This is a genomic window from Micromonospora sp. NPDC050187 (assembly GCF_044459745.1).
Taxonomy (GTDB): domain Bacteria; phylum Actinomycetota; class Actinomycetes; order Mycobacteriales; family Micromonosporaceae; genus Micromonospora.
In genome coordinates, this window is sequence record NZ_JBITJH010000022.1 from 1 (window position 1) to 54,728 (window position 54,728).

Annotated in this window: 62 protein-coding genes (1 of these 62 running past the window's edge); 24 read left to right on the plus strand and 38 right to left on the minus strand. The window is 72.5% G+C overall.

Annotated features, from left to right (window positions below):
• The first annotated feature begins 151 nt into the window (after positions 1-151).
• Positions 152-1,087: a GNAT family N-acetyltransferase gene (locus tag ACIBJE_RS26105; RefSeq protein WP_396752713.1), complete on the plus strand. Its 936-nt coding sequence runs from the start codon at positions 152-154 to the stop codon at positions 1,085-1,087.
• Positions 1,088-1,127: 40 nt separating this feature from the next.
• Here the strand turns inward: ACIBJE_RS26105 and ACIBJE_RS26110 are convergent, their stop codons facing one another.
• Together ACIBJE_RS26110 and ACIBJE_RS26115 are read right to left on the minus strand one after the other, a co-directional pair.
• Positions 1,128-1,637, minus strand: a complete 510-nt coding sequence (locus ACIBJE_RS26110; protein WP_396752715.1) for an O-acetyl-ADP-ribose deacetylase — start codon at positions 1,635-1,637, stop codon at positions 1,128-1,130.
• A complete protein-coding gene (locus ACIBJE_RS26115) occupies positions 1,634-2,431 on the minus strand; it encodes an EI24 domain-containing protein (protein WP_396752717.1) in 798 nt (265 codons plus the stop codon). The genes ACIBJE_RS26110 and ACIBJE_RS26115 overlap by 4 nt, the downstream gene beginning before the upstream one ends.
• A 102-nt stretch (positions 2,432-2,533) precedes the next feature.
• Between ACIBJE_RS26115 and ACIBJE_RS26120 the strand changes: the two genes are divergently transcribed.
• Entirely contained in the window at positions 2,534-3,580 is a 1,047-nt protein-coding gene (locus ACIBJE_RS26120) for a helix-turn-helix transcriptional regulator (RefSeq protein WP_396752719.1), read from the plus strand.
• Here the strand turns inward: ACIBJE_RS26120 and ACIBJE_RS26125 are convergent.
• From ACIBJE_RS26125 to ACIBJE_RS26145, 5 genes are all read right to left on the minus strand, one after another.
• Positions 3,571-4,485: an SDR family oxidoreductase gene (locus ACIBJE_RS26125; RefSeq protein ID WP_396752721.1), complete on the minus strand. Its 915-nt coding sequence runs from the start codon at positions 4,483-4,485 to the stop codon at positions 3,571-3,573. The genes ACIBJE_RS26120 and ACIBJE_RS26125 overlap by 10 nt on opposite strands.
• Before the next feature lie 209 nt (positions 4,486-4,694).
• The gene (locus ACIBJE_RS26130; protein ID WP_396752723.1) at positions 4,695-5,582 is read right to left on the minus strand and encodes an alpha/beta fold hydrolase; all 888 of its coding nucleotides are present in this window, start codon (positions 5,580-5,582) and stop codon (positions 4,695-4,697) included.
• On the minus strand, positions 5,579-5,893 hold the full coding sequence (locus tag ACIBJE_RS26135) for a DUF2516 family protein (protein WP_396752725.1): 315 nt from the start codon (positions 5,891-5,893) through the stop codon (positions 5,579-5,581). The genes ACIBJE_RS26130 and ACIBJE_RS26135 overlap by 4 nt, the downstream gene beginning before the upstream one ends.
• A 152-nt stretch (positions 5,894-6,045) precedes the next feature.
• The gene (locus tag ACIBJE_RS26140) at positions 6,046-6,729 is read right to left on the minus strand and encodes a hypothetical protein (RefSeq protein ID WP_396752727.1); all 684 of its coding nucleotides are present in this window, start codon (positions 6,727-6,729) and stop codon (positions 6,046-6,048) included.
• Positions 6,726-7,475 carry a helix-turn-helix domain-containing protein gene (locus tag ACIBJE_RS26145; protein ID WP_396752729.1) on the minus strand — a complete coding sequence of 250 codons (750 nt, stop codon included), beginning with the start codon at positions 7,473-7,475 and terminating at the stop codon, positions 6,726-6,728. Before ACIBJE_RS26145 ends, ACIBJE_RS26140 begins: the two co-directional genes overlap by 4 nt.
• Positions 7,476-7,629: 154 nt before the next feature.
• On the opposite strand from ACIBJE_RS26145, the gene ACIBJE_RS26150 reads away from it, so the two are divergent.
• Positions 7,630-8,421, plus strand: a complete 792-nt coding sequence (locus ACIBJE_RS26150; RefSeq protein ID WP_396752902.1) for an alpha/beta fold hydrolase — start codon at positions 7,630-7,632, stop codon at positions 8,419-8,421.
• Positions 8,422-8,431: 10 nt separating this feature from the next.
• Here the strand turns inward: ACIBJE_RS26150 and ACIBJE_RS26155 are convergent, their stop codons facing one another.
• From ACIBJE_RS26155 to ACIBJE_RS26170, 4 genes are all read right to left on the minus strand, one after another.
• A complete protein-coding gene (locus tag ACIBJE_RS26155; RefSeq protein ID WP_396752731.1) occupies positions 8,432-9,391 on the minus strand; it encodes an asparaginase in 960 nt (319 codons plus the stop codon).
• A 53-nt stretch (positions 9,392-9,444) separates the two neighbouring features.
• On the minus strand, positions 9,445-10,272 hold the full coding sequence (locus ACIBJE_RS26160) for a 3-keto-5-aminohexanoate cleavage protein (RefSeq protein WP_396752732.1): 828 nt from the start codon (positions 10,270-10,272) through the stop codon (positions 9,445-9,447).
• A 110-nt stretch (positions 10,273-10,382) separates the two neighbouring features.
• The gene (locus tag ACIBJE_RS26165; RefSeq protein ID WP_396752734.1) at positions 10,383-11,507 is read right to left on the minus strand and encodes a YgfZ/GcvT domain-containing protein; all 1,125 of its coding nucleotides are present in this window, start codon (positions 11,505-11,507) and stop codon (positions 10,383-10,385) included.
• Complete coding sequence (locus tag ACIBJE_RS26170; protein WP_396752736.1) at positions 11,504-11,947, minus strand: Fur family transcriptional regulator; 444 nt, start codon at positions 11,945-11,947, stop codon at positions 11,504-11,506. Before ACIBJE_RS26170 ends, ACIBJE_RS26165 begins: the two co-directional genes overlap by 4 nt.
• Positions 11,948-12,056: 109 nt before the next feature.
• Between ACIBJE_RS26170 and ACIBJE_RS26175 the strand changes: the two genes are divergently transcribed.
• The gene (locus ACIBJE_RS26175; RefSeq protein ID WP_396752904.1) at positions 12,057-12,908 is read left to right on the plus strand and encodes an aminotransferase class IV; all 852 of its coding nucleotides are present in this window, start codon (positions 12,057-12,059) and stop codon (positions 12,906-12,908) included.
• Between the two features lie 50 nt (positions 12,909-12,958).
• Here ACIBJE_RS26175 and ACIBJE_RS26180 read toward each other — a convergent pair whose 3' ends face one another.
• Positions 12,959-13,558 carry an FABP family protein gene (locus ACIBJE_RS26180; protein WP_396752906.1) on the minus strand — a complete coding sequence of 200 codons (600 nt, stop codon included), beginning with the start codon at positions 13,556-13,558 and terminating at the stop codon, positions 12,959-12,961.
• The gene (mtfM, locus tag ACIBJE_RS26185; protein WP_269148487.1) at positions 13,552-13,656 is read right to left on the minus strand and encodes a small membrane protein MtfM; all 105 of its coding nucleotides are present in this window, start codon (positions 13,654-13,656) and stop codon (positions 13,552-13,554) included. The genes ACIBJE_RS26180 and mtfM overlap by 7 nt, the downstream gene beginning before the upstream one ends.
• A gap of 12 nt (positions 13,657-13,668) precedes the next feature.
• On the opposite strand from mtfM, the gene ACIBJE_RS26190 reads away from it, so the two are divergent.
• Genes ACIBJE_RS26190 through ACIBJE_RS26200 form a run of 3 tightly spaced genes read left to right on the plus strand, consistent with a single transcriptional unit; the run spans position 13,669 to position 16,537 of the window.
• Positions 13,669-14,043 (plus strand): DsrE family protein, encoded by a 375-nt coding sequence (locus ACIBJE_RS26190; protein WP_396752738.1) that lies wholly within the window; start codon positions 13,669-13,671, stop codon positions 14,041-14,043.
• 56 nt (positions 14,044-14,099) lie between these two features.
• Positions 14,100-14,507 carry an SCP2 sterol-binding domain-containing protein gene (locus tag ACIBJE_RS26195; RefSeq protein ID WP_396752740.1) on the plus strand — a complete coding sequence of 136 codons (408 nt, stop codon included), beginning with the start codon at positions 14,100-14,102 and terminating at the stop codon, positions 14,505-14,507.
• Entirely contained in the window at positions 14,504-16,537 is a 2,034-nt protein-coding gene (locus tag ACIBJE_RS26200) for a glycogen debranching N-terminal domain-containing protein (RefSeq protein ID WP_396752742.1), read from the plus strand. The genes ACIBJE_RS26195 and ACIBJE_RS26200 overlap by 4 nt, the downstream gene beginning before the upstream one ends.
• A gap of 48 nt (positions 16,538-16,585) precedes the next feature.
• Here ACIBJE_RS26200 and ACIBJE_RS26205 read toward each other — a convergent pair whose 3' ends face one another.
• Together ACIBJE_RS26205 and ACIBJE_RS26210 are read right to left on the minus strand one after the other, a co-directional pair.
• The gene (locus ACIBJE_RS26205; RefSeq protein ID WP_396752744.1) at positions 16,586-17,455 is read right to left on the minus strand and encodes a hypothetical protein; all 870 of its coding nucleotides are present in this window, start codon (positions 17,453-17,455) and stop codon (positions 16,586-16,588) included.
• A gap of 448 nt (positions 17,456-17,903) precedes the next feature.
• Positions 17,904-18,131, minus strand: coding sequence for a hypothetical protein (locus tag ACIBJE_RS26210; protein WP_396752746.1), 228 nt, complete (start codon positions 18,129-18,131; stop codon positions 17,904-17,906).
• A gap of 193 nt (positions 18,132-18,324) precedes the next feature.
• Here ACIBJE_RS26210 and ACIBJE_RS26215 point away from each other — a divergent pair, with 193 nt between their 5' ends.
• A complete protein-coding gene (locus ACIBJE_RS26215) occupies positions 18,325-18,582 on the plus strand; it encodes a hypothetical protein (protein ID WP_396752747.1) in 258 nt (85 codons plus the stop codon).
• Between the two features lie 94 nt (positions 18,583-18,676).
• Positions 18,677-19,405 (plus strand): TetR/AcrR family transcriptional regulator, encoded by a 729-nt coding sequence (locus tag ACIBJE_RS26220; RefSeq protein WP_396752749.1) that lies wholly within the window; start codon positions 18,677-18,679, stop codon positions 19,403-19,405.
• An 18-nt stretch (positions 19,406-19,423) separates the two neighbouring features.
• On the opposite strand, the gene ACIBJE_RS26225 is transcribed toward ACIBJE_RS26220, so the two are convergent.
• The gene (locus ACIBJE_RS26225; RefSeq protein WP_396752908.1) at positions 19,424-19,663 is read right to left on the minus strand and encodes a winged helix-turn-helix domain-containing protein; all 240 of its coding nucleotides are present in this window, start codon (positions 19,661-19,663) and stop codon (positions 19,424-19,426) included.
• 296 nt (positions 19,664-19,959) lie between these two features.
• Between ACIBJE_RS26225 and ACIBJE_RS26230 the strand changes: the two genes are divergently transcribed.
• Both ACIBJE_RS26230 and ACIBJE_RS26235 read left to right on the plus strand, forming a co-directional pair.
• On the plus strand, positions 19,960-20,181 hold the full coding sequence (locus ACIBJE_RS26230; RefSeq protein WP_396752751.1) for a DivIVA domain-containing protein: 222 nt from the start codon (positions 19,960-19,962) through the stop codon (positions 20,179-20,181).
• Entirely contained in the window at positions 20,178-20,441 is a 264-nt protein-coding gene (locus ACIBJE_RS26235) for a hypothetical protein (protein ID WP_396752753.1), read from the plus strand. The genes ACIBJE_RS26230 and ACIBJE_RS26235 overlap by 4 nt, the downstream gene beginning before the upstream one ends.
• 140 nt (positions 20,442-20,581) lie before the next feature.
• Here ACIBJE_RS26235 and ACIBJE_RS26240 read toward each other — a convergent pair whose 3' ends face one another.
• From ACIBJE_RS26240 to ACIBJE_RS26260, 5 genes are all read right to left on the minus strand, one after another.
• The gene (locus tag ACIBJE_RS26240) at positions 20,582-20,902 is read right to left on the minus strand and encodes a DUF1416 domain-containing protein (protein ID WP_145837112.1); all 321 of its coding nucleotides are present in this window, start codon (positions 20,900-20,902) and stop codon (positions 20,582-20,584) included.
• 3 nt (positions 20,903-20,905) lie between these two features.
• Positions 20,906-21,754: a sulfurtransferase gene (locus ACIBJE_RS26245; RefSeq protein WP_396752756.1), complete on the minus strand. Its 849-nt coding sequence runs from the start codon at positions 21,752-21,754 to the stop codon at positions 20,906-20,908.
• Between the two features lie 194 nt (positions 21,755-21,948).
• Positions 21,949-22,026: an Ms5788A family Cys-rich leader peptide gene (locus ACIBJE_RS26250; RefSeq protein ID WP_331214547.1), complete on the minus strand. Its 78-nt coding sequence runs from the start codon at positions 22,024-22,026 to the stop codon at positions 21,949-21,951.
• A gap of 139 nt (positions 22,027-22,165) precedes the next feature.
• Positions 22,166-22,954 (minus strand): DUF2993 domain-containing protein, encoded by a 789-nt coding sequence (locus ACIBJE_RS26255; protein ID WP_396752757.1) that lies wholly within the window; start codon positions 22,952-22,954, stop codon positions 22,166-22,168.
• A gap of 90 nt (positions 22,955-23,044) precedes the next feature.
• A complete protein-coding gene (locus ACIBJE_RS26260) occupies positions 23,045-24,085 on the minus strand; it encodes a hypothetical protein (protein ID WP_396752759.1) in 1,041 nt (346 codons plus the stop codon).
• A 252-nt stretch (positions 24,086-24,337) separates the two neighbouring features.
• Here ACIBJE_RS26260 and ACIBJE_RS26265 point away from each other — a divergent pair, with 252 nt between their 5' ends.
• From ACIBJE_RS26265 to mshD, 3 genes are all read left to right on the plus strand, one after another.
• Complete coding sequence (locus tag ACIBJE_RS26265) at positions 24,338-25,051, plus strand: winged-helix domain-containing protein (RefSeq protein ID WP_396752761.1); 714 nt, start codon at positions 24,338-24,340, stop codon at positions 25,049-25,051.
• 216 nt (positions 25,052-25,267) lie between these two features.
• On the plus strand, positions 25,268-26,095 hold the full coding sequence (locus ACIBJE_RS26270; protein ID WP_396752763.1) for a polysaccharide deacetylase family protein: 828 nt from the start codon (positions 25,268-25,270) through the stop codon (positions 26,093-26,095).
• Between the two features lie 35 nt (positions 26,096-26,130).
• Positions 26,131-27,264, plus strand: a complete 1,134-nt coding sequence (gene mshD / locus ACIBJE_RS26275; RefSeq protein WP_396752765.1) for a mycothiol synthase — start codon at positions 26,131-26,133, stop codon at positions 27,262-27,264.
• 215 nt (positions 27,265-27,479) lie between these two features.
• Here the strand turns inward: mshD and ACIBJE_RS26280 are convergent, their stop codons facing one another.
• The 6 genes from ACIBJE_RS26280 to ACIBJE_RS26305 form a co-directional block, all read right to left on the minus strand.
• Positions 27,480-27,977, minus strand: coding sequence for a hypothetical protein (locus ACIBJE_RS26280; RefSeq protein WP_396752767.1), 498 nt, complete (start codon positions 27,975-27,977; stop codon positions 27,480-27,482).
• A 70-nt stretch (positions 27,978-28,047) separates the two neighbouring features.
• The gene (pstB, locus tag ACIBJE_RS26285) at positions 28,048-28,812 is read right to left on the minus strand and encodes a phosphate ABC transporter ATP-binding protein PstB (RefSeq protein ID WP_396752910.1); all 765 of its coding nucleotides are present in this window, start codon (positions 28,810-28,812) and stop codon (positions 28,048-28,050) included.
• Positions 28,813-28,923: 111 nt separating this feature from the next.
• A complete protein-coding gene (pstA, locus tag ACIBJE_RS26290; protein ID WP_396752769.1) occupies positions 28,924-29,835 on the minus strand; it encodes a phosphate ABC transporter permease PstA in 912 nt (303 codons plus the stop codon).
• Positions 29,832-30,824, minus strand: a complete 993-nt coding sequence (pstC, locus tag ACIBJE_RS26295) for a phosphate ABC transporter permease subunit PstC (protein WP_396752771.1) — start codon at positions 30,822-30,824, stop codon at positions 29,832-29,834. Before pstC ends, pstA begins: the two co-directional genes overlap by 4 nt.
• Before the next feature lie 96 nt (positions 30,825-30,920).
• Positions 30,921-32,006, minus strand: a complete 1,086-nt coding sequence (pstS, locus tag ACIBJE_RS26300; RefSeq protein WP_396752773.1) for a phosphate ABC transporter substrate-binding protein PstS — start codon at positions 32,004-32,006, stop codon at positions 30,921-30,923.
• Positions 32,007-32,207: 201 nt separating this feature from the next.
• Positions 32,208-32,861: a phosphate signaling complex PhoU family protein gene (locus ACIBJE_RS26305; protein WP_396752775.1), complete on the minus strand. Its 654-nt coding sequence runs from the start codon at positions 32,859-32,861 to the stop codon at positions 32,208-32,210.
• Positions 32,862-33,027: 166 nt separating this feature from the next.
• Between ACIBJE_RS26305 and ACIBJE_RS26310 the strand changes: the two genes are divergently transcribed.
• Complete coding sequence (locus ACIBJE_RS26310) at positions 33,028-33,948, plus strand: hypothetical protein (RefSeq protein ID WP_396752777.1); 921 nt, start codon at positions 33,028-33,030, stop codon at positions 33,946-33,948.
• A gap of 132 nt (positions 33,949-34,080) precedes the next feature.
• Positions 34,081-34,944, plus strand: coding sequence for a hypothetical protein (locus ACIBJE_RS26315; protein ID WP_396752779.1), 864 nt, complete (start codon positions 34,081-34,083; stop codon positions 34,942-34,944).
• 77 nt (positions 34,945-35,021) lie between these two features.
• Here ACIBJE_RS26315 and ACIBJE_RS26320 read toward each other — a convergent pair whose 3' ends face one another.
• Entirely contained in the window at positions 35,022-36,212 is a 1,191-nt protein-coding gene (locus ACIBJE_RS26320; protein ID WP_396752781.1) for a helix-turn-helix domain-containing protein, read from the minus strand.
• 216 nt (positions 36,213-36,428) lie between these two features.
• Positions 36,429-36,752, minus strand: coding sequence for a DivIVA domain-containing protein (locus ACIBJE_RS26325; protein ID WP_396752783.1), 324 nt, complete (start codon positions 36,750-36,752; stop codon positions 36,429-36,431).
• A gap of 243 nt (positions 36,753-36,995) precedes the next feature.
• Between ACIBJE_RS26325 and ACIBJE_RS26330 the strand changes: the two genes are divergently transcribed.
• Positions 36,996-37,214, plus strand: coding sequence for a helix-turn-helix transcriptional regulator (locus tag ACIBJE_RS26330; protein ID WP_396752785.1), 219 nt, complete (start codon positions 36,996-36,998; stop codon positions 37,212-37,214).
• Between the two features lie 677 nt (positions 37,215-37,891).
• Here the strand turns inward: ACIBJE_RS26330 and ACIBJE_RS26335 are convergent.
• A complete protein-coding gene (locus tag ACIBJE_RS26335; protein ID WP_396752787.1) occupies positions 37,892-38,725 on the minus strand; it encodes an NUDIX hydrolase in 834 nt (277 codons plus the stop codon).
• 222 nt (positions 38,726-38,947) lie between these two features.
• On the opposite strand from ACIBJE_RS26335, the gene ACIBJE_RS26340 reads away from it, so the two are divergent.
• Positions 38,948-39,925 (plus strand): Gfo/Idh/MocA family protein, encoded by a 978-nt coding sequence (locus tag ACIBJE_RS26340; RefSeq protein ID WP_396752789.1) that lies wholly within the window; start codon positions 38,948-38,950, stop codon positions 39,923-39,925.
• 138 nt (positions 39,926-40,063) lie between these two features.
• Here the strand turns inward: ACIBJE_RS26340 and ACIBJE_RS26345 are convergent, their stop codons facing one another.
• The 3 genes from ACIBJE_RS26345 to ACIBJE_RS26355 all read right to left on the minus strand — a co-directional run bounded on the left by ACIBJE_RS26345 (position 40,064) and on the right by ACIBJE_RS26355 (position 42,765).
• Positions 40,064-41,068 carry an anion permease gene (locus tag ACIBJE_RS26345; RefSeq protein ID WP_396752791.1) on the minus strand — a complete coding sequence of 335 codons (1,005 nt, stop codon included), beginning with the start codon at positions 41,066-41,068 and terminating at the stop codon, positions 40,064-40,066.
• Between the two features lie 4 nt (positions 41,069-41,072).
• Entirely contained in the window at positions 41,073-41,699 is a 627-nt protein-coding gene (locus ACIBJE_RS26350) for a DUF47 family protein (RefSeq protein ID WP_357139411.1), read from the minus strand.
• Between the two features lie 121 nt (positions 41,700-41,820).
• A complete protein-coding gene (locus ACIBJE_RS26355; RefSeq protein ID WP_396752794.1) occupies positions 41,821-42,765 on the minus strand; it encodes a PPK2 family polyphosphate kinase in 945 nt (314 codons plus the stop codon).
• 111 nt (positions 42,766-42,876) lie between these two features.
• Between ACIBJE_RS26355 and sigJ the strand changes: the two genes are divergently transcribed.
• Positions 42,877-43,794: an RNA polymerase sigma factor SigJ gene (sigJ, locus tag ACIBJE_RS26360; protein WP_396752796.1), complete on the plus strand. Its 918-nt coding sequence runs from the start codon at positions 42,877-42,879 to the stop codon at positions 43,792-43,794.
• 4 nt (positions 43,795-43,798) lie between these two features.
• Here sigJ and ACIBJE_RS26365 read toward each other — a convergent pair whose 3' ends face one another.
• Complete coding sequence (locus ACIBJE_RS26365; protein ID WP_396752798.1) at positions 43,799-44,305, minus strand: DUF402 domain-containing protein; 507 nt, start codon at positions 44,303-44,305, stop codon at positions 43,799-43,801.
• A gap of 65 nt (positions 44,306-44,370) precedes the next feature.
• On the opposite strand from ACIBJE_RS26365, the gene ACIBJE_RS26370 reads away from it, so the two are divergent.
• Positions 44,371-46,614: an ATP-dependent DNA helicase gene (locus ACIBJE_RS26370; protein WP_396752912.1), complete on the plus strand. Its 2,244-nt coding sequence runs from the start codon at positions 44,371-44,373 to the stop codon at positions 46,612-46,614.
• Between the two features lie 50 nt (positions 46,615-46,664).
• Here the strand turns inward: ACIBJE_RS26370 and ACIBJE_RS26375 are convergent, their stop codons facing one another.
• The gene (locus ACIBJE_RS26375) at positions 46,665-48,002 is read right to left on the minus strand and encodes an AI-2E family transporter (protein WP_396752914.1); all 1,338 of its coding nucleotides are present in this window, start codon (positions 48,000-48,002) and stop codon (positions 46,665-46,667) included.
• Between the two features lie 146 nt (positions 48,003-48,148).
• Here ACIBJE_RS26375 and ACIBJE_RS26380 point away from each other — a divergent pair, with 146 nt between their 5' ends.
• Together ACIBJE_RS26380 and ACIBJE_RS26385 are read left to right on the plus strand one after the other, a co-directional pair.
• Complete coding sequence (locus ACIBJE_RS26380) at positions 48,149-48,487, plus strand: co-chaperone GroES (RefSeq protein ID WP_088981859.1); 339 nt, start codon at positions 48,149-48,151, stop codon at positions 48,485-48,487.
• A gap of 134 nt (positions 48,488-48,621) precedes the next feature.
• Positions 48,622-48,789: a hypothetical protein gene (locus ACIBJE_RS26385; RefSeq protein WP_396752800.1), complete on the plus strand. Its 168-nt coding sequence runs from the start codon at positions 48,622-48,624 to the stop codon at positions 48,787-48,789.
• A gap of 40 nt (positions 48,790-48,829) precedes the next feature.
• On the opposite strand, the gene ACIBJE_RS26390 is transcribed toward ACIBJE_RS26385, so the two are convergent.
• The gene (locus tag ACIBJE_RS26390; RefSeq protein ID WP_396752802.1) at positions 48,830-50,323 is read right to left on the minus strand and encodes a PrsW family intramembrane metalloprotease; all 1,494 of its coding nucleotides are present in this window, start codon (positions 50,321-50,323) and stop codon (positions 48,830-48,832) included.
• Positions 50,324-50,414: 91 nt separating this feature from the next.
• Positions 50,415-51,599, minus strand: a complete 1,185-nt coding sequence (locus tag ACIBJE_RS26395; protein ID WP_396752916.1) for an aromatic acid exporter family protein — start codon at positions 51,597-51,599, stop codon at positions 50,415-50,417.
• Between the two features lie 312 nt (positions 51,600-51,911).
• Here ACIBJE_RS26395 and ACIBJE_RS26400 point away from each other — a divergent pair, with 312 nt between their 5' ends.
• Positions 51,912-52,556: a metal-dependent phosphohydrolase gene (locus ACIBJE_RS26400; protein ID WP_396752804.1), complete on the plus strand. Its 645-nt coding sequence runs from the start codon at positions 51,912-51,914 to the stop codon at positions 52,554-52,556.
• A gap of 103 nt (positions 52,557-52,659) precedes the next feature.
• A complete protein-coding gene (locus ACIBJE_RS26405) occupies positions 52,660-54,060 on the plus strand; it encodes an FAD-binding oxidoreductase (RefSeq protein ID WP_396752806.1) in 1,401 nt (466 codons plus the stop codon).
• Positions 54,061-54,115: 55 nt separating this feature from the next.
• Here ACIBJE_RS26405 and ACIBJE_RS26410 read toward each other — a convergent pair whose 3' ends face one another.
• Positions 54,116-54,728: the final stretch of a glycerol-3-phosphate dehydrogenase/oxidase gene (locus tag ACIBJE_RS26410; protein WP_396752918.1), read on the minus strand. It continues 1,202 nt past the right edge of the window; the window shows 613 of its 1,815 coding nt (coding positions 1,203-1,815); the start codon falls outside the window, past its right edge; it ends in the stop codon at positions 54,116-54,118.

Here is a 54,728-nt window from a genome sequence, read left to right on the forward strand (position 1 = left end):
GAGCTCAACGGACGACCCCGGCAAACCCTGGGATGGCAGAATCCTGCCGAAGCACTCCACCAGCACCTCGTCGCAACAGCCACTTGAAACCGCCCACACGGACACCCCGACATGCCGCATACCGAGGCGGGGCGGGGCGTACCGTACCGGGGTGACTGCCCCGCCGCCGGTCCCGGCCCTGGTCCGCGCCGCCCGCCCCGACGACGCGACGGGGGTCGTGGCGCTCCGCGCCCTGGTGCACCCGTACCTCGTCCGGGGCGTCGAGTCGACCCGACGGATGATCAGTGAGCCCCCGCCCGGGGAGGACTGGGCCGCCTTCGTGGCCGAGGTCGACTCGACGGTCGTCGGCTGGGTGTCGGCGTACCGGCACGGCCACACGTCGACGGCGGGCTCCGGTGAGATCGCCATGCTGCACGTCCATCCCGGGCACCGTGGGCGCGGGCTCGGCACCGCCCTGTTGGGCGCGGCCCTCGGGCACCTCGCGCCGCTCGACCTCCACCGGCTGCGCACCTGGGTGTCGGCCGACTCGCTGCCGTTCGCGGAGAAGCGGGGCTTCGTGCCGAGCCGGGCGGTCCGCTACGCCCTGCTCGACCTGCGGACGCCACCGCCGGCACCGACCACACCCACCGGAGTACGGACACCCGCGCTCACGGAGTTGGAACCGCGTCGCCTGTACGCGGCACACGTCGCCGCGAGCGCGGACGAGCCGGGGGACGTGGCCGCCGACGCCCTCGGTTACGAGACCTGGTGCTACGAGGTCTGGGACAACGTCGGGCTGGACCGTCACGCCAGCTCGGCGGTGGAGGTCGACGGCGAACTGGTCGCCTTCAGCCTGGTGAAGCGGGACGGCGACCGGATCTGGTCGGACATGACCGCCACGCTGCCGGCGTACCGGGGACGGGGGCTGGCCCGGCTGGCGAAGCTCGCGGCGCTGCACCGGGCCCGCACTGCCGGGGCGACCCACGCGTACACCTCGAACGACGAGGCGAACGCGCCGATGCTGGCGGTCAACACGCGACTCGGTTACCGGCCGGTGGCGACGCTCTGGTCCAGCCTGCGCGACCTGCCGCCGGCCGGCCGGGCGTGACCACCGGGCCGTTCGCGACCAACGGCACCTGGACGGCTGTCTAGCCGGCCACGCGCTCGGCGGTGCGGAAGGTAGCGGTGCCGAAGAGCACCAGCCTGGCCTCGGTGACGGTGGCCGGGGTCGCGGCGCGCAGCACCGACAGCGCCTGGCCGACAGCGTCGTCGAGGGGCCAGCCGTAGATGCCGGCGGAGATCAGCGGGAAGGCGACCACGGACGCGCCCAGTTCGTCGGCGACCCGGAGGCTGTTGGCGTAGCAGTCGCGCAGCAGGGCCGAGCGGTCCTCGGCGGCCGACCAGACCGGGCCGACGGTGTGGATCACCCAGCGGGCGGGCAGGTCACCGGCGGTGGTGGCGACCGCCTGCCCAATCGGCAGGCCGCGACCGTACCGGGAGGCGCGCAGCGCCCGGCACTCCGCGAGGATGGCCGGACCGCCCCGGCGGTGGATCGCGCCGTCGACGCCCCCGCCGCCGAGCAGGGACGAGTTCGCGGCGTTGACGATCGCGTCGACCCGCTGCTCGGTGATGTCCCCCTCGACCAGGGTGACCCTCACGGGCGTACCTCCTGGACGGGCTGACCGAGGAGACGTCGGGTCAGCAGCGCCGCGCCGGCCACCGCGGCCGGCATGATCAGCACCGCGCCGAGCGGGATCAGGAAGCAGACGAAGACCGCCACCCCGAAGCCGAGGGAGGTCGGCAGGTCGGCCCGGAGCACCTGACGGCGGTCCGGCAGCCGCATGCCGCGCCGGTAGAAGGGGGCCCCGACCAGCTCCAGGGCGAGGAACCAGCCGCCGACGACCGCCCCGACCACCGGGACGACCGTCTGCCCGACCACCGGGATGAACCCGGCCGCGAAGAGCGGGAGACCGACCAGCACCGAGATCGCGACCAGCCGCAGCGAGTCGGCGACGCTGCGGCGCAGGGAACGCCAGAAGGGCACCTCCACCTCGCCGGGGGTGCCGCCGTACCGCTGCTCGACCCGCTCGGAGATCTTCTCGTAGAACGGGTCGCCGACGACCAGGGTGACGGCGGTGAAGGTGAGCACCCCGACCAGCCCGCCGATCCCCAGCAACGCCAGCCCGGCCGTCACCCGTACCAGGCTGCGCGGGGTCGCCGACCAGCCGTCGGCGAACGGGGTGGCCAGCGCGGCCAGCTCGTCGATGAAGTACACCAACGTGCCGAAGGCGGCCAGGGCGAACACGCCCGTGATCAGTGCGGGCAGGATGCCGAGCAGCATCAGCCCGGGGGTGCGGGCGTACAGGCCGAGGCCGCGCAGGAGCAGCCCGGCCCCGGAGAAGAACCGGCCGACCGCGCTCGCGGCCGGGGCGGCGACCCTGGGTGTGTCCACGCACCGGAGCCTATCCGCCGCCGTCGGAGTCCACCGGTCGGCCGACCCGCCGGTGTCCACGGTGGCCGGGCGACCGGCGACCGCACCGGGCAGGATGGCCGGGTGCGCGCGTCCCGGTTGATCTCACTGCTCCTGCTGCTCCAGTCGAGGGAGGCGATGACCGCGGCCGAGCTGGCCCGGGAGCTGGAGGTCTCCGAACGGACGGTGTATCGGGACGTGCTGGCGCTCTCCGCCGCCGGGGTGCCGATCTACGCCGACCGGGGGCGAACCGGCGGGTACCGGCTGCTCGGCGGATACCGGACCCGGCTGACCGGGTTGACCCGACAGGAGGCGGAGGCGCTCTTCCTCGCCGGACTGCGCGGGCCGGCCGGGGACATGGGCCTGGCCGACGCCGTCGCCGCCGCCGAACTGAAGGTGCTGGCGGCGCTCCCGCCGTCGCTGCGGGACGCGCCGGCCCGGACCGGGCAGCGTTTCCACCTGGACGTGCCGGGCTGGTTCCGGCACGCCGCACCGCCGTCGTGGCTGGCCCAGCTGGCCGGCGCGGTGTGGCGGGACCGGGTGGTGGAGCTGCGGTACCGGCGCGGGGAGCGGGAGGTCGTCCGCACGTTGCAGCCGTACGGGCTGGTGCTCAAGAACGGCACCTGGTATCTCGTCGGCCGGATCGGCACCACCTACCGGACGTACCGGGTGGACCGGGTGGTCGACGTGCTGGTGGGTGAGGACACCTTCGACCGGGACGACGGGTTCGACCTGGGCGGGTACTGGCGGGAGCAGGCCGAGGGGTTCCTCCGGCAGATGCTCGCCGAGCGGGTCACCGTCCGGCTCACCCCGGCGGGGCTGCGCGCGCTGCGGCACGTCGCACACGCCCCGTTCGCGTACGACGAGGCGGTCGCCGGGGCCGGCGAGCCGGACGGGCAGGACCGGGTGGTGACCCGGTTGCCCGTCGAGTCCGTCGAGGTGGCGTACGACCTGCTGCTCGCGCTCGGGCCCGAGGTGGAGGTACTCGACCCGCCCGACCTGCGTACCCGGATGGCCGCCGCCGCCCACCGGCTGGCCGCGCTCTATCGCGACGACCGCCGGTCGGACGACGGCGGATCGGCCCCGGACGCCGGTGACCGCGCCGGAGGACCGGACGACGGTCAGCGGTAGCCGGTCACGTCGGCGGGCTTGCCGGCGTCCTGGACCTCGACCACGTACCGCCAGGCGTCCGGCCGGCTGCCGTCGACGTCGGTGAAGCCGTACACCCGGGCCAGCTCGCCGCTGGAGACGGACCTGCCGTTCCAGCGGGCCCGGTCCGGGTCGGCGGCCAGCGCCGCCACCGCCCGCCCGACGAGGGCCGGCGTCTCGGAGATGGCGAAGTGCGGCTCCTTCGCCAGCGCGTCCCGCCAGTTCTCCTCGGTGACCCCGAAGTGCTCCAGCATCACCTCCGAGCGCAGCCAACCCGGGGTCAGCGCGACCGCGGTGGCGCCGTGCGGTTCCAGTTCGCGGGCCTGCGCGAACGCCAGCCGGTTGACCGCGACCTTCGCGAGGTCGTAGAAGAGCGAGAGGCGGTAGTTGTCGTCGTTGTAGGCGGTGGTGCCGTCACCGATCTCCACCACCAGCCCGCCCGGCTTGCGGATCAGCAGGGGCAACGCGAAGTGGCTGGTGACGATGTGGGTGTCGATCGCCAACCGGAGCGTACGGAGACCCGCGTCGAGCGGCTGCTCCCAGATCGGCGTGTGCCAGGTGACCAACGACTCGGCGCCCCAGATGTCGTTGACCAGCACGTCGAGGCGGCCCTGCTCGGCGTCGATCCGGGCGACCAGGTCGCGCACCTGCTCGGGTACGAGATGGTCGACACGGACCGCGATGCCGGTGCCCCCGGCGGCGGTGACCAGTTCGGCGGTCTCCTCGATGGTCTCCGGCCGGTCCAGTTCCGACCGGCCCGCGCGGCTGCTCCGGCCGGTCGCGTAGACCGTCGCCCCGGCCGCGCCCAACTGCACCGCGATCTGCCGGCCGGCGCCCCGTGTCGCCCCGGCAACCAGTGCGGTCTTCCCTGTCAGCGATTTCGTCATGCCATGACCCTGTCAGCGTTACCTGACAGTTCGGGTCACCTTTTTCCGGCGATCCGTTCGGCCCTCGGCGGTCCGGCCGTCCGCTTCTCCGGCCCGGCCGCCGTCAGTCGTCGAGGAAGGTCGAGATCGGGCGTCCGCTTCCCGGTCCGGCCGCCGTCAGTCGTTGGGGAAGGTCGAGATCGGGCGTCCGCTTCCCGGTCCGGCCGCCGTCAGTTGTTGAGGAAGGTCGAGATCCGGTCCCGGAGGTCGGCCCGGTCGGTCCAGAGGACGCCGGGCCGGTCGTACACGTGCAGGGTGGCTGCGGGAAGCGCCTCGGCCAGCGCCTCCGCGACCTCGACCGGGTGCCGGTCGTCCCCGGTACAACCGATCACCAACGCCGGGGCGGTGACCGCCCGGAGCGCTGCGGCGTCCCGCAGCGGGGCCTGCTCCAGCAGCGCCGCCAGCTCGGTCGCGAGACCGTCGCGGAGCAGGTGGTCCAGCCGCTGCCGCAGGTACGCCCACCCGGCCGGGGTGTTGCGAACGGCCGGGGGCAGTTCGACCGAGACGACGTCCGCCACGGCCGAGGCCTCCCCGCTCTCGACGGCCGCCAGCAGCTCGGCCAGCCACGGACGGGCTCGTGTGTCGCGGGGCCGGTCCAACACCGCAGGCAGGAAGAAGACCAGCCGCTCGAAGCGTCCCGGGCTCTCCACCAGCAGCCGGCAGAGCGCCCCCGCCCCGAGGCTCACCCCGAACGCCCGGGTCGCCCCGTTCAGGTCGGCGACGGCCCGCAGGTCACGGGCGAGGTCGAGGTAGCTCCACGGCCCGGGGGGCGTGTCGGAGCGGCCATGGCCCCGGAACTGGAAGAAGACCCGCCGGCCGGCGACCGCGCTGCCGAACGGCCGGGTGGTGGCGATGCCGTTGGCGAGGCCGTGCGCGAAGACGGTGGTCGGCTCGCCCGACCCGGTCACCAACCGCTCCAGCCGAATGCCGTGCGGGGTGGTGACCAGCTCGGTCTCCGGTTCCGGCAGGGCCGGCCGGCCGGTGCGTGGGGCACCCGGGCCGGGCCCCCACGTGCGTGGCCCCCCGTCGGGCGGCGGTGGCCAGCGGAAATCCCTCACCAGAAGCCCTTGCCGTCGGAGAGGTCACGCAACCCCGTCCGGACGTCCAGCAGGTAGATGAGCCCGGCGGCGATGCCGATCAGGCCGAAGAGGCTGATCGGGCCGAAGCCGAGCAGGGTGAGCGCCAGGCAGACCGCCAGGATGGCGATCCACCCGCCCTTGGGGAGGGTGCCGATCGCGGGGAACGCGTCGGCGCGCTGGGTGATCGCGTGCACCAGCGCGACGCCCTGCACGATCAGCGCGAAGACGAGCAGGATCAGCTCGATCACGTAGCGGACGTCGAGGAAGAAGATCGGCGCGGCGTTGGCCATGTGGGCAAGCTTATGCCGGCGACCCCGGAATCGTCCGACAGGACTCTTCCGGGGTCGCCGGTGGCAAAGCTGTCCGGTTGCCGCCGGGGTTCGTGCCGGCGGCGGCACCGGGGTCGTCCGCCGAGCTGGTCGACGGCCGGGCGGTTCGGTGCTCAGTCGACGGCCGGACGGCTCCGCTTGGTCACCTTGGGCAGCTTCGCCGACGGGGTGTCGGTGGCGGCCCTGGTGGTCCGGGTCCGCTTGACGGTGGCCGGCTTGGCCTGGGCCACCTCGGCCACGTCGGCCGGAGTGGCGGTCACCTCGGCCGGAGTGGCGGTCACCTCGGCCGGAGTGGCGGTCACCTCGGACGTCGGGGCGGGGGCCGGGGCGGCGGTGACCTCGGAGGTCGCCTGGGACACGGTGGCCTCGGTGGTCTCGATGTCGGCGTTGACGGTCTCGGCGGCCTCCAGCACGCCGGCACCGACCACCCGCTCGCCCCGGGCGACGAGGGCACCGTACGCGGCCAGCGCCCGCTCCTGGGCAGCCTGGGCACCAGCCAGCACGACGGAGGCGTTCCGGCCGGCGAGTTCACGCAACCGGTCCAGGTCGAGGTCGCCCCCGACCGCCTTCTCGCGGAGGCCGGTGGCGGTCAGGTTGGCGGTCTTCAACGTCTCGGTGGCCTTCTGCCGCAACTCGAATCCGGTCACCACGGCCTTGCCCCCGAGGTCGTTGACCACCCGGCCGCTGAGGTCGCTGACCACGGACGGGAGCTTGCGGAGCTGCTCCAGCGCCAGGTCACCGGCGCCGGCGGCGGCGTAGATCGGAGCGGGGATGCGACTGGTCTTCGGCTGGCTCATGACGGGTTCTCCTCCTCGACCGCCGGGGCGGTCGCCTTCTTCGTGGTCTTCCGGGGGGTGGTGCGCACGCGGGTCCGACCGGCCGGGCGGGCGCCCGGGGCGGGGGCGGGCCCGGCCTCGGTGACGGCCACCGACTCCAGCACCGCCTCGGTCGGGGTGCCGCCCTCGGTGGTCGGGCCGGTGGCCGCCGGGTTGACCGTGCCCGCCGCGCTGGCCGCCGGGCCGACGAGGGCCGGATCAGCGGCGGTGGCGGTGGGGGCCGCGCCGGTGGCGGGGACCGCGTCGGCGGTGGTGGGCACCGAGCCGGCGGTGGTGGGGGCTGCCGCGTCGGCGGCGTCCCGATCGGTGGTGGTGGCGGAGCCGGGAGCGTTCTGCTCGGCGGCGGCGGTCGCCTCGGCGAGCCGGACGTTCTCCCGACGGAACGTCTCGTAGATCTGGGTGAGCGACTGCTTCTGCGCCATCGTCAGGTCCGGGTCGACGGCGATCGCCGCGAGCACCCCCTGCCCCTCGCGGTCGTCGAGCAGACCGGCCCGCAGGTACATCGCCGGGGTCGAGACCCGCAGCGCGCTGGCGAGCTGCTGGAGCACCTCGGCGCTGGGCTTGCGCAGACCACGCTCGATCTGGCTGAGGTACGGGTTGCTCACCCCGGCCTGCTCGGCGAGCTGCCGGAGCGAGATCTTCGCGTTGCGCCGCAGGTCACGGATGAAACCGCCGACGTCACGGGGAAGGTCTTTCGGGGTGGCCATGACCCGACGCTAACCCTCGGCGCTAGCTCCTGCAAGCAGAACGCTAACCAGAGTTAGCGACGTCTCAGATCGTTTCCGTACCGGTGTCCGGATCCGTGTCCCTCGCCCGACGCCAGGGCCGGGCGGACCGGTCCGGTAACGTCCCCCGGTGGCCATGATCGAAGTGAACGGCACCCGACTCGGGTACGACGACACCGGAACCGGCTCTCCCGTCCTGCTGTTGCACGCGGGGATCGCGGACCGACGGATGTGGCGGGAGCAGGTGCCCGCCCTCGCCACCCGGCACCGGGTGATCGCCCTCGACCTGCGCGGATACGGCGAGTCGGAGCTGCCCTCGACCCCCTTCGCCCACCACACGGACGTGGTCGGCGTACTCGACGCGCTGGGCGCCGAACGGGCCGCCCTGGTCGGCTGCTCGTTCGGCGGGGCGGTGGCGATCGACACCGCGCTGACCCACCCGGACCGGGTGTCCGCGCTGGCGCTCCTCGGCACCGCCGTGACCGGGCACGAATGGTCGGACGAGACGAACGACCTGTGGGACTCCCTGGTCGGCGAGGTCTCGCCGGACGACGACGCGGCCGGTGCCGCCGCCGAGGTGCGGTTCTGGGTGGTCGGCCCGCACCGGCGGCCGGAGGACGTCGACCCCGCGCTGTTGCGCTTCGCCCGCGAGATGGACGAGCGGGCGCTCGCCACCGAACGCGCGCTCAGCACGGTCGACGTGACCTTCCCCGAGCCTCCGGCGGTCGAACGCCTGCACGAGCTGCGTATGCCGGTGCTGGCGGCGGCCGGCGCGGCGGACCTGCCGGACATCGGCCGGCTCGCCGACCTGATCGCCGCGACCGCGCCGGACGCGGTGCGCCTCCCCGACGTACCGGACGCCGCCCACCTGCTCCCGCTGGAACGGCCCGACCCCGTCAACGCCGCCCTGCTCGACTTCCTGCCCTGAGCCGGAGCGACTACCAGGTCGGACGGATCGCGCCGACCGGCACGCCGCCACCGAGCAGCGGGAGTTCGGCGTACTCGTGCAGGATCGGGGCGTCCTGACCGAGGCGACGCAGCGCGGAGACGAGCACGGGCATCCGGGCGCGGGCCGCCCCGTCGTCGATCTTGATGGCGACCGCGCCGACGCCCGGCAGGCCGGCAGCGATGATCCCCTCCGCGCCGATCTTGGCGAGGGTGCCCGGCAGGCCGCGCATCAGCCGGCTGTCCTCCGCCCGGGTGCCCCCCACGATCTCGGGGTGGGCCCGCATCGCGTCGGCGACGGTCCGCTCCGGCGTGCCGGGTTCCGCCTGCACCAACCGCAGGTAGGCCCGGGCCAGCCCGGTCAGCGAGACCGCCAGGACCGGGGCGCCGCAGCCGTCCACCCCGGCCGCCGCGACCGGCTCGCCGGTGATCTCCTCGGCGGTGGCCCGGAGCCGCTGTTGCAGTGGGTGCTCCGGATGGGGGTACCCCTCGGTGGGCCAGCCGGCCGCGAGGCAGGTGAGCAACATCCCGGTGTGCTTGCCGGAGCAGTTCATCCCGATCCGGTCGGGGCCGCCGCCGGCGGCCAGCACCGCGTTGCGGGCAGCCTCGTCCAGCGGCAGGTCGGGCGGGCAGGCCAACGCCGACCCGTCCAGCCCGGCGGCGGCGAGCAATGCGGCCACCCGGGCCAGGTGGAAGTCCTCCCCGGCGTGGCTGGCCGACACCAGGGCGAGGTCGGCCGGCTCGGTCAGCCGCAGCCCGGCCCGGAGCATCCCGATGGTCTGCATCGGCTTGCTCGCCGATCGGGGGAAGATCGGGCCGACGACGTCACCGGCGGCGGCGAGCACCTCGCCGGACGCGTCCAGCACCACCACCGAGCCGTAATGGAGGCCCTCCACGAATCCGGACCGGACCACCTCGGCGAGCAGCGCGCCACCTGCGTACGTCGTCCCCACGGGTGGAACGGTACCGGTGTCAGCATTTCCACCGGCCCGACCCCCACCTGCGGCTACATCCCGAGCATCCGCCGGGCCTCGGTCGGGGTGAGCGGCGGGCGCTGGGCGAGCTGGGCGGCGGCGACCGCGCGGGCGACGAGCTGCATGTTGGACTCGACCGGCTGCCCCTTGGCGTAGGTCACCGTGTCCTCCATGCCGACCCGCAGGTGACCGCCGGTGGCCAGCGCGGACAGCATCACCGGGATGGTGCTGCGCCCGATGCCGGTGGCCGAGAAGGTGGCGCCCTCCGGCAGGTCCCGCACCGCCTGGCGGCACGCCACCAGCGCCTCGGCGGTGCCCGGCATGCCGCCCGGCACCCCCATCACGAAGTCGACGTGCACGTGCCCGCCGGCCGGCAGCCCGTACTTGCCGAGCAGGCGCTGGAGGGCGGTGAGGTGGCCGAGGTCGAAGATCTCGTACTCGGGGACGACGCCGCGCTCCTGCATCCGGGTGTGCAGGTCGACGATGAACTCCCAACGGTTCAGGAAGACGTCGTCGCCGAAGTTGACCGTGCCCATGGTGCAGGAGGCCATGTCCGGGCGGGCGTCGAGCACGGCCAGCCGGGCGGCCTCCGGATCGGTCACCGCGCCACCGGTGGAGAGCTGCACGATCAGCCCGGTGTTCTCCCGCAGCGCCGCGACCGTGTCGCGCAGCCGTCCCGGGTCGAGGGTGGGCTTCGCCTCGTCGTCACGGATGTGGACGTGGATCACGGCGGCGCCCAGCGCCTCGCACTCCTTGGCGGTCAGCAGCAGTTCGTCGAGGGTCACCGGCAGCGCCGGCACCTCCGCCTTGGCCGACTCGGCACCGGTCGGGGCAACCGTGATCAACGTCCCTGTTGTCATGTCGGCGATCCTAGACCGCAGGTCGGGCCGGGTCGATCGTGTGCCGCTCGCGAACAGCTCGTACGAGCGTCGATCGAGTCGCCGGGCTGGGGTAGTTGGTTGCCGGCCGGCTACGGCGAGGGGGTGGGGTCGATGGCGGCTGCGGCCTCGCCGACGAGGAGCTGGGCGTCGTCGGGAACGTTCCGCTTGACCACGGCGAGGGCGACCTGCCCCAGCTCGAAGTGCTGCACGGCGGTGCCCAGGAAGCCGATCGTCCGGCCGTCGGACTGGGTCACCGGGGTGCCGGCGGCCGGGAGCCGGTCGCTGGTCACCCCGTCGAGGTGCAGCAGGACGAGGCGACGCGGCGGACGCCCCAGGTTGTGCACCCGGGCCACCGTCTCCTGCCCCCGGTAGCAGCCCTTCGCCAGGTGCACGGCCGGGGCGATCAGATCCACCTCGGCGGGGATCGTCCGGTGGTCGGTGTCCACTCCGACCCGGGCCCGCCGGGCGGCCACCCGCAGCGCCTCGTACGCCCACAGGCCGGCGACCGGCACCCCGGCCGCGCGCAGCGTGGCGACCACGTCGTCCATGGTCTCCCGGGGAACAAGCAGGTCCACGCCGAGCGGCCCGCGTCGGGCCCAGCCCCCGGCAGGCAGCGGACGGACGGCGTACCGGACGGTGGGTCGGGGTGGCACGGAGCCGGTGGAGAACTTCGGACCCGGCACGGCGAGGGTGTCCGGCTCGGCGAGCCCGGTCACGCCGAGCGCGTCGAGCGCCCCGACGGCGTCCGGGCCGACGAGGGAGAGCAGCGCCCGCTCGGCGGTCGCGTCCCGTGGCTCGACCTTGCTGAAGAAGCGCATCCGCTCCAGGTACGTCAGGAGACCGGCGGTGGCCCCCGGCTCGGTGTCCAGCCAGGTGGTGTCGCCGTCCTCGGCGACGACCGCGTGCTGCTCGACGTGGCCGTGCGGAGAGAGCACGAGCAGTTCGGTGCCCTCGCCGGCGGTCAGGTCGGCCAGGTGCTGGGTGGTCAGGGTGTGCAGCCAGCCGACGCGTTCCTCGCCGGGGACCGCCACGACGCCCCGGTGCGACCGGTCGACCAGGCCGACGCCGGTGGCGAGGGTGCGCTGCTCGCGCAGCGGGTCGCCGTAGTGGGCGGCGACGCTCCGCACCCCGGCCGCCCGGTGGGCCGGCTCGGGCTGGTCCCGGGTCTCGGTGTCGATGGCCTCGACCGGTACGGCTCCCGTGATCTCGATCATTCCTGCTCCCCGTTTCCGTGCTCGCCGTTCCCGCAGTCCCCGCAGATGCCGAAGAGTGCCACGTGCCCGATGTCGGCCTGGAAGCCGCGCTCGGCGGCCAGCCGGTCGGCGACCGGACGCAGCAGCTCCGGCTCCACCTCGTCGATCTTGCCGCACTGCCGGCAGACCAGGTGGGCGTGCTGGTGCTCGTTGGCGGCGTGGTAGGTCGGCGAGCCGTGCGAGAGGTGGGTGTGTTTGACCAGCCCCAGCTTCTCCAGCAGCTCCAGCGTGCGGTAGATCGTGGTGATGTTGACTCCGGCCGCCACCTCGCGGACGGCGTGGTGCACCTGCTCCGGTGTGGCGTGCCCCAGCTCCAGCACCGCCTGGAGGATCAACTGCCGCTGCGGGGTCAGCCGCAGCCCACGGGAGCGCAGCAGCTCGGCGAGGGTGGCTTCAGACACCGTCCGATCATAGTGCGGCCTCCGCGTGGGTCCGGCCGCCCACGTCGGTACGCCGCTACGCTCGGCATCCGTGACCGAACTGAGCGGGACGACGGAGCTGACGCACCAGGTGGGACCGGCCCGGGTGGCGGTGCTGGGCCGGGGACTGGTGCCGGCCGGGCAGCCGGTGCTGCGCGGCGACGATCTCGGGGTACTGCACGGCGACGGCGTGTTCGAGACCATGCACCTGCGTGACGGCCGGCCGTGGCTGGTCGGCGAGCACCTGGCCCGGCTGGCCCGCGCGGCGGACCGGCTCGACCTGCGACTCCCCCCGATGACCGCGCTGCTCGACCTGTTGGAGGCCGTCGCGGCGGGCTGGCCGGACGGGACGGAGGGGGCGCTCCGGCTGGTCTGCACGCGGGGACCGGAGGGCGGTGGCCCACCGACGGTCTACGCCACGCTGGGCGAGGTGCCGCAGCCGACCCGACGCGCCCGTGGGCTCGGGATCGCGGTGGCCACGCTGCCGCTGGGCGTCACCGCGGACTGCCGCGCCACCCTGGACTGGCTGCCGACCGGGTTCAAGTCCACGTCGTACGCGCTGAGCAGCGCCGCCCGCCGGTGGGCGGTCCGGCACGGGGTGGACGACGTGCTCTGGGTCTCCACCGACGGGTACGCCCTGGAGGGGCCGACGGCGAACCTGGTCTGGCTGGAGGGCGACACCCTCTGCACGGTGCCACCCGCGCGGACCGGCATCCTGCCCGGCGTCACCGCCGCCTGGCTGCTGGCCCACGCGCACGAGCTGGGGTTCACCCCGGCAGAGCGGATGATCGGCCCCGGTGACCTGCGGGAGGCCGACGCCGCCTGGTTCACCTCGTCGGTCCGGGGAGTCGCCGAGATCCGCACCCTCGACGGCATCGCCCCGCACCGCGCCTTCCCGTCCCCGCACACCGCCCGCCTCCAGCAGTTCCTCCCCCACCCCTGACACCGCCCGCTCCGGCCATCCGGAGCAGGCGGGCAGTGGGGCAGTGGGGCTCAGCCGGCGACGCGGGTCAGGCGGGCCGAAAGGTGAGGGGAGAGGGGGTGGCCGACGGCGGCCATCTCCTGGGCGTACAGCAGGGCGCCCTCGACGATGCCGAACAGGCGGTGACCGGCGGTCACCTCCTTGGCGGTGGCGGTACGCACCACGGCGTCGGTGACGAACTCCAACTGGGTGCCCCGGCGCTTGCCGATGTGCAGCTCCATGACCCCGGTCGGGGTGGTCATCAGGGCTTCCAGCTCGTCGGTCGCCCGGTCACCGTCGAGCACCGGACGCCACCAGCCCACCTCACGACCGGCCGGACGCACCGGGCGGCTCTGCTCGTCGAGGATCCACGCGCGGGACTCGTAGAAGAGGAACGGCCGCCCGTCGTGGCTGATCCGGATCTCCTGGGCGAAGTCGAAGTCCTCGATGCTGGGGAAACCGCCCCGGCCCCGGCCCCGCCAGATGCCGACGTACGGCAGCAGGGCGTCCAGCGTCGGGTGCAGCTTCGGCCCGACCCGCAGGTCGTGGCTCTCCTCGTACGGGTACGGGTCGACCGGCGGCGCGTTCAGCCACGGCGGGGGGGCCAGGGGGTTGTCGCTGTCGCTCACCAGTGACCTCTCGAAATGCGTACGGCTACGTAGACCAGGCCACCGGCGAGCGCGCCGAGACCTGCGACCAGCAGGCTGACGAACCCGATCTCGGTGACCATGGCGGTCATCCTATGCTGGCCCCCATGGCACGTACTCTCGTCGTCAAGGTGACCGCGGGCGCGGACGCACCCGAGCGGTGCGCCCAGGCGTTCACCGTCGCTGCCACCGCCGTGGCGGCCGGGGTGGACGTCTCGCTCTGGTTGACCGGCGAGTCGACCTGGTTCGCGCTTCCCGGCCGGGCGCAGGAGTTCGAGCTGCCCCACTCGGCTCCGCTGGCCGAACTGCTGCACGTGATTCTCACGTCGGGGCAGGTCACGGCCTGCACCCAGTGCGCCGCCCGCCGCGACATCGGTCCGGGCGACGTGCTGCCGGGGGTGCGGATCGCCGGAGCGGCGGTGTTCGTCGAGGAAACGATGGCCGACGGGGCCCAGGCGCTGGTCTACTGACGCCAAGCACCACCGATCGCGTCCCGACCTGCCCGATTCGCGCCTAACATGCGGATGTGGGTGAGGCGACCGAGCAGTTCTTCGCGTCCCTGCCGGCCCGCGCCTCGGACATCATCCGCGGACCGATCGACGGGACGCTCCAGATCAACCTGTCCGCCGACGGGCACACCGAGCACTGGTACGTGGTGCTGCGCGACCAGGAGATCCGGGTCAGCCGGGAACAGCGCCCGGCCGACGCGATCTGGGAGAGCAGTGCCGACCTGTTCGACCGGCTGGTCACCGGCAACGCGCAGGGCGTCGCCGCGATGTTGCGCAACGAAACCACGCTCAGCGGGAACGTCCTGCTGTTCCTGGTCTTCCGGGCCTTCTTCCCCGCGCCGCCGGGCACCCGCGACCCACGCACTGTCGTCCGGGAACGGCACACTCCCCCGCCGATCCGGCCGCAGAGTGGACGGCCCGGATGAAACGGCTGGTCAGCATCCTCGACGGCAACACCTTCCTGGTGTGCGACGTGCGGGGTGACCTGGAGCCCTCGCTCGACTTCCCGACCGGGATGTTCTCCTTCGACACCCGGTTCCTCTCCACCTGGCTGCTGACCGTCGACGGCGAGCGGTTGAACACGCTCTACGTCGACGAGGAGCAGTCGTACCGGACGCGTTTCTTCCTCGCTCCCGACCGGCCCGCGCACGTCCAGGAGCCCTGGATGTCGGTGATCCGGAGCCGGACCATCGGGGGCGGGCTGGACGAGGAGCTGGCCGTCCTCAACCACGCTGGGCGGGACGTGGACTTCACCGTCCGCGTCGACATGGACGCGGACTTCGCCGACCTGTTCGAGATCAAGGAGGCCCGCCGGCAGAAGGGCGACTCGACGGCGACCGTCGGGGCGCGGGAACTGCGGTTGACGTACCGCCGGGACCGCTTCGTCCGGGAGACGGTGGTCTCGACCAGCGAGGCCGGCCACATCGACGAGCGGGGCATGACCTTCACGGTCCGGGTGCCGGCCCACGGGGAGTGGAGCACCCGGCTGCACGTGGCGACCGTCATCTACGGCGCGCGCGGCGAGGACATCCGGACGACCCTGCCGCTCGGTGGGTCCCGCACCCCTGCGGACATCGAGTCGGAGCACCGCCGGCTGGTCGAACGCGCGCCGAAGCTGGGCTGCGACTTCACGCCGTTGGAGCGGACGTACGGGCGCAGTCTCAGGGACCTGACCGCGTTGCGCTACGAGTCGATCGCCCTGGGCGTGCGCCTGCTCGCCGCCGGGCTGCCCTGGTTCATGACCCTCTTCGGGCGGGACAGCATGCTGACCGGCCTCCAGGTGCTGCCGTTCATGCCGGACCTGGTGCCCCCGACCCTGATCGTCCTGGCCGGACTCCAGGGCGCGCGGCTCGACGACTTCCGCGACGAGGAACCGGGGAAGATCCTGCACGAGCTGCGGTACGGCGAGACCGCCGGTTTCGAGGAACAGCCGCACTCCCCCTACTACGGTGCCGCCGACTCGACCTCGCTCTTCGTGATCCTGCTCGACGAGTACGAACGCTGGAGCGGCGACGCCGACCTCGTCCGGGCGCTGGAGTTCCCGGTCCGGCTCGCGCTCAACTGGATCGACAGCTACGGCGACCTGCTCGGCTCCGGCTACGTCTGGTACGAAACCCGGAACCCGCAGACCGGCCTGGAGAACCAGTGCTGGAAGGACTCCTGGGACTCCATCTCGTACGCCGACGGCCGGCTGCCCGGTTTCCCCCGGGCCACCTGTGAACTCCAGGGTTACGCGTACGACGCGAAGCTGCGCGGCGCCCGACTGGCCCGGACGTTCTTCGGCGATCCGGCCTGGGCCGACCGGCTGGAACGCGAGGCCGCCGCGTTGAAGGAACGCTTCAACCGGGACTTCTGGGTCGCCGACGGGGAGTACTACGCGCTCGCCCTGGACGCCGAGGGCAAACCCGTCGACGCGCTCTCCTCGAACATGGGTCACCTGCTCTGGAGCGGCATCGTGGACGAGTCACGGGCGGGAAAGGTGGCCGGTCACCTGCTCGGCCCGCGCCTCTTCTCCGGATGGGGGGTGCGGACCCTCGCCACCGACCAGGGGCGGTACAACCCGATCGGCTACCACGCCGGCACGGTCTGGCCGTTCGACAACTCGATCATCGCATGGGGTCTGTGGCGGTACGGCTTCCGCGAGGAGGCGGGCCGGATCTGCCTGGCGATGTTCGAGGCGTCCCGCTACTTCAACGGCCGGCTGCCCGAGGCGTTCGCCGGTTACGACCGCGACCTGACCGACTACCCGGTCGAGTACCCGACCGCGTGCAGTCCGCAGGCCTGGTCGGCCGGGGCACCGCTGCTGATGCTCCGGGTGCTGCTCGGCCTGGAACCGCAGGGCGAGCACCTGATCATCGACCCGGCGGTGCCGCACGGGATGGGCCGCATCGAGTTGCTCGACATCCCCGGCCGCTGGGGGCACGTCGACGCGCTGGGCCGCAGCCGTAACCTCTGACGCCCCGGCCCGGCACGGCTCCCTCGGCACGGCTCCCCTCGGCGAGGCTCAGCGGCAGGGGGTCAACGCGGAGACCGACGGCGGGTCGGCGACCAGATGCACCTGCACGGTGACCGGACCGGCGCGGTAGGCGTACAGCTCAGGGGTGTCGACCAGCGCGGGAGCGGTGGCCAGCGGGGCGAGCACGGCTGCCGCCGAGGTCGGGGTCGCGGCCGACCCCGGGCCGGCGACGGCCCGCGCGGTACGGGCACTGCCGCCGCCGGGGCAGGGCGCGGCGACCAGCTCCACTTCCCCGGGAGCCGGGCGACCCAGCGCCCGCAGCGCCGCGACGACCGCGTCGGACTCGGCTTCCGCGCCGGTCACCGGCGTCGACTCGTACCCGGAGCCGAGCGGACGGCAGCCGGTGTCGGCGGTGAACCGCACGGTCCCTTCCTCGGTCTCCTGGCCACGCACGGTGACGAACTCCCCCGCGTCGGCGCGCAACCGGGTCCCCTCCCGGGTGAGCAGCACGGTGGCGCGGTAACGGTCCGGCAGTGCCTCGGCGATCCGGTCCAGCAGGGCGCGCGGCTCCTCCCCGACGATGCGGACGTCCACCACGCGTTCCAGCGTGCCGCCGTCCTCGAACGGGGTGACCCGGCAGCCCCGCTCGACCACCGGCGGCGCCAACTCGACGAGCGCGTCCGGGCCGGCGGCGGCGACCAGGTCGCCGATCGTCCGGTCCACCACCGGACCGGCCTGGGCCAGGCTGCGCTGCTCGCGGACCGTCGGCCCGTCGTCGCGGACGGAGAGCCAGGTCAGCGCCGCCAGCAGCAGCGCCCAGAGCAGGGTGGCCACGATCAGCCAACGGGGCCACCCCCGCGGCGGCGGGCTGGGCGGACCACTGGGCGGGGCGTACCCCGTCTGGACAGGACCGGTCACGCGGCCATGGTGCCACGTCGCCCCGACCGGGCCACCTGGGCGTGACCCGAAGGGGCCTGCGGGGGTTGAACAGGTGTGGGGCGCGGCCGGCACCACCGCGCCCCACCACCCATGGTCACGTTGGGTGTGGCGAGGTGGGGTGGTGGTGGATCCTCACGGTGAGTGATCCGGTGCCGGACGGCGGCTTCCCCGGTCCGCCCTTTGCTCTGCACCCGGATACGCGACACCGGTGTTGAGCAGGGGATGGGTTTGTCGACGAGCATCGGGGTGGGGCGCCGCCGGTCACCGGGGGTGTCCGGTGCGTGAAGGGGTGCAGAGCAAAGGACGCGCGGGGGTGTGAGGTCCCCGGTCTGGTGTCACTCAGGGTGAACTGCCCACCAGAGCAGCCGTCGACAGCCCGCATGTTGCCCTGACCCGACTCCGTCCGCCCCGGGTCGCGGAGGTGCCGTCAACGGGTCGTGTCCCAGTGGACCTCCACGTCGTAGAGCAGTCGCACGGGTTCGCCGTTCGTGACGCCGACGAAGACGGCTTCGCCGGCCGGGGTCCGACCGCGTCGCCAGACCTCCTCCCGCGCGGCGTCGCGGGACTCCCGATGGACCTTGTCGGCCAGGTGCAGCTCCATCACCCGCCGGGCGGTGGCCCGGTCGCTGTCCAGCTGGATCCGCATCAGAGGCATGACTCCCGACACCTCCCCTCGGCCGTGCCCGTCAGAGCAATGCACGGGGTTAGATAAACTTACCATCGTTAAGTCGACTACGCACCGTGCGGACACCATGTCTATAGTTGATCTCCATCGACGTGCGGGGCGCTCATACACTGCTGGTGATCCACAGCCCCAAACAGGGCTGATTCCGAAGAAGGGTTATCCCGTGGCGAATCTTCTCCGTCGTCCCCGCGTCCGCAGCCTCGTGGCCGCCGGCGCCGTGGCCGGTGGCCTGGTACTCGGCCTGGCGTCGCCCGCGCAGGCGGACTACAACAGCCCGCTCTACCCGACCATGAAGGCCTGCAACGCCGCCCGGCCAAGCTACGTCTCATCGTGGACATCACCCCAGGCCTGTCACGCTATGTACAACTGGAACGGCACCAAGGTGGTCGGCTACGCCTTCCTGGTGAAGACCCGCTACTGAGCCGTCACGACAGCCGGTAGCCGGGGCGGCGACACCGCCACTTCGGCTCCGGTCGGACGACCTCCACCCCACACACGTGATCTGGAGTCCTGGCGTGACCGACACCGAGTTCCACCAGCCGCGCGACGACACTCCGGGGGAACATCGCGGGCATGCCGGCTCGGTATGGCTGCGCGAGGAGCCCGACCGGCCCCGCCCGGTCCCCCTGACCCGTCAGCGCATCGTCGACGCGGCGGTGACGCTGCTCGACCGGCACGGGATCGACGGCCTGACCATGCGTCGGCTCGCCCAACTGCTCGACGTCACGCCCACCGCGCTGTACTGGCACGTGAAGACCAAGGACGACGTGCTCGACCTGGCCCTCGACCACGTGTTCGGGGACGTGCCACTCTCCGAGGCCACCGACGACTGGCGCGGCGACGCCCGCGCCCTGATCCGCAACTGGCGCGCGGTCATGGTCCGTCACCCCTGGGCCCCGGGCCTGATCGGCCGACCGATGCTCGGCCCCAACGTCCTCACCCGCACCGAGCACCTGCAAGCGGCGCTGACCCGGGGCGGCCTCTCCGGCGTCGAACTGACCATGGTCACCCGCACACTGGCCAACTACGTGATCGGCACGGCGCTCACCGAGGCGACCTGGTGCCGCAGCGCGGACCCGCAGGCCCGGACGGAAGCCCGGCGTCACATCACCGCGAACCCCGACGCCTACCCGACGCTCAACTCCTCGGGCCACCTCGACACCGCCCGCTGGAGCGACGACGACCTTTTCGAACGCGGCCTCGACCTCATCCTGGCGGCCACGCCGCGACAGGACGGCGAGTAGCCACTCGTAGGGCCAGGGTCAGGGCTTACGCATCCACGTCGCCGGGTCGGTGACGAAGACACCCTTGCCCTGGTGGCGGTCGATTACCTCCAGGGCTTCCAGGCGCACGAAGACCAGGCGAATCGTTGACGCGCTCACCTTGTGCTGCTCGCACAACTCGGCGATCGACGGCAACTTGTCACCCGGTTTGGTCCGTCCGCTCCGGGCATCGGCCATGATCTCGTTCGCGATCTTGAAGTAATCCGGCAATGCAGGCATGGCGCTCCTCGCGTGGCGATTCCATTCGATCACGCGGAAGCAGCAGGAAACAAGACGAAGTCGCTAAGGGCGCGGATGTTGACTACCGCAACTTCAGTACCTATGTTGGTTGCGGAGTGTTCCTCGCGTGGCAACGAGTAGCGCTCACTCCCCCCGTCGGGGCGGGCCGCGCACGGCAGGGCGGTCCGCCCCGACCCCCAACTCCCCACCCCGTACGATCGGCCACCGGCCGCTCCCCCGTCCCGCACCCGGCCCGACCGGTCGGGCTCGGGAACGCGGGCCGGTACCACCGCCCGGTGGCCCACCTCCCGCTCTGCGCCGGCCGGGTGCGCGACCACCGGTTTCCGCTGGTCCGGCGCGGTCTCGATCCGGGCGAGGTGACCGCCTTCCTGCACCGGGTGGCCGACGACCTCGCCACGCTGCACGCCGAACTGGACCGGATCCGGCACGAGAACACCCGCATCAAGCAGCACCTGCGGGACTGGCAGTCACGCTTCGCGCCCCGGGTGCACCGGTGAACGACGACCGGCGGTTCGTCGTACACCTGACGGTGGTCGCGGCGGACCTGGCCGGCGCGCACGTGCTGGCCCGCGCGCTCACCCGGTCCCTGGCGTTCCTGCCGCAGCTCGTGCTCGGCGAGACGACGGTCTCCGAGGAGGGCGACCCCGGCGTCCAGCAGGCCGTCTTCTGTGACCGGCGGCTGCCGCACCGACGGCGCTGCGTCCTCCGCCCCGGCCACGCCGAGGAGTGCACCCCGCGCCTCCGGACGCGACCGTGACGGCTTGATCCACTTCAGTTTGCCGATATCCCGGCATCGCCGGGACTGGACACCGCGATATCGCCGGAATCGAGCGGGCGGCCGGACGACGGAAAGGCCCCCGGGTGAGCCGGGGGCCTTTCCGTCGTGGTGGAGCCGGGTCAGGCGACCGTGACGGCGACCTCGTTGATGCCCCGGGCGGCGGCGACGGGGATGTCGCCGTTGCCGTGCCGGGAGAGGGCGCGCAGCGTCCAGCTGCCCGGCGCGGCGAAGAACCGGAACTGGCCGGCGGGCGAGGTGACCACCTCGGCGGTGAACTCACCGGTCGAGTCGAGCAGCCGGACGTACGCGCCCGGCACGAGCTCGCCCGCCTCGGACCGGACGACACCGGTGATGACGGTTTCCTTCTCCAGGTCGAGGCTCGCGGGCAGCGGAGCCGCCTGGTCCGGTGCGGCGCAACCGGCAGCGGTGGGTGCTGTCATGGCTCAGGCCTCCCCGGGCTCGTCGCCGAGCGCGACCGGCACGCCGACCAGCGAGCCGTACTCGGTCCAGGATCCGTCGTAGTTCTTCACGTTGCGGTGACCAAGCAGCTCCTGGAGCACGAACCAGGTGTGCGAGGAGCGCTCGCCGATGCGGCAGTAGGCGATGGTCTCCTTGCTGTCGTCCAGCCCGGCGGCGCCGTAGATCTTGCGCAGCTCGTCGTCGGACTTGAAGGTGCCGTCCTCGTTGGCCGCCTTGGACCACGGGACGCTGATCGCGGTGGGCACGTGCCCGGCTCGCTGCGCCTGCTCCTGCGGCAGGTGGGCGGGGGCGAGCAGCCGGCCGGCGAACTCGTCGGGGCTGCGCACGTCGACCAGGTTCTTGGTGCCGATCGCGGGCACGATCTCGTCGCGGAAGGCACGGATCGAGTTGTCCGGCTCCTGCGCGACGTACTGGGTCTTCGGACGCTCGACCTTGTCGGTGACCAGCGGGCGGGCGTCCAGCTCCCACTTCTTGCGACCGCCGTCGAGCAGCTTGACGTCGCCGTGGCCGTAGAGCTTGAAGTACCAGTACGCGTACGCGGCGAACCAGTTGTTGTTGCCGCCGTACAGGATGACGGTGTCGTCGTTGGCGATGCCCCGCTCGGAGAGCAGCGCCTCGAACTGGCTCTTGTTGACGAAGTCCCGGCGGACCGGGTCCTGGAGGTCGGTCCTCCAGTCGAGCTTGATCGCCCCGGCGATGTGGCCGGTGTCGTACGCCGAGGTGTCCTCGTCTACCTCGACGAAGACGACGCCCGGGGCGTCGATGTTCTTCTCGGCCCACTCGGCCGAGACGAGTGCGGTGTCGCGACTCATCGGATCACTCCCTGGTGAGGATGGCGGTTGAGTCGACGCGCGGGGAAGGTCGGTGTCTGTCGCACCGCGCGCGGGACCCAGGATGGACGGATCTCGGGTTGGATGCGACGGCGCCACTGCCGGGCGAAAGAGGAGAACCGGGGGTGCGGGGAACCCCGCCGGTGGCCGCTACACAGCCGTTTGCAGCTCCGTCGTCAGATGACGGAGCGACACAGGCAGGTGGCCACGCGGCACAGGTCGACCGCGCGCCGTTTGGTGAGGAGCGTCCCCATGAGCACGGAGCCTACCAGCGTCCCCACGTCCTGCCATCGGCCCGACCAGCATCCGGGACACCTGAGCAGGGCTTCCGGGCGTGGTTCACACCACACCCGGTAGCCCCACGGGTCGCGCCGGCCACCGGCGCGGAGCGGCTCAGCCGACCGAGCTGATCGGTACGTCCCGGGCGTCGGCGGTGACCGCGAGCCCCTCCGGCAGCGGCCGGACCTCCCGCACGGTCAGCTGGAACGGCAGGTCGGGCAGGGGGACGTCGATGGAGATGCTGCGCGCGTAGTTGTTGAGCAGCACGCGGGCCATCGGCACGTTCGGCAGGCCCTCGGCGTCCAGGTCGCTGAAGCGCAGCGCCACCTGTCCCTGTTCGCTGACGCTGACCTCGGCGTTGCCGGTGACCGTCAGCTTCTGCCCGAGGATGTCCACCGGTGCGGTGACCGCCAGCTTGCCGTCCTTCTCGCCGAGCTTGAGGCCGGGCCGGTCGAGGAACGCCGCCAGGCTGTCGTAGCTGACCGTTCCGGTGCCGTCCACCCGGTCGGCCACCACGTCCCCCTGACCGGAGCGGATGGTGTCCAGCGACGCGGTGACGCCCCGGGCGTCCACGTCGAGTTCCGGCAGTCGGACGGAGTTGCCCTCGACCGTCCCCGCCACGTCCCGCAGCCGGATGGTGATCCGTTCGTACTTGCCGCCGAGCACCTGGGTGAGGAAGGGGAAGCCACCGACCTCGACATCCGGCGGTTGCGCGCTGGCGTCCTGCTGGGTGAGTTCCTGGCGCACCTGGTCGGCGATGGCGTCCTCGGCGACCCCGGCGGCGATCCGGTCGGCCACCACGACCAGTCCGACCAGGATCAGGAGCAGGACGAGCAGACCGATGAGGATCTTGCGGCCCCGTCGCCGGGGCCGTTCGTCGTACGCCGGGTAGGCCTCGGTCACGCCGCCTCCACTCTCACGTCCGGTGTCGCCTGGGGCACACCGGTGGTACCCGATGGGCCCACGCCTCAACCGTGCGGCAGGGGCGTGGGGTCAGAGGAACAGTACGCACATGAAGTAGGCGGCCGGCGCGGCGAGGGCGATGCCGCCGAGTGGCCCCTGCATGTGCCGGGCGATCCAGAAGGTGGGCGTCTCGCCGGCCATCAGCCGGCCCGCCTCGGCGTAACCGACGGCGAGGTCGGCCAGGACGGCGGTGGCCGCGGTGACCAGGCCGACCAGTGCGCCGCTGGTCGGCGTGAAGCCGACCAGGAAGCTGCCGAGCACGCTGCCGGCCAGGGTGCCGAGCATCGCGCCGAGCACCACGCCGGCCGCGCCCCGGGGCACCTGCGGCGCGAGCCGGGGCCAGGGGAGCACGGCGTCGGTGATCCGCGCCACGGTGAGCGCCAGCGCGGTGGCGGTCAGGCAGACCGTGATGGTCTGGGTGCCCGCCGGGATCCGGCTCAGCGGCAGCAGGGTGGCGAACCCGGCCACGCCGGCCATGATCAGCAGGGTGGTGCCGAACGAGTCGGTGACCCGCCGTCGGTCGGCCTGGCGGACGAGCTGGCCGAGCAACACCACCACGAGACCGCCCACGGCGACGTAGAGCAGCGGGAGCAGCCGGGCCTCGGCCGACCGTACGGCGACGGTGTCGGCGACCCCGGCGCTGGCCGCGCCGACCAGGGCGACGGCCAGCAGGGCCGGCGGGCGGGTGGCCATCGTCCAGGCCAGGACGAAGAGGAGCTGCACGCCGAAGATCACCGTGGCGAAGGGCAGCCGGTGGCTCGGGCCGGAGGTCTGCGCGGCGAGGACCAGACCGAGGCCGAGCAGCACGGCGAAGCCGGCGATGGTCAGCGAGAGGGGCTTGTTGATCTCGACCGGCTCGATCTCCTCCTCGTCGAGCTCGTCGTCGTCGGCCTCGTCGTCGGTGCGACGTGCCGGCGGATCGCCGGGCCGAAAGCGACGAGGGCCGCGCCGCTTGCGCGGGCCGACCAGGTCGTCGAGGCCCGGACCGGTATGCGGCGGAGGGAAGCCGGCCGGTGGGACGTCGTCGGACCAGGGGTCGGGACCGGCGGCGGGAGACGCGGAGGCAAACACGACACGATCGTGCCAGACCCGACGACGTGCGGGGCGGACGCCGTTTCAGGGACGTTAAAACCTGCGTCGCAAGTGTGGGCAACCCCGGCAAACAGGAAAAGCCACCAAGGGCGGCCACGGACAATCGGTTAGGCTCGACCCCTGACCTGCCCGCCAGCGACGCCGGGACCACGAGTTCTCAGCGCCGCACTCCGTCCAGGGTGCCGTTGCTGGTCGCGCGCGGCTGACCGCCGCCGGGACGGAGGTGATCGTGTGGAGATCCTACTGCTGGTGACCGCACGCGCAGGCGAGCCATCCGCCGTACTGCCGGCGCTCGACCTACTGCCCCACTCGGTCCGCACCGCGCCACGCGACGTGCGGACCCTGGTCGCCGGCCCCAGCCCGGACGCGGTCCTGGTGGACGCCCGTTCGGAGCTGAGCGAGGCCCGGGCGACCTGCCGCATGCTGCACGCCACCGGCCTGGGGGTGCCGCTGGTCGCGGTGGTCACCGAGGCCGGGCTGATCGCGCTCAACGCCGACTGGGGCGTCGACGACGTCATCCTCGCCAGCGCCGGCCCGGCCGAGGTGGAGGCCCGGCTGCGGCTGGTGGTCGGCCGGCTGAGCAGCGCCACCGCCGGTACGGGGGGCTCCATCCGGGCCGGCGAGCTGACCATCGACCCGGACACCTACGCGGCCAAGCTCAAGGGACGCCCGCTCGACCTGACCTACAAGGAGTTCGAGCTGCTGAAGTTCCTCGCCCAGCACCCGGGCCGGGTGTTCACCCGCGACCAGCTCCTGCGCGAGGTCTGGGGATACGACTACTTCGGCGGCACCCGCACGGTCGACGTGCACGTCCGGCGGCTGCGCGCCAAGCTCGGCTCGGAGTACGAGTCGATGATCGGCACGGTGCGGCAGGTGGGCTACAAGTTCGTCGTCCCGCCGTCACGCTCGTTGCCGGACGCGGAGCACACTCCCCTTCCGGTATGAACCATTTTCCCCCTTCTTGGGGGTTAGTTCGGGAATGTCCTTCTTGTTCCACCGGGCGCCCCTAATCTGACTGGCGAACCAGCCGGAGAAGGGGGCGACGGTGCATACGACGACCGAACCAGCGACAGGTGGCCCTCGCCGGCCACCCCGCTCCGATGCACCCGGGCACCCCGGCCCGGCGGGACCGTCCGACGCGCCGACCAGGCCGGGTGCCTGATGTCCGCCGCCTCGTCCCACCGCGCCCTGGGAATCGTGGCCCTGGTGGCCGCCGCGCTGCTGGGCTCGGCGTACGCCATCGGGTACAGCCTGATGGGACACGGGGGCGAGCCAGAACTGGCCGCCCCCAGCAGCCCCCCACACGTCACCGCGCCGACCTCGCCGACCGCCACACCAACGCCCGGGAACGAGGCGGACGAGCCCGCTCCCGACGGCGTGGACGAGGGCGGCCCCCATGGCACCCAGATGACCACCGGCACCGGGCAGGTGACCCTCACCTTCGACGACGGCCCCGACCCGTACTACACCCCGCAGACACTGGCGGCACTGCGCGCGTACCGGGTGACGGCGACGTTCTGCCTGGTCGGCGAGAACGCCCAGGCACACCCCGACCTGGTACGGGCGATCGTGGCCGACGGGCACACCCTCTGCAACCACTCCTGGAACCACGACGTGCTGCTCGGCAGCCGCACCCAGCAGACGATCCAGGCCGACCTGCTGCGCACCAACGAGGCGATCCGGGCAGCCGTGCCGGACGCCCGGATCGCGTACTACCGGCAGCCCGGCGGTGCGTGGACGTACCCGCTGGTGTCGATGGCCCGGCAGCTCGGCATGGTGCCGCTGCACTGGACGGTCGACCCGAGCGACTGGCAGGCCCCGGGCGCGGCCAGCATCGCCGGCATGGTCAACGCGGCGACCGTTCCCGGTTCGATCGTGCTGCTGCACGACGCGGGCGGCGACCGTCAGGGCACCGTGGACGCGCTGTACTGGATCCTGCCGAACCTCACCAGCCGCTTCCGCGTCACCGCCCTGCCGCCCGACCTGTAGCCAGGGTGCCCCACGCTCCCCTCACGCGCTCCCCTATGCGCTGCGCCGGCTGGGCATGGGTTCGGGTGGTTGCAGGGGACCCCTCCTCATCAAAAAGCGGTAGCAGGGGTCCCCTGCAACCACACGGGCGGGGCGGAAGCGGCCGGAACCGTTACCGTGGCGGGGTGGCAGACGGTGGCGTGCGGGGTAACAGCGTGACGGGCGCGCGGGTGGACCGGGACGATCGGCTGGACGAGGCGGGAATCGCCGACATCCTGGCCCTGGCGCGGGTTGCCGGGGACGCCGACGGCGCGGACCCGCTGGACGAGGCGGTGCTGCTCCAACTGCGGGACCCACGGGCCGCCGCGCTGCACCTGACCACGCGGACACCCGAGGGCCTGCTCGTCGGGTACGCCCACCTCGACGTCACGGCACCGGCCCAGGGCACCAACCTCGACCTGGTGGTGCACCCGGCCTACCGGCGGCGCGGACTGGGCCGGGCGCTCGCGACGGCCGCCCTGACCGAGGTGAGCGGGACGGCACCGTTCGACGCGGGCGGGCAGCCGCAGGTCGACGCGGGCCGGCAACTGCGGCCCGACGCGGTTCACGCCTGGGCCCACGGGGACCACCCGGCTGCCGCCGCCCTCGCCGTCGACCTCGGTTTCGGCCGTGCCCGGGTGCTCTGGCAGATGCGCCGGTCGCTGACCGGACCGCTGGCCGGGCCGCCGTTGCCCGACGGGGTGACGCTGCGTGCCTTCCAGCCCGGCACGGACGACGACGCCTGGCTGGCGCTCAACGCGCGGGCCTTCGCCGAGCACCCCGAGCAGGGCCGTTGGACCGCCGACGACCTGCGGGTACGTTTCACCGAGCCGTGGTTCGACCCGGACGGCTTCCTGCTCGCCGTCGAGGAGTCGACCGGGCGGCTGCTCGGCTTCCACTGGACCAAGGTCCACCAGCGGGCCGGCTCGACCCCGATCGGGGAGGTCTACGTGCTCGGGGTGGACCCGACGGCGCACCGGGGTGGGCTGGGCCGGGTGCTGACCGCCGCCGGCCTGGCGCACCTGCGCGAGCGGCGGGGCCTGGACCGGGTGATGCTCTACGTGGACGAGTCGAACACCGCCGCGGTGGCGCTCTACCTGCGGCTGGGCTTCGCCCACTGGTGCGCGCACGTCAACTACCACCGGGGCTGACCGCCTCTACGCGCAGACGGCAGCGGCGACTCGGCCAGCCGGCACAGCCCGACGACCGGGCACGGCCGGCAACCGGGTACGGCCAGCCGGCGACCGCGCAGGGCCGGCAACCCGGCACGGCCCGAGAACCAGGCACGGCCCGGCGACCGGGCAGGGCCGGCCTGTGCGGCGGACCGTCGGCCGGCGGTCCCGTTGCCGGCCGACGGTCGGTCGGATCAGCCGGCCGCCTCGGCGCGGGCCTGCTGCCACTGGCGGGCCTGCTCCGCCGTCATCCAGTAGAACGTCCCGGCGCGGTCGTCGAGGCTGCCGGTGACGTACCGGTTCAACGGCATCCCCAGCTCCCGGAAGGTCGGGTGGGCACGCAGCATCCGGGTCATCCCGGCCAGCGCACCGCCGAACCGGTGCCGGGAAACGTCCACCTCGACGCAGATCGTCTCCGCCGACAGCCACTCGCCGGGGCGGGCGGCGAGCAGGTCCAGAACCTTGAGCACGGTGTCGTGGCTCTTCGACCGTCCGTTCGCGAAGCGCCGCAGCTCCGGCACCGACCACCGGCCGGCGAGGTCCGGTGGTGCCGGGCGGGCGGGTGGCCGGGCCGGTGGGCGTACGTCGCCGCCCTGCCGGTCCAGCTCCGCGAGGAGCGCGGCGACGTGCCGCACGTACGCGACCGGGACGGCGATGTGCACGAGGTCCGCGCCGACGTCGTGAGTGACCACATCACCTTCCTTCGGATGGACGGTTTTCCGGCCGACGCGGCTCCGGGAGCCCTGGTCGGCGCGGGGCCGGTCAGCCGAAACGTCCGGTGATGTAGTCCTCGGTCCGCTTGTCGCCCGGGTTGGTGAAGATCTTCGAGGTCTGGTCGAACTCCACCAGCCGGCCGTGCCGCACCTGCTGCTCGTCCACCTCGGCGGTGAAGAACGCGGTGTAGTGGCTGACCCGGGCGGCCTGCTGCATGTTGTGGGTGACGATCACGATGGTGTACGACTTCGACAGCTCGTGCATCAGGTCCTCGATCTTGCTGGTCGCGATCGGGTCGAGGGCCGAGCAGGGCTCGTCCATCAGGATCACGTCCGGCTTCACGGCGATCGTCCGGGCGATGCAGAGCCGCTGCTGCTGGCCGCCGGAGAGGGCGAGGCCGCTCTTGCGGAGCTTGTCCTTCACCTCGTCCCAGAGGGCCGCGCCGGTGAGCGCCTCCTCGACCTGGTCGTCGAGGTTGCCCTTGATCCCGTTGATCCGCAGCCCGTACGCCACGTTGTCGTAGATGGATTTCGGGAACGGGTTGGGCTTCTGGAAGACCATGCCGATCCGGCGGCGCACCTGGATCGGGTCGACGCCCTTGGCGTAGATGTCCTGGCCGTGGTAGGTCACCGAGCCGGTCACCCGGGCCCCGGGGATCAGGTCGTTCATCCGGTTCAGCGAACGCAGGATGGTCGACTTGCCGCAGCCGGACGGCCCGATCATCGCGGTGATCTGGTTCTGCCGGATCGGGATGGTGGTGCCCCGGACGGCCTCGTAGCTGCCGTAGTGGACGCTGACGTCGCGCAGCTCCATCACGGTGGTGTCCCCGGCGGAGTGCGGGCCGGCGGCGCCCCAGCCCTCGCCGGGTGCGTTGATGGCGACGGACGGGCGGTGGTCGCTCACGGTGCGGTGCTGGGCCATGTTTCAGCGCTCCTTCAGGGCGAAGCGGTTGGCGATGAGACGGGCGACGACCGTGAACAGGACGACGATCACGATCAGGGTGAGGGCCGCCCCCCAGGCCCGGTCCTGGGCACCGACGAAGGGCTGGCTGGCGTTACGGAAGATCTGCGCGGGCAGGGCGGTGTTGGTGCCCTCGAAGAGATTCGGGTTCGACGCGAAGGTGATGCCGGTGACGATGATGATCGGCGCGGTCTCACCGGCGGCGCGGGCCACCGCAAGCAGCGAACCGCTGGTGATGCCGGAGATCGCGGCGGGCAGCACGACGGTGAGGATGGTCCGCCACTTCCGCGCGCCGAGGGCCAGGCTCGCTTGGCGCAGTTCGTCGGGGACGAGCCGGAGCATCTCCTCGCTGCTGCGGATCACCACGGGGAGCATCAGGCAGGCCAGCGCGAGCGCACCGGCGAAGCCGGACTGCTCGCCGACCAGCAGCACCCAGCCGATGTAGACGAACAGGCCCATGACGATCGACGGCACGCCGGTCATCACGTCCGCCATGATCCGGATGACCCGGGCCAGCGGCTTCTGCTTGCCGTACTCGTTGAGGTAGATCGCGCCGAAGACGCCGAGCGGGATCGCCATCAGCGACGCCATGCCGGTGATGATCAGGGTGCCGACGATCGCGGGGCCCATGCCGGGCCCCTCCCGCCGGTACGAGTTGGGGATGTCCTCGGTGAGGAAGTCGAGGCTCATCACCCCACCACCCCGGCTGACCACCGTCCAGGCGACCAGGCCCAGCGGCACCACGGCGAGCAGCACCGCCAGGTAGATGCCGCCGCTGGCCAGGTGGTTGACGATCCGGCGGCGGGTGGACAGGGCACGCCCCGACAGGTCGGGGACGACCGGGGTACGGGTGCCCGGCTCGACGGTGGCGGTCACGCCACGCCTCCCCTCATGCGGGCCTCCGCCCGGCGCACGATGGCCTGGGCGGTCAGGTTGATCGCGACGGTCATCGCGAACAGGACGACGCCGAGCCCGATCAGGGCGGCGGTGAAGGTGCCGGTGGACTCGCCGAACTGCTGCACGATCACGGCGGCCATGGTGTTGCCCGGCTCGAAGACGTTCGCCGAGATGTTGGTGGCCCCACCGATGACCAGGGCGACGGCGATGGTCTCGCCCATCGCGCGACCCAGGCCGAGCATGACCGCGCCGACGATGCCGCCGAAGCTGTGCGGGAAGACCGCGCCCCGGATCATCTCCCAGCGGGTCGCGCCGAGCGCCAGGGCGGCGTCCTTGTCGGCCTGCGGGACGGTGCCGAAGACCTCGCGGCAGATCGAGGTGATGATCGGCGTGACCATGATCGCCAGGATCAGGCCGGCGGTCATGAAGTTCCGGCCGCTGGCGGCCTCGCCGAAGACGCTGCCGAGCACCGGCACGCCGCCGAACACGTCGTGCAGCCACTGGTAGAACGGCACCAGCTTGGGCGCCAGCACCAGGATGCCCCAGAGACCGAAGACCACCGACGGTACGGCGGCCAGCAGGTCGATCACGGTGATCGCGGTGCCGCGCAGCCGGCGGTGCGCCAGTTCGGTGATGAACAGCGCGATGCCGATCGACACCGGCACGGCGATGAGCAGGGCGATCAGCGAGGAGATCGCGGTGCCGTACATGAAGGCCAGCGCGCCGAAGACGGCCTCGCCGGTGCCGGGGTTCGGGTCCCAGGTGTCCTCGGTGACGTAGCGCAGCCCCATCTCGGTGAAGGCCGGCCAGGCCTCCTTGACCGTGGTCACCAGGATGAGCGCGAGGATGGCCAGGACGAGCAGGCCGGTGCCGAGCGTCCACCAGGAGAAGGCGCGATCGGCGAGAAGGCCGCCCCGCTGTGGCGTCAGGGTCGGCCTGGTGTCGGGTTTGTTCTCTGTGATGGTCACCTTCACTCCAGTGGCGGCGCGGCTACCCCGGCGGGGACGGGACCGGCTTTGCGGTTCCCGTCCCCCGTGGGCGGTGCCTGTGCGATCTGGCTCGGATCAGCCCTGGATCTTGTCGAGCTGGGCGAGCGCCTTGTCCTTGAGCGAGGTGGGCAGCGGCGCGAAGTCGACGTCCTTGGCCTGCTCCTGGCCGTCGGTGAGGATGTACTTCACGAAGCCCTTGACCAGCTCGGCCTTCTTGGCGTCGTCGTACTTGGTCTTGACCAGGATGTAGGTCGGGGCGGTGATCGGGTACGACGCGGCGCCGGCGGCGTTGAGCGGGTTGTAGCTCAGGTCTTCCTTGATCTCCGCGCCCTCCAGGCCGGCGGTCGTGCCCTCCAGCGAGGGAACGACGTACTGGCCGTCCTTGTTCTTGATCGCGGCGAAGGTCAGCTGGCTGGCCTTGGCGTCGCTCAGGTCGACGTAGCCGATGCCACCGTTGGCCTGCTTGACGATCTGGGCCACACCGGTGTTCTTCTCGCCGCCCTGGGTGTTCGACGGCCAGGCCACGGTGTCACCGGTGCCGAGCTTCCACACGCCCGGCGCGGCGGCCTCGAGGTACTTGGTGAAGTTGTTGGTGGTGCCCGAGCCGTCCGATCGGTGCGCCACGGTGATCGGGGTGTTCGGCAGGGTCACGCCGGGGTTGTCGGCGGCGATCGCCGGGTCGTTCCAGGTCTTGATGTCGGTCTGGAAGATCTTGGCCAGCGTCTCCGGGCTGAGCTGGAGCTTGTCCACGCCCTGGAGGTTGTAGCTGACGGTGATCGGGGCGGCCACGGTCGGCACGTAGAGGAAGGAGCCAGCGGCGACGCCGTCACTGTCCTTCACCAGGCTGTCGCTGCCGGCGAAGTCGACCAGGTTCTCGCCGAACTGCTTCTTGCCGGTGCCGGAGCCGGTCGCGTTGTAGTTGACCGTGACGTCCGGAGCGACGTCCTTGAAGGAGGTGATGACCTCCTGGTAGTAGGCGTCCGGGAAACTGGCACCCGAGGCCTTCAGCTCACCGGAAAGACTCGCGTACTCGCTGCCACCGCTGCTGCCGGCAGCGGCGGGGGTGTCGTTGTCGTTGTCGCTGGAGCCACAGCCGGTGAGAGCCAGCGCGGCGAGCGCGACGCCGGCAAGGACGCGCCGGGAGAGCACGTTGCGGTTCACCTCAGAATTGCCTCTCTCTTGGGGTTCGGCCGGACCTCTCGGGGCCTGACCGCTGTCGAAGCTAAGCGGGCCAGGTAGCCGGCTCCCCGGAGCTTGGTTAACCGAAGGTGAACAGGTCGCCAGGAAAATGTTGCCGTCGGTCGAGGCAGGGCTGTCCGACGTGTGAACGGATCGAGACGTCTGCCCCCGGAGGGCGGCGGGTCAGAGGACGCCGCGCGCCATGTCGCCGCCGACCAGGTAGGCCACCCGGCGGGCGACGGCGACCGCGTGGTCGGCGAAGCGCTCGTAGTACCGGCCCAGCATCGCCACGTCGATCGCCGCCTGCACCCCGTACGGCCAGGCGTCGGTGAGCACCGTGAAGAGGCGTTCGTACTGCACGTCGAGTTCGTCGTCGTCCAGGCCGAGCTGGATCGCGTCCAGCCGGTCCCGGGTGACCAGCACCAGGGCGGCCTTGTCGGCGATCCGCGCGGTCGTCTCGGCCATCGCGCCGATCAGCGGACGCACCGGCGGCGGCACCACGGGTGCCGGGTGGCGGGCGAGGACGAGCTTGGCGATGTGCGCGGCGAGCACGTCCATCCGGTGCAGCTCGGTGTTCATCCGCAGCGCGGACAGCACCAGCCGCAGGTCGGAGGCGACCGGCTGCTGCCGAACCAGGGCGAGCGGCACCAGCTCGTCGATCTGGCGGTGCGCCTCCGCCCGTTCGGTGATCTCGGCCAGCACCGCCCGGGCCGCGTCCGCGTCGAGGTCGAGCAGGGCAATGCTGACCCGGCGGATGGTGCCCGCCGCGTCCCGGCTCACCGTGGCGAGGAGACCGGCCAGCCGGTCGAGCTGCTCCAGGTGGTTACCGCCGTCCATCGTCTCCCACCACGCTCGCCGGTCGCCCCGGCCTGCCGGCCGTCCGCACGTGCACCGGTCGCAGGTTCACCGGTTCCCACCACCCTTCCCTGCCGTCGACGGAATTGCCAGCCCGGTGCCGGGTGGCGGGGATCGCGTACGGCCGGGAGAGGCGACAATGCCGGCCATGCCGAAGGACGTCGCGCCGTTCACCTTCTCCGACAGCCGCTACCGCTATCTGTACCCCCCGGACGGCGAGGGAATCTACGGCGTCGGCAACGTCGACGAGTGCGACCACCTCACCGTGGACGGGGCGGGCCGGATCGGCTGGAACCGCCGTCCCACCCCGGACGAGGCGGCCCGGATGCGCAGCGTGCACCTGTGTCCGAACCCCGCCCAGCTCCGCCGTCCGGCCCTGCCACCGTGGCTGGCCACCCTGCCGGCGCTACGCAATCTGGCCCTGCCGGCACCGCTGCTCCCCCTGCTGGACCGCGACCGGGTGCCGCCCGACCTCGCCACGCTGACCGTCGGGTACGACGCCGGGCATCCGGCACCGACCGCCCCGGTCGACCTGGCGTACGCCCTGCCGGGGCTGCGCGGGCTGCTCGTCGTCTCCTCCGTACCGCGTCCCGGACCGGCGGACCTGATCGGTCCGCTCCCGGCGCTGCGGTTCCTCGCCACCCCGCTGCACCGGCAACGCCGGATGCTCGACCGGGTCGCCGAGCTGGACACGCTGCGCCACCTGGAGCTGTCCCACCTGGGTGACCTGGACGTCCTCCCCCGGCTGACCTTCCCGCTGCGCGCGCTGGAACTCGCCGGCACCGGCCGGGCGTTCCCGATCGACGGCCTGCGCTGCCTGCCCACCGTCGAGGCGCTACGACTCAACTCGATCAGTGTGGAGATCGACTGCGCGATCTTCCGGGACCTGCCCGAACTGACCGACCTGATCGTGCTGAACTGCCGGCGGTTCCGGAACGTCGAGGCACTGGTGGACTGCCCGAAGCTCGCCCACCTCACCGTCGTCAACTGCCGCGACCCGTTCGGCCCGGCCGGGCGCGAGCTGCTCCGGGAACGCGGCTTCGCCCGTCTCGACGTCGACTACGCCTGACCCGCCGCCCGCTCTCCCGGACGGCCCACTTTTCCAAAGTTCCCGCCACACTTTGGGGAGAGCTTGCTCTGCCGAGTTGCCACGGCTAACGTCTGCCACCCGTCCACGCGTTGAGGCAAAGGACGTGCGTCTATGAACCAGCCCTGCAATGAGGCAGCCTGGAATGTTGCAGGCGCAGCTCCCGCGATGTCCGCCCTGAGCGGTCTCATAAGCGGCTTCATGTTCGCGGGGCTGATCGTTCTGCTGGTCGAGCGCCAACCCAGGGTCGCGTCGGCGCGCATTCCGGCCCTGACCCCGTTTCTCGCGGGATTCATCGCGCTCGGACTGTGTTCGTACCAGTTCGTGTTGATCTCTGGCGAGAGCGCGCAGGCATGTCGCCGGATCTGGGCGGCGACCGCCGTGTCGAGCGGGATGCTGGCCGTGGGGACGGTCGCCGCCGTGGGCGGGATCGTCCTCCTCGTGCACGCCTACTTCGACCGGACGAGCGCGCTGGACGCGGAGGTCCACCCCACTCATGCGGGCGCACCGGAGCGTCTTCTCCGGGTCACGTTCCTCAGCGTTGCGCTGATTTCGGAGATCCTTCTGCTGGGTCGGGTCGGCGAAGCGATCTGGGTGTGGCTGGGGTTGCCCAGGGACTGGAAGACCGCCGGACCCGTGCTGGTCGTCACGGGGATCGTGATCTGCTTTACCTGGATCACGGTGTACGCCTTCGGGTCACCACACCGGGAGCGCCAGCCCTCGGACCCGAACATTCGTAGGCTGAACATCGCCTCCCTCCTGACCATCCTTTTCTCGGCCGCCGGAACCGCCATACTCGGTGCGCTTCTCGCCATCGCCAACGGCGACTGGAACAAGGCGGACTCCTGGCTCGGGTGGCTGTTCGCCATACCGAGCGTCGCCATGCCGAGCATCGCTATCTGGCTGTTCGCAAAAGGAGTGCTCGGCATGCTGGACTCATGGTCCGCTCCGGCCCGGAAGGAACTCACCCCTTCGTGAGCAGCCGACGGACGCACTCCCCGTCGTAACCGGGACGGAGCCGGCGCCCGACGGTCGGCGGCGGCACGGCGGGCTCCTCAGGCCAGGCCGAGCGTGGTGGCCAGGCGCGCGACGCCGGCCGTGGTGGGTCCGCCGCGCACGACGGCGGTGATCGTCGTACGAGCCGCCGGTCGTGACCGGGTCTCGGCGGGTGCGGTGCGGTCGGCGTCGACCAGGGCGCGGCCGGCTGCGGCCAGGTCGCCGACCAGCAGGTACGCCCGTGCGGCGTCGACCAGGTGCGCCGCCCGGTATCCGGCAGGCAGCCGTCGCCACTGCTCCCGGCGAATGGCCTGCTCGTGCCGGGTGACCGCCTCCCCGGCGTCGCCGAGGTCGACGGCCGCCGCGACACGGGCCAGTTCGACGGTGGTGGGTCCGAAGCTGGTCCAGTGGTGGTCGTGGCCGTCACCGACCTGCTCGGCGATCTCGCCGGCCTGGTCGACCAGTTCCTGGACGCTGCGCGCGTCGCCGCAGCCGGCGGCGGCCAGGGTTGCCTGGAGCAGCAGCGTGCCGAGCACCGACAACTCGCCGGGCGGGCCCTCCTGCGGCACCGGCGGCGCGATCCGGTGCGCGGCGGCGATCGTGGCCGACATGGCGAGGCGGTCCCGACCGAGGGCCCGTAGCGACTGGCCGAGCGGTATCGCCGCGACGGCGGCGCGCAGCGGGTCAGCGGCGGCCACCGCCATCGCCCGGTCAGCGGCCAGCCAGCCGAGATCGGCCTCGCCGAGCTTCACCAGCACCGACGAGGTGAGCCGGTACACCTGCACCAGCAGATCTGCCGCGTGCTCCGGCTGCGCGGCGTGGGCGCGCTGGGCGTCACCGAGGAGGCCCGGCAGCATCCGCAGCAGTTGCGGGTAGTGGGCGTGCTGGTACGTCAACCAGGCATGCCCGACCCGTCGGCCCAGCTCGACGACCGGCGGTGCGGGTTGGCGACCGGGGCCGTCGGGAGTGAAGTCGTAACGGGCGAGCGCGGCCCGCACCGCGTCGACGCCGCTGGCACCCCCGGTCGCGGGCGGTGCGCTGCCGCCCAGCAACACCGCCGGATCCACGCGGAGCGCCTCGGCGAGATCCCGGAGAACGGAGAGCCGGTCGAGGCTACGAACACCCCGTTCGACCTTGTCCACCCAGCTCTTGGACTTGCCGAGCCGGTCGGCGAGCATCTGCTGCGTCATCCGCCGCCGGATCCGCCACTGTGCGACCCGACGCCCGACCGGCAGCTCATCGACGCTCACGCCACCACCGCCCTGTCGTCCGGGTCTGTTCGTCGGGCCAGTGGCCCCGGTTGACTGGGAGGCGGTACCAGGCCCGGCACGGCAGGTCGCCACCACACCGACACACCCGCCGCCACCTGCGCCACGACCACACCGGCCGATGCCGGTCGGCGAGCAGGATCGCCGAGGCCACGACGAACCCGTTGGACGGACCGCGTCCCGCCCGGCCGTCGTCGTTCACCGGTGCAGGGCGTAGCGGTCGCGGCTCCGGGCCTGCTCGGACTGCCAGCGCCGCAGGGCGTCCTTGATCCGGTGGGTTTCGCGGCGGGCCCGTTCGGCCGCCTCCTGGGCGTCGGCCAGTTCGAGGGCGACCCGGTCGAGGAAGCGCTGCACGTCCTCCGGGTCCAGCCCACGCCGACCGAGCCGGGTACGCCGGAACCGGCGGTCGCGTACCTGCGCCGGCAGCAGCGGCACGCAGTACCGGGACCGGTACGGCGCTCCGTCGGCCCGCCGATGCCGAGCGGTACGGCTGCCGAACAGCCGCTCGACGAGATGTCTCACGGGAACCCGCCTTTCGACATGTGCCACGAGGAGAGGGCGGGTCCGCCCCCGGGTCGGGCTCCCGGGGACGGACCCGCAACGCCGTACCGCACAGGGGGAAGGGGCGGTACGACAGCGGAGAGTGCTGCTCAAGGGACCTGCCACACCATCATCACTGACACATGTGGCAGCTGGCAAGTCTGTGAACTGACATATTGGATAACTGACGTATCAGCCCTGACCAGACCGCCTAGCGTCCGGTCCATGGGGGCCAGGAAGAAGAGGCTGTACGGCGCACAGGAGCTTCGAGAGCGGCTGGGCGTGTCGCGCACGCGCGTGCTCCAGCTGGTCGCACGGCCCGACTTCCCCGAGCCCTACGAGCGGCTGGCCGGCGGAGCCATCTGGCTGGCGGAGGACGTGGAGCGCTGGATAGCAGAACACCAGCCCTGGAAGCTGGATGACCACGCCGACGAAGAGGGGTGACCACAGGCCACACCAGCCATTACAGTTGTGACAACCGGCAAGATCGCGGAGTTGCTCGGCTCACCCTGGCAGCGTTTCGAATTCCACGCACGCCGAGAATCACGAACCTCCAGGACACAGCAAATCCAGGCAACGGTCATAGCAGTTGTCTGCGGCCAGCACAGTGCACATAGGACCTGAGGTAGGCTGAGTCGCCGCCGAGGGTCGCGCCAAACCAGCGGCAATCCCCAAGATCACAGCTTGTGAAAGTTTTCACAAGCTGCTACTCTCTCCTGGCCAACGAACGCGCCGGCTCACGGACAGCAGGTTCGCCTTCGAGGACACGTGGCTCGAGGAGAGGAGATAGAGCCCGTGGGTCGGAGTCAACGATGCAGGGCCCGTACCACCACAGCGAAGCGCGATCTGCGAGTCGAGAGGTGGCTGCGAGCGCTACCAGCGCTGACGGCGTTCTTATCGGCTGTAACAGCGTTGATCACCGCTGTTACGGGTTGTGGCCTCACCTAAATCACCGGTGAGGCCACCAGAGGGCTCCGTCAGGATTACCGGCCCGGGCGGCGCCCTCTACACCCCCTGAAGGCTACCCTCGGTATCTCCTCCTTACGGCCCTCGCCGCGCACAATCCTTGACCGAACCTCTCGATGTATTCGAGGACAAACTGGCACCCTCAGCAAACCGGCTCAGTCCAGGGTGAAGTAGGGGGCGTCGCCGTCCAGGTCGGCCAGGCGGGGCGTGATCGGCGTGGCGGCGTCCCGGCCCGCCGAGAGCCGGGCTACGTCGGCCAGGTCGCCGGCCGCCGCCACCTGCTCCAGCGTGAGCAGCGTCGGCGGCAGCATGGTCAGCTCACCGGCCGCCGCGCGGCGCAGCGCGTCCGCCGGGCGTACCCACATGGTGTGGTCCGCCTCGCCGGAGACGTCGCGCGTCCGCTGCCCCTCCGGCAGCAGAGCCACGAAGAAGTACGTGTCGAAGCGGCGCGGCTCGAACTCCGGCGTGATCCACCGGCTCCACGGCAGCAGCAGGTCCGACCGGAGGGTCAGCCCCCGACCGGTCAGGAACTCGGCGAAGTGCGTACGCCGCTTCTCCAGGTCGACCCGGGCGGCCTCCCAGTCGTCGCCGCTGACGTCGCCGACCACGGTCGCCGGGTCCGGGCCGGCGAGCAGCACGCCCGCCTCCTCGAAGACCTCACGGGCGGCGGCACACACCACCGAGCGGGCCGCCTCGGACGCGACTCCCAGCCGCCCGCCCCACTCGTCCGGGCCGGGGCCCGCCCAGCCCGGGTGTGCCTGCGCGTCCGACGGGTCGACGCCGCCACCGGGGAAGGCGTACACGCCGCCGAAGGCCATCGCGGCGACCCGGCGGATCACGTACACCTGGAAGCCGTCGGCGGCCGGACGCAGCAGCAGCACGGTGGCCGCGACCCGGGGCACCGCCGGGGTGCCGCCCTCGGCGCGGAACCGGCGGGCGTGCTCCACCAGCGCGGCCGGAGCGGGAAAGCTGCCGCTGTCGATCGTCATGCGCCGAGCCTAGTTCCCTCCGCCGTACCCCGTCGCGCCCTGCCCGGCGGTCGGCGGCACTGCGGGGTTGGGTGGTAGCAGGGGACCCCTCCTCATCAAAAAGCGGTAGCAGGGGACCCCTGCAACCACCCAAAGCCCGGCGGCAGCCGGACGGCCGGCGGGCTTCCCGGCGGGTGGATCAAGCGTGCTGCTCGGGCCGGAACTGCGCTAGCGTCCGGTCGCATGACACGTTGGGGCATCCTGGCCACCGGAAACATCGCCGCCCGCTTCGCCGAGGACCTGACCCTGGTGCCGGACGCCGAGCTGGTCGCCGTCGGCTCGCGCACCGCCGAGAGCGCCGAGCTGTTCGCCGCGAAGCACGGCGTCGCGCGGGCGTACGGCTCCTGGGCGGAGTTGGCCGCCGATCCCGACCTGGACGTGGTGTACGTCGCCACGCCGCACTCCGCCCACCACGAGGCCACCATGACCTGCCTGGACGCCGGCCGGGCGGTGCTGGTGGAGAAGCCGTTCACGCTCGACCTGGCGGACAGCACCGAGCTGGTCGAGAGCGCGCGCTCCCGTGGCGTCTTCCTGATGGAGGCCATGTGGATGCGGTGCAACCCGCTGATCCTGCGGATGGTGGAGCTGGTCGCCGAGGGGGCGATCGGCACGGTCACGTCGGTCCGGGCGGACTTCAGCATGGCCGGGCCGTTCCCGCCGGAGAGCCGGCTGCGCGCCCTGGCGCTCGGCGGCGGCGCCCTGCTGGACGTGGGCATCTACCCGGTCAGCCTGGCGCATCTGCTGCTCGGGAAGCCCGACCACCTCCGGGCCTGGGCGAAGATCAGTCCGGAGGGCGTGGACGAGAACACCGGCATCGTCCTCGGGTACGACTCCGGGGCGGTCGCCACGCTGAGCTGCGGTCTGGTCGGGGCGAGCCCGGTGACCGCCTCGATCGTCGGCACCACCGGCCGGATCGATCTGCCCTCGCTGTTCTTCCGCCCCGACTCGCTGACCCTGCACCGGGGCGGTCACGAGCCGGAGACGATCCAATCCGAGCTGGTCGGCAACGGCTATCAGTACGAAGCGATCGAGGTGCAGCGCTGCCTGGCCGAGGGGCTGTTGGAGAGTCCGCTGGTGCCGCACGCGACCACGCTGGAGGTGATGGGCCTGCTGGACGACGTCCGTGCCCAGATCGGCGTGGAGTATCCGACTCGGCGGTAGCCGCGTGAAGTGGTTGCCCTGTCAGGTGGTTGCAGGGGTCCCCTCCTCATCAAAAAGCGATAGGAAGGGACCCCTGCAACCACTCAAACCCCTGCAACCACCACTCAAGCCGTGCCGGGCGGAACCCCGGCGGGCGGTTCAGCTGAAGAGGGGCCGGACCAGGAAGTACATGATCGCGCCGATGCTGCCGGCGGCCGGGAACGTGAGGATCCACGCGCCGATGATGTTGCCGGCCACGCCCCAGCGGACGGCGGAGAGCCGCTTGGTCGCGCCGACGCCCATGATCGCCGAGGTGATCGTGTGGGTCGTCGAGATCGGGGCGCCGAGCACCAGGGCGTTGAAGTAGAGCACGCCGCTGGCGACGGTCTCGGCGGCGAAGCCCTCCGGCGGCTTCAGGTCGATGATCTTCCGCCCGAGGGTACGGATGATCCGCCAGCCACCGGCGTACGTGCCGGCCGCGAGCACCGCCGCAGACGTCCAGAACGCCCACTCCGGGATGAAGCCCGGGTCGTCCTGGTAGCCGCCGACGTAGAGGGCGAGCACCACGATGCCGATGGTCTTGGCAGCGTCCTGCATGCCGTGGCCGACCGACATGGCGGCGGCCGAGGCGGTCTGCGCCCAGCGGAAGCCCCGGTTCAGCTTGCCCGGGTGCCCCTTCCGGAAGATCCACTGCACCGCGATCATCACGATGTAGCCGAGGACGAAGCCGACCATCGGCGAGAGCACCATCGGAATGACCACGTCCTCGCCGATGCCGCTCCAGAGCACGGTGCCCGAGGCGGCCAGCGTCGAGCCGACCAGGCCACCGATGAGCGCGTGCGAGGAGGACGACGGCAGGCCGAAGTACCAGGTGATCAGGTTCCAGGTGATCGCGCCGATCACCCCGGCGAAGACGATGCCGAGGCTGGCCGTACCGGTGGGCAGCTTGACCAGGCCACTGCCGACGGTCTTGGCCACCTCGGCGCCGAAGTGCGCGCCGATGAAGTTGCCGACCGCAGCCATGGCCAGGGCGACCCGGGGTGTCAGCGCCCGGGTGGAGATGCTGGTCGCGATCGCGTTGGCGGCGTCGTGGAAGCCGTTGGTGTAGTCGAACACCAGGGCCACCCCGATCACCGCCAGCACGGCGATGAGTTCGGGACTCACGGGATCAGGACTCCTTGACCGCGATGGTCTCGACGGTGTTGGCCACGTGCTCGAAGGCGTCGCAGGCGGCTTCCAGCTCGTCGGCGACCTCCTTCATCTTCAGCACGGTCAACGCGTCGTACTCGCCGGAGAAGAGGCGGACCAGCAGCATGCGGTACGCCTGGTCACCCTCGTTCTCCAGCCGGTTGCACTCGATCCAGTAGTCCTCGAGGTCCTTCATCGACTTCAGCCGCGGCATCGCGTCGGCGGTCAGCTTCGCCTGCGCGTCCAGGACGTTGACCAGCTCGTGCATCTCGCGCGGCAGCGACGGCAGCTTGGTGAGGCCGTAGAGGTAGAGCAGGTTGCCGACCGCCTCCAGGTGGTCCATCACGTCGTCGAGCAGCGACCCGAGGCGGTAGATGTCCTCGCGGTCGAAGGGCGTGATGAAGGTGGAGTTGATCTTCTTGTACAACTCGTGGGTGATCTGGTCGCTGTCGTGCTCCACCTCGGTCAGGCGCTCGCTGACCGACTGGACGTCGACGCCCGGCAGGGCCAGCTCGTTGAGCAGCTCCGTGCCCTTCACCAGATTCTGCGCGGCCCTGGTGAAGAGCTCGTAGAAAGCGCCCTCGGAGGGGCGGAAGGAAAACTTCACAGCACGGACCTCGTCGTGTCGATGGAAGGGTGACGGCCGCCCGGGGAGAGGCACTGCCCAGCGCATGCTAGGGAAGGTTCAGGAGCCGGAAAATGCCGGCCCACCCCCGGTCGGACGTCATTCATGCACCGTTCACCCGCTGTTCACCTTGACCCGCCCACCCGGACAGCAGTCGCCGCCGTTCCCGCGCGAGATCGACGGTCGGCGGCGGATACCCCAGGTCGAGCGTGGCGAACGTCTCACGCAGCAGGTGCGCCACGGCCCAGTCGCGGTACCACTTCCGGTCCGCCGGAACGACGTACCAGGGGGCGACGTCGGTCGCGCAGCGGGACAACGCCTCGGCGTACGCGGCCTGGTAGTCGTCCCAGCGGGCGCGGGCGTCGACGTCGGAGGGGTCGTACTTCCAGTGCTTGCGCAGGTCGGTCAGCCGCTCCAGCAGGCGCTCGCGCTGCTCGTCCCGGGAGATGTGCAGCATCACCTTGACCAGGCTGACCCCCTCGGCGGCCAGTTCCTGCTCGAAGGCGTTGATCTCGTCGTAGCGCTGCCGCACGATCTCCTCCGGGGCCAGCGCCTCGACCCGGCCGATCAGCACGTCCTCGTAGTGGGACCGGTTGAAGATCCCGACGTGGCCGGCGGGCGGCAGGGCCCGGCGGATCCGCCACAGGAAGCGGTGCTTCAGCTCCTCGTCGGTCGGCGGCCCGAAGGAGGTGATCCGCAGCCCGAGCGGGTTCATCGCGCCGGCCACCCGCTTCACCGTGCCGTCCTTGCCGCCGCAGTCCATCGCCTGGAGCACCAGCAGCACCCGCCGATCGTCGGCCGGGTCGACCTTGACCGAGGCGAAGAGCATCTCCTGCTGCCGGGCCAGCTCCGCGCCGGCCAGCCGCACCTGCGCCCGGCACCACGACTTGCGGTCCGGGCCGGTCACCGTGGGGCCGGGCAGGCCGGGGGTGGCGCGCGGGTCGATCGCGGCGAGGTCGACCGGGGTGGCGGCCGGCGCCACCCGCAGCCGCTGCCGGATCCCGCCGCCGACCGGAGGGACGATGTCGGACACTTCGGGTGCGCTCATCCTGCGATCATCACCCAGGCCGCCGCCGCCCGCCCGTCGAGCGCCGACCCCGGCACGGTCCCGCCCCCACCGGTACGGCAGGGTTGGAGCAGGCGGGGACGAGGAGGCGGCGTGGACCTGGCGACCGAGTTCGAGGCGGAGCGGGCCCACCTGACGGCGCTGGCGCACCGGATGCTCGGCAGCCGCGCCGAGGCCGAGGACGCCGTCCAGGAGACCTGGCTGCGGTGCGCCGCCGCGCTCACCGATCCGACCGCCCGCGCACAGGTCCACGAGCTGCCCGCCTGGCTGACCACGGTCTGCGCCCGGATCTGCCTGGACGTGCTCCGCTCGGCCCGGCACCGGCGGGAGAGCTACCCGGGGCAGTGGCTGCCCGAGCCGGTGGTGACCCCGCTGCCGGACGGTTTCGCCCCCGACCCGGCCGAGCGGGTCAGCCGCGCCGACCAGGTCGGCACCGCGCTGCTCGTGGTCCTGGAGCGGCTCACCCCGGAGCAGCGCGTGGCGCTGGTGCTGCACGACATCTTCGCCGTCCCGTTCGACGCGGTCGCGGAGGTACTCGGGACCACCCCGGCCGCCGCCCGGCAGCTCGCCTTCCGGGCCCGGCGGGCGGTCGACGCCGACGGCGTACCCCGGCACCGGGCCGACCGGGCCGAACAGCGCCGGCTGGTCGAGGCGTTCCTCGCCGCCAGCGAGTCCGGTGACCTGGCCGAACTGCTGCGGGTGCTCGCGCCCGACGTGGTGCTGGTCGGCGACGGCGGCGGGCACTTCCCGGCGGCCCGGCGGCCGGTCCTCGGCGCGGACGCGGTGGCCCGCTTCGTGCTCGGCGTGTTCGGCCCCGACGGCCGGTACGCGGGCCGGGGCCGGTTCCGGTGGGTGCTGGTCGACGGCACCGTCGGCCTGTACGGCGAGGCCCCCCACCGGGACGGCCGAACGATCCGGGTGGTGCTCTCGTTCGCCGTGCACGACGGCCGGATCACCGGGGTGTTCAACCAGCTCAACCCGGATAAGCTGACCGCGCTGCCTCCGCTGTGAGGGCTCAGACCACGAGAGCCAGCCACTTGCGGTACGACGTGGCGAACGGCTCGGTGCCGTCGCCCAACGCCCCCATCAGCCAACGCGCGGCGGCCTCCGCCTCCATCACCAGGTCCTCCGGGTAGCCGAACCGGACCCGGTGCTCGGCGAACTCGTCCTCGTCGCGCAGCTCGACCGCTCCGGTGGCCCGCCGCCGGACCACGTCCAGGTCGAGGTCGACCAGGTGGACGGTGTCGGTGCCCTCCCAGCGGGCCGGACTGGCGATGTCGCAGTAGACCTCGCTGGTGCGCGGCGGCGGGTTGAACATCCCCGTCCACCAGCCGTGGTGCGGCACCAGCAGGACGAAGGGGATCTGCTCCACCGAGGGACGACCGTGGTAGATCGACTCGGTGCCGGCGGTGACGCCGAGCCAGACGCCCAGGTCGTCCTCGGCGAGCCGCCGGGCCCGGTAGTCGCGGTGGTCGCTGCCGTCGTACTTCCGGTAGATCACACGCACCACGTCGCTCGGCATGCCTCGCAGCCTATCCCGTACCCCCCAAGGGGCGCGCCACGGCGAGAACCGCCCGACACTGACCGATTCCGGACGGTGACCTCCGCCACGACGTCATCGGCGCGAACGGTGTCGTCGGGTACGGGTACGGTCGCACGGTGACTCCGCCGCGCGCCGCCACCAGTTCCGCCAGTTCCCGCACCCGGCGCCGGGGAGCCCGGCCGAGCGGCGCGGAGCTGCTCGAAGCGGCCGTGGGCGCGGTGCCCGGCGGGTCGGCCCGACCCGGACAGCAGCAGATGGTCACCGCGATCGAGGAGTGCGTCGCCACCCGGGAACACCTGCTGGTGCAGGCCGGCACCGGCACCGGCAAGTCCCTGGGCTACCTCGCCCCGGCGCTGACCGTGGACGGGCCGGTGGTGGTCTCCACCGCCACCCTCGCCCTCCAGGCCCAGCTCGTCGAGCACGACCTGCCCCGGCTCGCCAAGGCGGTCAAGCCGCTGCTCGGCCGCGAGCCGACCTTCGCCGTCCTCAAGGGACGGCACCACTACCTCTGCCTGGCCCGGCTGGACAGCTCCACTGAGGACGAGCCGGTGGACACCCTCTTCGACGCCCCGGCGGGCTCCGGCGGGGGCACCCGGTGGCTCGGGGAGGCGGGCCGGCTCGGCAAGCAGGTCCAGCGCCTGCGGGACTGGGCGATGGAGACCGACACCGGCGACCGCGACGAACTCGACCCGGGCGTGGACGACCAGGCGTGGCGACTGGCCTCGATGCCGGCCCGGGAGTGCGTCGGCGCGTCCCGCTGCGGGTTCGGGGCGGAGTGCTTCGCCGAGGCCTCGCGGGCACGGGCCCGGGAGGCGGACATCGTGGTCACCAACCACAGCCTGCTCGCGGTGGACATGCTGGCCGGCCGGCACATCGTGCCGCCGCACAAGCTGCTGATCGTCGACGAGGCCCACGAACTGGCCGACCGGGTCTCCTCGGCCGCCCAGGCCGAGCTGGTGCCCGAGCTGATCGACCGGTCCGCCAAGCGGGCCCGGCCGCTGCTCAAGCCGGAGGCCGCCGAGGCGCTCGGCGAGGCCGGCGACGCGCTGGCCGTCGCGCTGACCGAGGCACCCGCCGGGCGGATCACCAGCGGGCTGCCGGGGCCGCTGCGCGAGGCGTGCACCCTGCTGGACGCGGCCACCCGGACCGCCCTGGACGCGATCGGCGAGGTCAAGGCCGACGACCCGGACCCGGTCCGCAAGCAGCAGGCCAAGGCGGTGCTGGACGAACTCTGCACCACCGCCCAGCGGCTGCTGGAGGAGTCCGACCACGACGTGGCCTGGGTGGAGAAGCCGGACAACGGCAACCGGCGGGCCCTGGTGGTCGCGCCGCTGTCGGTCGCCGGCACCCTCGCCACCCACCTGTACGAGGAACGCACCGTCGTCGCCACCTCGGCCACCCTGACCCTGGGCGGCCGGTTCGACACGGTGGCCCGTGCGCTCGGCCTGGAGGCCCCGCCGGCCACCCCGCCGTCACCGGCGGCCAGCGCCCTGGCCACCGCCACCGGGCGGGCCGACCGGTCGGCGTCGGCGCGGGCGGACGCCCCGCCGGTGGCCCCGTCGCGCGACCGCCCTGGGTCAACTCCGGCCGGTGCCGCCGAGCCGGCGACCGAGGGGCCGGGCTGGCGGTCGCTCGACGTGGGCTCCCCCTTCGACTACGCCCGGCAGGGCATCCTCTACGTCGCCGCGCACCTGCCCCGGCCCAGCGTCTCCGGGCTGCCCGAGGCGGCCGGCGAGGAGCTGCTCGCGCTGGTCGGTGCGCTCGGTGGGCGTACCCTCGGGCTCTTCTCGTCACGGCGGGCCGCGCAGCAGGCCGCGGAGCTGCTCCGGGCGCGGACCGACCTGCCGGTCCTGCTCCAGGGCGAGGAGTCCCTGCCGCTGCTGGTGCGCCGGTTCAAGGAGGAGAGGTCGAGCTGCCTGTTCGGGGTGATGTCGCTCTGGCAGGGGGTGGACGTGCCGGGCGACTCGTGCCAGCTCGTGGTGATCGACAGGCTGCCGTTCCCGCGTCCGGACGAGCCGCTCGCGGCGGCCCGGGCGGCGGCGGTGGACGCCGGCGGCGGTTCCGGTTTCGCGTCGGTCAGCGTGCCGATCGCCGCCATCCGGCTGGCCCAGGGGGTCGGACGGTTGATCCGCTCCACCGGCGACCGGGGCGTGGTCGCCGTGCTGGACTCCCGGTTGGAGACGGCCCGTGGGTACGGGCCGTTCCTGCGCCGGTCGCTGCCGCCGTTCTGGTACACGACCCGGCCGGAGGTCGCCCGGGGCGCCCTGGAACGGCTCGGCCGCTCCTGAGCGACGACCGCCGGTGCCCGGTCACCGGACGGGGTCGGTAGCAGTGGTGGCTACGGAGCCTTGGCGGCGACCACCACCGCGTCCGGTGGGGTGTCCGGCACGGTCCGGGCGGCGAGCCGGCGCACGGCGGTGTTCAGCACCGCGATCAACGGGACCGAGACCAGGGCACCGGTGATCCCGGCCAGCACCACCCCGGCGGCGATACCGATGATCACGGCGAGCGGGTGGATGGCCACCGCCCGGCCCATGATCAACGGCTGGAGGACGTGCCCCTCGATCTGCTGCACGCCGATCACCACCCCGAGGATGATCAGGGCGGTGACCAGTCCACTGTCGACCAGGGCGACCAGCACCGCGACCGTGCCGGAGAGGGTCGCGCCGACGATCGGGATGAACGCGCCGAGGAAGACCAGCGCCGCCAGCGGGAAGGCGAACGGGATGTCGAAGGCGACCAGGAAGACGCCGATGCCGACCGCGTCGATGAAGGCCACCAGCACGGTGGCGCGGACGTAGGCGACCAGGGTCGCCCAGGAGGCCTGGCCGGCGTCGTCGACCTTCCAGCGGGCCGCGACCGGCAGCAGCCGGACCAGGAACCGCCAGATGGTCCGACCGTCCCGCAGGAAGAAGAAGGTCGCGAACAGCACCAGCAGTGCGCCGGTCAACACCTCGGCGACGGTCGCGGCGGTGGAGAGCGCGCCACTGGTCAGCTGGTTGGTGTTGTCGTTGACCCACTGCTGACCCTCGTTGATGTAGCGGTCGAGCTGGTTGTCGCTCAGGTGCAACGGGCCGGTCTTCAGCCAGTCCTGGATCTGCCGGACCCCCTGGGAGGACTTCTTGCTCAGCTCCGGGACGCCCTTGATGAACTCGTTGACCACCAGGGTCAGCGTCCCGACCACCGCGGCCACCCCGCCCACCAGCACCACCGCCGTGGCCAGCGACCGGGGGAACCGGGCCCGCAGCAGCCAGCCCACGGCCGGGGCGAGCAGCGCCGAGAGCAGCAGCGCGACGGCCAACGGGATGATCACGATGCGGATCTGGCCGACGATCTTCAGCAGCGCCCAGCCGACCAGTCCGACCACCAGCAGCCGCCACGACCAGGCGGCGGCGATCCGCAGCGCGTGCGGGACGTCCGCGTCGTCCCGGCTGGCGGTGGAGGGGTGCGGGGCGGCCGTGTTCTCCGCGTCGACCACCGTCGCCGACGGCGGGGCGGCCGGCCCCGGGGTGGCGGGCGAGGCGATCCCCGGTTCCGGTCCTCCTGACCGCACGGAGACGGCGCCGGTCCGGACACGGTGGCGTTCCCGGCCCGCCCGGACCGCGTCCCGTCCCGACTCGTACGCGCGGCGGAGCCGTCCGCGTACCCGTTCCAAGCGGCTCACGCACACCTCCAGGGGTGACCAGCTGTTGTCCTACCGTAACGACCGAACATGAACCGTCGACGACGCCACGGTAGGCACGTTCCGCCACACCTTGCCCCGGCGCCGCACCCGGTAACCACCAGCGGGAGGGCGCGTCCGGACACGGTAGCGTTCCTCCCGTGACCGCTGACCAGAATCTCGACTCCGGGCTGCCGATCCGTCTCCTGCACGACCGTGTGCTGGTGCGGCTGGAGGGGAGCGAGGGTGAGCGCCGGTCCACCGCCGGCATCGTGATCCCGGCGACCGCCGCCGTGGGCAAGCGTCTGGCCTGGGCGACGGCGGTGGGAGTCGGCCCGAACGTCCGGTCCATCGTCTCCGGCGACCGGGTGCTCTTCGACCCCGACGACCGGTCCGAGGTCGAACTGCACGGCCGGGGCTACGTCCTGCTCCGCGAGCGGGACGTGCACGCCGTCGCCGCCGAACGCGTCGAGAACGACTCCACCGGCCTGTACCTCTAACCCGGCGTTCTTCCCCGGCCGGTACCGACCTCCGGCCCGACACCCTCCCCACCGACCGGGCCGTTGCCCGGTCGGTGCCGTTTGCGTCTGGGAACGGCGGGAAGCCAGGCACGTCCACGCCCTGGGGAGGGACGATGCCGGTTTTCCTGAAGAAGCTGCTGATCTGGGGAAGCGTCGCCTTCCTGATCTACTTCATGGCGTTCCGGCCCCAGGGGGCGGCGGAGATGTTCAAGGCCATCGGAGCCGGCCTGATGGCCATCGCCGCCGGTCTGGGCGACTTCCTGACCAGCCTGCTGACCTGATCCCAGCCCGGACCAGGTCGATCACGGACCGGGTCGGAGGTCAGTGGTGGGGCGGCCAGCCGGCGGGTGGGGGCGGGCCGTACCAGGCGGGGGAACCGGGGACGTGCGCCGGCGGGGGCGGCGGCGCGAGCACCACCGGGATCGGCACCACCGGCTCGTCCGGCGGGTCGACCGGGCGCTGCTGGCCGTCCGGGAAGCGCAGGTGGTAGCGCTGCCCGTCCCAGATCCCGACCGGGGCGTACGGATCACGCCCCACGAAGAACGACCGGTACGAGCTGATCGTGTCCAGCAGGTGCCGCTCCTCGGCGAGGGTCCGCTGCCAGTCGGCCGGCCGGGTGTCCAGGCCCCGTCGCATGCCGTCCCGGAGCAGGGCCAGCCGGGTGGCGGAGAACTGGTAGCCCCGCATCGCCTTCACCGCCCGGTCGCCCCCGACCCGGCGGGCCCAACTCCGGGCCGCGTGCCGGCGGCCGAGGCTGCCCAGCGCGGCCACCTCCGGCGGGGTGAGCCAGCCGGCGCGGACGTAGTCGGGCAGGATGCGTTCGGTCAGGCGTCCCTCCCAGGCCCGCAGCCAGACCGCCAGGCCGACCATGCCGAAGAAGATCGGCACCATCACGCCGATGTAGCCGTAGAGGGCGACCAAAGGCTGCCCGATGGCCAGGGACAGCGACGGCAGGAAGTTCCAGGCGCCGTGCAGCATCATCGCCAACAGCAGCCCGGCGAGCGGGGCGAGCACCCGTACCCGGCGGTCGGCGGTACGCGCGGCGATGCCCAGCCCCACCCCGACCATCGAGGTGAACAGCGGGTGGGCGAACCCGAAGATCAGGATCCGGACGATGAAGGTCAGCAGGACCATCTGCGCGCCGGTGGCCGGACCGTACTCCTCGACGCCGGTGCGGTAGCTGTGCCCGCCCAGGTAGAGGATGTTCTCCACCATCGCGAAGCCGACCGCCGACAGCCCGCAGTAGACGATCCCGTCGGTGATGCCGGACCACTCCCGCCGCCGGAACAGCAGCAGCAGGATCGGGCCGAGCGCCTTGGTCAGCTCCTCGATGAACGGGGCGCTGAACACGGCGGTGAGCGAGTCGGGCAGCCCCCAGTCGGCGAACCGGTCGGCGAAGAACCCGTTGACGGTCAGCGACGCCGCGGTGGAGACGAACGCCCCCCAGGCGAAACAGAAGACCAGGTACTTCAGGGGCTCCGGCTCGTACCGGTCGAGCCAGAGGAAACAGGTCACCAGCACCGGAACCGGCAGGATCGCGGCGACCAGGCCGATCAGCAGCGCCTCCGCCCCCAGGCTCTCGCCGAGCGTGAAGAGCATGAAGACCGCACAGGCGGCGATGAGCAGGATCGCGCCGGCCAGCACCACGTACCGCCACCAGCTCCGGCGACGGTACGGCAGCGGCACGCCGGGCGGCCCGCCCAACGGGGAGAGGGCGGGGCTCGGCGGCGGCGGAGCAGCCGGGGTGGCTCCGCCGGACGGGGTGTCGGCCATGCGGTCAGCGTAGCCACCCGTCACCGGACCGGCCGGGCGCATTCGGTACGGGTGATGCGCGACCGCCGAAGGCGGGCGTCGGAGGGCGTGCCGGAGGACGACCCGGAGACGTGCGTGCGGGCGGCGCGGGTGGTCAGGGCAGCGGCGGGGGTGAGGTGTGCCGGGGCGGAGCGTGCTGCTCGGCGGGGTCGTGCTGCTCGGCGGGTGGGGTGGGGCTCTCCTCCTCACCGAAGGCTTCCCGGACCAGCCGGTTGGCCTCCTCCTGCTCCAGGCCGGAGGCGACCATCAGATCGCTGGCGGTGGTACGCACCTGCGCCACCACCACGCTGCCGGAGAAGCCGACTCCCTGTGTGTACGCCCGGCCGGCCTCGCTGACCGCGCGCAGGGAACGCTCCCGGCTGTCCTGCGGTTCCGCCCCGACGGCGAACTCGTGCCGGAGCAGCCGCACCGACTCGGCGAGGTGACCGACCGCGTCGGGCAGCGGGTCGGGCACCGGTTCCCCGTCCTCGATCATGGTCACCGCCCGCCGGATCAGCGTGCCGCTGTTGCGCATCGCCCGGTCGATCGGCTCGGCGGCCTCGGCGTAGTGGTGCAGCTCGTCGCGCCGGTGCCAGCGGGCCGGGGAGATGGTGATGGTCTCCTTCGCCCCCTCGATCGCCTCGGTGAACGCGGTCAGCTCCTCCTGGTTCGCCCGGAGCCGTTCCAGTGACCGCTGGCACAGGTCCCGGTCCCGGTCCCGGATCCCCTGGGACGCCCGGTCGAGCTGGTCGGCGAGCAGGTCCAGGGCCGGACGGGCGGCCCGGTTGATCACGCGGAGCGGGTTGAGCGGGAGCAGCACCGCCGTCACCAGCAGCGCGATGCCGCCACCGACGAAGGCGTCCACGAACCGGGGGATCTCCAGGTCCTCGGTGGACGGGCTGAGCGTGGCGATCAGCACGGCCGTCGCCGCCGCCTGGATGACCACCGAAGCGCTGCCACCGAGGAAGGTCGAGATGACGATGGCGAGGATCACCACGAGGGCGAGCTGCCAGGGCCCGGTGCCGAGGAAGTAGATGAGCACGTCACCGATGAACACCCCGATGGCCACCCCGACGATCAGCTCGACCGTCCGGCGCAGCCGCTGCCCCACCGAGGCGGCCAGGGTGCCGACCGCCGAGATCGGCGCGAAGACCGGCTCCGGGTTGCCGAGCAGTTCGTGCGCGGCCAGCCAGGCGAGCGCCGCCGCCAGCCCGGCCTGCAACGCGAGCGTCATCACGCTGCGCAGCCGGTGCAGCCGGTCGCTCAGGGTGGCCCGACCCCGGTGCCGCAACTCGGCCATCGCCCCGGCGATCCGGGCGGTGTCGACGTCGACCAGTCCGTCCCGCAGCCGCCCGGAACGGTGCCACAGCGCACGGCGACGGTTACGGGCAACGGCCATGGGCGGGACTACCCGCGCCGGGGCGGGTGAATCCTGCCCTCCCTTCCCCACCGCTCGCCCGGCGGCGGCACGCTCACCCGTCACTCGCGGTGCCATCCGCCTCCGTGGCTCGTCCACCATCCCGGCAACCACTCCCCGCAACCGACTCCGGGAGCCGCCGACGGCAGCGACCAGCGGCCGGCACCAAGCGACGGCGTAGGGCAGACTGCGTCCGTGGAGACGCTGGTGCGACGGTGGCGGGCGGCGGCCCGCGCGGCGGGGGCCCCGGACACGGAGGCGCTGACCCGGGCCGGGGAGGCGCTGCTCACCCGCTGGCGGGAGCCGCACCGGCATTACCACACCGTCGCGCACCTGACCGCCGTGCTGGACGTGGTCGACGCGTACGCCGGGCACGCCGACCGGCCCGACCTGGTGCGGCTCGCCGCCTGGTGCCACGACGCGGTCTACGACCCGCGCGCCACCGGGGACGCCAACGAGCGGGACAGCGCGGCGCTGGCCGGCACCCTGCTCACCACGTCGGGGATCCCCGCCGGGGCGGTAACCGAGATCTGTCGGCTGGTGCTGCTCACCGCCGGGCACGCGGTCGCCGCCGACGACCGCGACGGGGCTCTGCTCTGCGACGCCGACCTGGCCGTCCTCGGGTCCGAGCCGCAGCGGTACGACGACTACGCCGCCCGCGTCCGCCGGGAATACGCGCACGTGCCCGAGCCGGCGTTCCGGGCCGGTCGCGCCCGGGTGCTGGCCGGGCTGCTCGCCCTGCCGGCGCTGTTCCGCCTCCCCGCGCCGGCCGCGCGGTGGGAGGCCCCGGCGCGGGCGAACCTGACCCGGGAGCTGGCCGCACTGCGGTCGGTCGGATGAGGCAACGGATGCCCGGACGGTGACCGCCGTCCCGTCTCCGCCACCTGAGACGGGACCCGCCACCCCGTGGTCACCTGGACGGGGCGCGGCTACCCTCTCCTGCATGTCCGCCACCCCCCTCCTCGACGAACTGCGCGCCGCGCTCGGTGAGGCCGCCGTGCTGACCGACCCGGACCTGCTGCGGATGCACCAGCGGGACGAGGCCGACCTCTGCCCCGCCGGCATGCCCCTGGTCGTGGTCCGCCCACGGGACACCGCCGGGGTGGTCGCGGTGGTGCGCGCGGCGGCCCGGCACGGCGTACCGGTGGTGCCGCAGGGTGCGCGGACCGGGCTGGCCGGCGCGGCGAACGCGGTCGACGGCGCGGTGGTGCTGACCACCTCGGCGATGGACGCCATCCTGGAGATCGACCCGGTCAGCCGGATCGCCGTGGTGCAGCCCGGGGTGGTCAACGCCACCCTGGCCGGCGCGGCCCGTCGGCAGGGGCTCTACTACCCGCCCGACCCGGGCTCCTGGGAGTCGTCGACCATCGGCGGCAACGTGGCCACCAACGCCGGCGGTATGTGCTGTGTCAAGTACGGCGTGACCACGGAGTACGTGCTCGGCCTGGAGGTGGTGCTCGCCTCCGGCGAGGTGCTGCGCACCGGGCGACGGACCGCCAAGGGCGTCGCCGGTTACGACCTGACCCGGCTCTTCGTCGGCTCCGAGGGGACCCTCGGGATCATCACCGAGGTGACCCTGGCGCTGCGGCCCGCCCCGGAGGAGTCGCTGACCCTGGTCGCGGTCTTCGACTCCACCGCCGACGCGGGCACGGCCGTCGCCGGGATCGCCGCGCAGGGATTGAGCCCGAGCCTGCTGGAACTGCTCGACCGGACCCACCTTCAGGCGATCGAGGCGTACCAGCCGATGGGGCTGCGCACCGACGCCGAGGCGCTGCTGCTCGCGGCGGCCGACACCGGTCCCCGGGCCGCCGAGGACCTCGCCCGGCTGGCGAAGGTCTGCGAGGCGGCCGGCGCGTCCGAGGTGTACGCCGCCACGGACGCCGTGGAGGCGGCGGCGCTGCTCCAGGCCCGGCGGCTGGCCTACCCGGCGATGGAGGCGTTCGCCGCCCGGTCGTACCCGGCGGGCAACGGCGGGCTGATCCTCGACGACGTGGCGGTGCCACGTGGCGCGCTCGCCGCGCTGCTCGACGGGGTGGCCCGGATCGCCGCCGAGTGCGACGTGCCGATCGGGGTGGTGGGGCACGCCGGGGACGGCAACATGCACCCCATCATCGTGGTCGACCGGACCGACCCGGCCAGCCTGGAGCAGGGCCGCCGGGCCTTCGACGAGATCATGCGACTCGGCCTGGAGCTGGGCGGCACCTGCACCGGCGAGCACGGGGTGGGCCTGCTCAAGCGGGATTGGCTGGCCCGCGAGATCGGGCCGGTCGGCGTCCGGGTACACCACGCGATCAAGGCGGCGCTCGACCCGGACGGCCTGTTCAACCCCGGCAAGGTGTTCTGACCTTCGGCCCAGGGCACGGTGCTCTGCCCGCCGGGGCCCGGAGGCCCCGGCGGGGTCAGTGCGGGGTGGGCAGCCCGCTCAGGTCGCTGTCCGTGCCCCGGTCGGCGGCGAAGCCCCGGACGTCGGGCGCGCCGAGCCGGGCCGCGTCGGCGGTGGCGTCGTCCGGCATCCGCTGCGACTGCCGTTCCGCCTCCACCCGGGCCCGGTAGTGGGCGACCTCGCGGGCCCGCACGTCGGCGTCCCAGCCGAGCACCGCGCCCATCAACTCGGCCGTGTGCTCCGCCGACTCCAGCCCCCGGTGGCTGGTCTCGAAGGAGATCCGGGTACGCCGGGTCAGCACGTCCTCCAGGTGCAGGGCGCCCTCCGCCCGCGCCGCATAGGTGACCTCGGCGGCCAGGTACTCGGGGGCTCCGGCGAGCGGGGCGGCGAGCAGTGGATCCGCCGCGATCAGGGCGAGCAGATCCAGGGTGAGGCTGCCGTACCGCTCCAGCAGGTGCTCCATAACGCCGACCGGCACCCCGTGCCGGCGGGCCAGGTCGGCCCGGTCCCGCCACATCGCCGCGTACCCGTCCGCGCCGAGCAGCGGCAGGTCGGCGGTGCGTGACGGGCGGACGTTGCCGAGCCGCCGGGCGGCCCGGTCGACCACGTCGCCGGCCATCACCCGGTAC

What these genes read in the sequence shown, in the direction of transcription:
- ACIBJE_RS26125 (WP_396752721.1), bottom strand. Translation starts at nt 4,485, where the DNA reads ATGACGAAATCGCTGACAGGGAAGACCGCACTGGTTGCCGGGGCGACA.
- ACIBJE_RS26135 (WP_396752725.1), bottom strand. Translation starts at nt 5,893, where the DNA reads ATGGCCAACGCCGCGCCGATCTTCTTCCTCGACGTCCGCTACGTGATC.
- ACIBJE_RS26140 (WP_396752727.1), bottom strand. Translation starts at nt 6,729, where the DNA reads ATGAGCCAGCCGAAGACCAGTCGCATCCCCGCTCCGATCTACGCCGCC.
- ACIBJE_RS26145 (WP_396752729.1), bottom strand. Translation starts at nt 7,475, where the DNA reads ATGGCCACCCCGAAAGACCTTCCCCGTGACGTCGGCGGTTTCATCCGT.
- ACIBJE_RS26150 (WP_396752902.1), top strand. Translation starts at nt 7,630, where the DNA reads ATGATCGAAGTGAACGGCACCCGACTCGGGTACGACGACACCGGAACC.
- ACIBJE_RS26160 (WP_396752732.1), bottom strand. Translation starts at nt 10,272, where the DNA reads ATGACAACAGGGACGTTGATCACGGTTGCCCCGACCGGTGCCGAGTCG.
- ACIBJE_RS26165 (WP_396752734.1), bottom strand. Translation starts at nt 11,507, where the DNA reads ATGATCGAGATCACGGGAGCCGTACCGGTCGAGGCCATCGACACCGAG.
- mtfM (WP_269148487.1), bottom strand. Translation starts at nt 13,656, where the DNA reads ATGGTCACCGAGATCGGGTTCGTCAGCCTGCTGGTCGCAGGTCTCGGC.
- ACIBJE_RS26190 (WP_396752738.1), top strand. Translation starts at nt 13,669, where the DNA reads ATGCTGGCCCCCATGGCACGTACTCTCGTCGTCAAGGTGACCGCGGGC.
- ACIBJE_RS26200 (WP_396752742.1), top strand. Translation starts at nt 14,504, where the DNA reads ATGAAACGGCTGGTCAGCATCCTCGACGGCAACACCTTCCTGGTGTGC.
- ACIBJE_RS26210 (WP_396752746.1), bottom strand. Translation starts at nt 18,131, where the DNA reads ATGCCTCTGATGCGGATCCAGCTGGACAGCGACCGGGCCACCGCCCGG.
- ACIBJE_RS26225 (WP_396752908.1), bottom strand. Translation starts at nt 19,663, where the DNA reads ATGCCTGCATTGCCGGATTACTTCAAGATCGCGAACGAGATCATGGCC.
- ACIBJE_RS26240 (WP_145837112.1), bottom strand. Translation starts at nt 20,902, where the DNA reads ATGACAGCACCCACCGCTGCCGGTTGCGCCGCACCGGACCAGGCGGCT.
- ACIBJE_RS26245 (WP_396752756.1), bottom strand. Translation starts at nt 21,754, where the DNA reads ATGAGTCGCGACACCGCACTCGTCTCGGCCGAGTGGGCCGAGAAGAAC.
- ACIBJE_RS26250 (WP_331214547.1), bottom strand. Translation starts at nt 22,026, where the DNA reads ATGGGGACGCTCCTCACCAAACGGCGCGCGGTCGACCTGTGCCGCGTG.
- ACIBJE_RS26270 (WP_396752763.1), top strand. Translation starts at nt 25,268, where the DNA reads ATGTCCGCCGCCTCGTCCCACCGCGCCCTGGGAATCGTGGCCCTGGTG.
- mshD (WP_396752765.1), top strand. Translation starts at nt 26,131, where the DNA reads ATGCGCTGCGCCGGCTGGGCATGGGTTCGGGTGGTTGCAGGGGACCCC.
- pstB (WP_396752910.1), bottom strand. Translation starts at nt 28,812, where the DNA reads ATGGAGCTGCGCGACGTCAGCGTCCACTACGGCAGCTACGAGGCCGTC.
- ACIBJE_RS26305 (WP_396752775.1), bottom strand. Translation starts at nt 32,861, where the DNA reads ATGGACGGCGGTAACCACCTGGAGCAGCTCGACCGGCTGGCCGGTCTC.
- ACIBJE_RS26310 (WP_396752777.1), top strand. Translation starts at nt 33,028, where the DNA reads ATGCCGAAGGACGTCGCGCCGTTCACCTTCTCCGACAGCCGCTACCGC.
- ACIBJE_RS26315 (WP_396752779.1), top strand. Translation starts at nt 34,081, where the DNA reads ATGAACCAGCCCTGCAATGAGGCAGCCTGGAATGTTGCAGGCGCAGCT.
- ACIBJE_RS26330 (WP_396752785.1), top strand. Translation starts at nt 36,996, where the DNA reads ATGGGGGCCAGGAAGAAGAGGCTGTACGGCGCACAGGAGCTTCGAGAG.
- ACIBJE_RS26335 (WP_396752787.1), bottom strand. Translation starts at nt 38,725, where the DNA reads ATGACGATCGACAGCGGCAGCTTTCCCGCTCCGGCCGCGCTGGTGGAG.
- ACIBJE_RS26340 (WP_396752789.1), top strand. Translation starts at nt 38,948, where the DNA reads ATGACACGTTGGGGCATCCTGGCCACCGGAAACATCGCCGCCCGCTTC.
- ACIBJE_RS26355 (WP_396752794.1), bottom strand. Translation starts at nt 42,765, where the DNA reads ATGAGCGCACCCGAAGTGTCCGACATCGTCCCTCCGGTCGGCGGCGGG.
- ACIBJE_RS26365 (WP_396752798.1), bottom strand. Translation starts at nt 44,305, where the DNA reads ATGCCGAGCGACGTGGTGCGTGTGATCTACCGGAAGTACGACGGCAGC.
- ACIBJE_RS26385 (WP_396752800.1), top strand. Translation starts at nt 48,622, where the DNA reads ATGCCGGTTTTCCTGAAGAAGCTGCTGATCTGGGGAAGCGTCGCCTTC.
- ACIBJE_RS26390 (WP_396752802.1), bottom strand. Translation starts at nt 50,323, where the DNA reads ATGCGCCCGGCCGGTCCGGTGACGGGTGGCTACGCTGACCGCATGGCC.
- ACIBJE_RS26395 (WP_396752916.1), bottom strand. Translation starts at nt 51,599, where the DNA reads ATGGCCGAGTTGCGGCACCGGGGTCGGGCCACCCTGAGCGACCGGCTG.
- ACIBJE_RS26405 (WP_396752806.1), top strand. Translation starts at nt 52,660, where the DNA reads ATGTCCGCCACCCCCCTCCTCGACGAACTGCGCGCCGCGCTCGGTGAG.